Raw genomic sequence first — 57,671 nt, forward strand, 5'->3', positions numbered from 1 at the left:
TCTGGGCCGTGTCTCAGTCCCAGTGTGGCTGATCATCCTCTCAGAACAGCTAGGGATCGTCGCCTTGGTGAGCCATTACCTCACCAACTAGCTAATCCCACCTAGGTTCATCCAATCGCGAGAGGCCCGAAGGTCCCCCTCTTTCCCCCGTAGGGCGTATGCGGTATTAGCAGTCGTTTCCAACTGTTATCCCCCTCGACTGGGCAGATCCCTAGGCATTACTCACCCGTCCGCCGCTCGCCACCTCAGGAGTAAACTCCCTTGTGCTGCCGCTCGACTTGCATGTGTTAGGCCTGCCGCCAGCGTTCAATCTGAGCCATGATCAAACTCTTCAATTAAAGTTTTGTTGCTTCCGTCTTGCGACTTCAGCGGCTCAATGAATTCTGATTTTTTTGTTTCTCGCTAAAAGAAACAAACTGTACATATTACTATGAACACTCATTGTTACATTGATTTAAATTTTTGACTGCCAACCCGAAGGCTAAGCAGTTTCGATTAACTCAACACCTGTGAGTGTCCACACAGATTTCTTGTTTTATCTTGTTAAAGAGCAACTCAATATTCATAAGAGAACTTGAGTACCACACTGAGCGTCGAACGCTTCCAGTTGGCTAGGGCTGCGTATTTTACGCATTTCCCGCTTCGCGTCAAGGAGTTTTTTTACAACTTCTTGCTGCGCTTGAATTAAGTGCTTAAAAGCGACTCAATTCAACCTAACTCGTTAGCCCGCTTTCGCTGTCTGCCGTGTCAGTGGATGCGCATTATAGGCAGTGAAACTTTTTGTGCAACTCCTATTTTAAGGAAATTTGCAGTTAATTCTAATTATCTAATCTAGCCACAAGATACCCACCGCTTACCCCCAAAGTTATCCACAAAATAGCGCTTTATCTGTAATTTGACCCAATTAATTGCCAGCGTACAGTATCAAGACAAAGGGATCATGAGCATGAATGCTATCAGATTTAAATGAGAATAACGGCTGCTCGAACCGGAATATCTCACCTCCACTTTTATATGGAGTCGTTAATGGAATAATTACAGGGAACAACAGAAGAAGATGACACTCTGAGTGTATTTGGTGATGAAGATACTTTACTTATATATAGTAGTTGCCTCCCATCAACCCACCATAGAAAGTCGAAACGATGTACTCAGCAATAGAAAGAGGGTCTCCTTGATACTTATTCGTTAGTAGCTGGCTACATTAGATATCAGCATATAGTAGTAGCAGTAATAAGTAGTTCAGAGACCATTCAACTCTATTCACCTTAATCCATTACCGAGTTGAGTGGATTAGCTCGCACTCCATAGCAGTTGTCCGCAGTCTGTAAGATCATAGCCACCAAGTAGTGCCGCCATTTGCCTCGAGTGACCGCTCGCCAACATAGTAAAAAGTTGTTGAAGCTGACGACGGAAGTAAATGCTTTGCGGCATAACGAAATCGAAAGACTCTTTAATCAGTGGCACGAAACTTAAACCACTTTCCAAAGCCACAGATTGACAACCAAAACCAATATCGGCATCACCCCTAGCGATATAACCCGCCAACTCGCGTTCACTATAGGCAGTTAGCACGACATTAAGTTGATCTAAGCGAGCACCTTGCTTTAACAACCAATGCTCTAAGTGCTGTTGGCTACCTGCGCCCCCCTGACGACTCACCCAACGCCAAGGCAAGTTCACGACTTTATCTTCTTCTTGGCATCTGTGGTGCATATCGGCACGCATGATCAACCCTTGCTGACGGGAGTAACCATGCACCATGATCCATTGTTGATGGTTGTTATAACCTTTAAGTAAAGCTGGGTGGCGAATATTTCTATCCTCCATGCTACCCCAGTGTAAGGTGCACACATCGGCATAACCTTTAGCAAGCAACTCTAACCCTAAACGTGAACCTGTTGCGCTGTAGCTTATCAACTCACGGCTACCAACTTGCGCCATCAAACGCGCCACCAGCATAGATAATAGTGGATCGTCACTACCAGTGATCAATAAACGGTCGGTCAGCATGCCACTGTGGCAAGAATCCATTACCCAACGGTCGATTAACACTTTCGGAAATAGCCATTTACCGGTGATTTTAGTGGCGGGGAGAATTCTGTCATTAGCCATGGCGTAGACTTTTTTCTCATTAAGATCTAAATACTCGGCCACTTGCTTCGCGCTCATGTAGACCAATTCACTGGCAGACGTCATCTTGTTTCCTTGTCTTATTCTTCGTTACTGCATGTAAGTCTTAGCTGACTTGAGGCTAAGGAGCCGTATTGGCATCAAACTGCAGATTTTCACTACCGTGGTACACCAAAAAGTGACGACCTTTGGCGCGGGCAATAATAGTAATACCCAACTGCTGCGCTAGTGCTAAGCCCATCTGAGTCACGCCACTGCGTGATAGCAAAATAGGGATCCCCATTTTGGCGACTTTAATCACCATTTCCGAAGTTAAGCGGCCAGTGGTATAAAATATCTTATTATCGCCGCGATCCTGAGTCAGCCACATATCCCCAGCCAAAGTATCTACGGCATTATGACGGCCAACATCCTCGACGAAAGCCATAATTTTATCGTCTTCGCACAAGCCACAACCGTGCACAGCACCCGCATTTTTATAGGTTTCATTATATTCGTTGATATTTTTCAATAAGCTATAAAGGGTGCTTTGCTTAAGACTTGGCGTTGGTAAATTGATGCCGTCTAAATCTTGCATAAAACTGCCATAAACCGTGCCTTGACCACAGCCTGATGTCACCGTTTTTTCGGAGAGTTTCTCATCCAGATCGGCGGTTTGTTCACGGGTAACCACGGCTGCAGAACTCACATCCCAATCGACGATAACAGAGTCCAGTAAGTTCACATCCGAAATAAAGCCTTGGTTCTTAAGATAACCTAACGCCAGTGACTCAGGTTTCGCCCCTAGGGTCATAAGTGTCACTATTGGTCGCCAGTTCAAATACACGGTAAGCGGACGTTCGCAGGCGACAAATTTATCCAACACTTCCCCGGCTTCATTCACTGCTTTTACAGCAATGGTTAGCGGTACTTCCACTTGAGTTCTCACAAAAGAACACTGATGCTGAGTTTTTTGAGAAGGATTGGCTGCCGCTATTTCGCTATCTGTGCTCATGTTGTTATCAGGAATAGTGATATTTTCAGAGATCATAATGTTACCGCTTAACGAGTCATGGTCAGAGCATAGCAATATTTATACCTAGACATAAAAATTGGGGTTAAATGCGTGATCTGCCGCAATGCTGATTTTTCATTAGCCCTTTTATGTCCCAAACAAAATCCTGTACTGGACAAAATGTCCAATTTATAGGGTGTTTTTGATGATCTAGCTCAAACTAATCCACTATGTTTACTGGCACCAATATTGCAGTGACCTTTTATCGCAATTTGTTGGTAAAACCGAACCGTTCACTCTACGGTTTGTCCATCAACACGGCTGAGACGGAGAGACAATGCAACATACAACTAGTGTTTGGCCTATGTACGTTTCACTCAAGAAAGTAGAGAAGCAAGTTGGCCGCTGGACCTCAGTACAATGGGAAATTGATCACCTACTTCCCGCCACCCATCAAGCCCCAGACGATGCAACCTTAGTGCTACTCGAACTGCACAAAGACGAACGCGCCAGCTATCGCCTCAATCTCGATTTAGATAACGCCATGCTGTATTTAGTATGTGATGAAACGGCCGATGGCACTTGGATACCGGCGGCATTATCGGCGGATCAGAATGTCGCGGCGGGTTGTCTTGAGGGCAATACCCCTGTCCTCAACTTATTGATGCCAAAAGCTATCGCTTGTTGGATTGAAGCCTTTATCACCCAATATGGTGAAGTCGAAATTGCCGCTCATCGCCGTAAACATGTCGATGGCCGTAATAATCAAGGCCCGAGTCACGATCCATTACGGAGGGACTAATGGCTGAATCCATACAAAAAACAGGCGGGCTACTGAGTCGCTGGAACCAACGGCGCGAACAAGTTGCAGCAGAGGAAGCGCGAGCTGACGGGGAAACCACACCTCTGGAGACCATCGTAGCCGAGCCCACTATGGCAGTTGAGCAGCTTCAACCCACAGAGTCAGCCTTTGAACCTAATACTGCAGAGCATGACGATCCTAATCGCATCCTCACTGCAGCGGATTTACCCAATCCCGACGAAATTGAAATAGGCGGCAGCTTTGCAAGTTTTATGGGCGCCAATGTTGACCCTGCGGCTAAATCTGCAGCGCTACGTGCACTGTGGAAACAACCGCATTTCAACGAGATAGATGGGCTTTTGGAATATGCACTCGATTACAGTAATCAACCGAAACTCAGTGCAGAAGTCTCAGCTGAATTGATGCAAAAAGTCTTCCGTTACATAGCCGAAGACAGCGAGACCTCGGATGAAGAATCAGCTGTTTTAGCCAAACAAACTGAAGAAAGCAATCCATCCACGAGTCTTGATGTAAGCGAAACAACAACTCATGAGACTAATGAAGTCGAAATCGAATGGGCAGTTGAGCCGATAACGGACAATTTGGATGGGGAGACTGATGACCTACCCCAAAATGCACCAGAGCCCTTAGCTCAGGCACATACCCGAGTTGTTTAACGTCAGTTTAGCTAATTTTAATGTCCGTAACTTTGGTATGTGAATTGCTGTACTAAGATATAAAAAAGCTTAGATAAAAGCAGAAAAGGCAATGACTTACTTATTACCAGCCGCCTAAATCTGCCCAGATACAGTAAAACAAGAAACAGCCAAAGTACTGTTCAGGAACGCAATGTGAGCACTTATTTGATGACCAATCAAACCCAAGAAGCGTTAAAACAAGCGCGACAACAGGTATTAACGCAAACTCAGATGTTGCAGAATCTGATCCCGCCAACTGTCAGCTATACCACCGAAGGCAATGTTCTTATTATTGGCCCAGAAGATCTGGCTCGCCTCGCCGCGGACAAATTGTCCACTATGGCCCATAGGGTGATTTTAGCCAACGAAGCCATTACCAGCCAAGATGAAGCACACCTAGAACGTGTCATGGCAGCGGCAACTGATGTCGAAAGCTATTACAACAAACTCATTGGCGTAAAAGGCTTTTTAGGCCAATTTCAAGTCAGTGTTGAACATCAAGATGGAGCTGCCGAACTCAGTTTAGTGTCAATCCGTAAACCCCATTTCGATATCGTGCTCGATTTGAGCAGCGCAGCTTGTTTGAACTTAGAAATGCTGCCACCCGGCTATTTTTACGTAGGCCAAGACGCTGAAAAACTCGAAGATGCCCTTGCGCAAATTCCCGATCTCATCGGCCAATTTGATAAGCCGCGCTACGTCAAAATTAACCCAGATATCTGTGCCCACGACCGCAATGGCATCAATGGTTGTAATCGTTGCCTCAACTTCTGCCCAGCAGATGCGATCAGCAGTGTCGCAAAGAAAATTGAAATCGATCCATATCTTTGCCATGGCGCAGGCAGTTGTACCAGCGCTTGCCCAACGGGTGCCATCAGTTACGATTTACCTACGCCACAAGCTTTGCATTCATACCTGAACAAAGTCGTTAGCCGTTTCCGCGAACAAGCCCAAACCGCACCGGTGATTTTGTTCCACGATAATGCCGTCGGCGCCAACTTTATTAGCGACGATCTAGCGGGTGATGTTATCCCCGTCGCCTTAGAAGAAATTACCGTTGCTAGCGTAGATCATTGGTTGTCAGTACTCGCTTGGGGCGCGCGCCAAGTGCTGATCCTCAACACAGACGCAACAGCGCCAACCCTAACGCAAATGCTTAAAGGCGAACTTTCTTTAGCCAACAGTATTTTAGATGAGATGGGTCAGCCGCAACGTATCAGCCTCATCGACCCAAGCATGCTTGCCGATTTAGATTCGATGCTCGATATCAGCTTAGATTGGCCCGTGATCGTGCCCGCTGCATTTGCCTCGACCACTAAACGCAATACGCTATTTGAAGCGATCGATCACCTCAATAGCCAAGCGGGTGAAATTGATACTTGCCTTAGCCTCAACAATATTCCCTTTGGCAAAGTCAGTGTGAATGTAGAAAAGTGCACTATGTGTATGTCCTGCGTGGCAATTTGTCCCACGATGGCATTACAAGATGGTGGCGACAAACCTGCACTACACTTCATCGAGCAAAACTGCGTGCAATGCGGTTTATGTGAGGCAGCGTGTCCTGAAAAGGTTATCAGCCTTACCCCGCAAATTAACTTTAATAAAGCTGCCCGTCAGCAACAACACACCCTGAAAGAAGAAGCCCCCTTCGAATGTATTCGCTGCGGCTCTCCTTTTGCGACCCAATCTATGGTGCATCGGATGCTGGATATGGTCGGCGCGCACAGCGCATTTTCTGCCAATATTGAACGCTTGAAAATGTGTGGCGACTGCCGGGTAAAAGACATGTTTGAAGACATTCTTCAAGATCCTGAAAAGCAACTGCGATAAGAGATCCGCTATGACCGAATCAGTAAGACAAGTTTCAGAAAACGATCAGTTGAGAGCCGATATCTATCAACTGTTAGCCGCCCTATTGCGCCGTCAGCCAAGCCCTGAACTGCTACACTTTTTGGCCAATCTTGAAATTGATGCCAATGAAGACAACGAGATGACTAAAGCTTGGTTATCACTCCAACTCGCCGCACAGCAGTTCAACAGCGCACAACTAGAAGACGAGTATTTTGCCCTGTTCCTCGGTGTAGGTTGCGGTGAGATCCTGCCCTACGGCAGCTGGTTTATGACGGGCTCATTGATGGATAAACCACTGGCATTGCTACGCCAAGACTTAATGCAACTGGGGTTTGAACGCGAAGACAACGTCAAGGAACCCGAAGATCACGTTGCAGCCCTGTGTGAAGTGATGGGAACCCTGATTTTAGAAGCGCCAAGTTATCGCCAATTGGCTTTTTACCAACGCCATATCGGCAGCTGGATTGGCCGTTTTTGCGACAATTTAGCCAAGGCGCCAAGTGCGGCGTTTTACGCCACGGTTGCACAGCTAGCAAAAGCGTTTTTTGCAATGGAAGCCAGTGCTTTTGAGCAATTAAGCTTAGATATTCCAGTCAATTGCCCAGGCAGCGCAGACTTACAGCCAGCCACCAGCGATTTAGCAAAACCAGTAGAGTTAATGAACTAAGACTAAACTGAGTGATAGCGCGGCATGTGCGTGCTAAATGTTAGAGATGAGTTAAAACTGCTAAGGTGAGATTAATGTTCACCTTAGCAACAATAACGGAAGCTTAGGCTTCCACAATAACCGAGGTGGTAGCCGTTTGTACCACCTTATCCAGTAACACAAGGAGACACTATGAAGAAGCCAGCTTCCGACATGGGCCGTCGTCAATTGCTTAAAGCATTGGCACTCGGCAGTGCGGCAGGCGCAGTGGTCACTGTAAGTAGTCAAGCGTTAGCTTCGACAAAAACGGCAGCGACCACAGAGCCTAAAAGTGAGAACTACCGCGAAACCGACCATATTCGTAGCTATTATGCGTCGCTTTAAAACTAAAATAGAGGAGAGTGTGTGATGCGATTAACCCGCAAAACAGACCAGGTTGTCGAAGCTAAAGCGCCAGCACTGGGTCTCAATCGTCGTCAGTTCTTAAAATCGGCAAGTCTTGCCACAGGAGGGATCGCTGCGGCGTCCATGCTGGGCACAGGCATGATGCGTAAAGCACAGGCCCAAGAAGATATTGGCCATAATGTTCCCACCGAAGTAAAACGTACCATCTGTTCTCACTGTGCCGTAGGTTGTGGTGTGTATGCAGAAGTACAAAATGGTGTATGGACGGGTCAAGAACCCGCATTCGATCACCCGTTCAACGCTGGCGGTCACTGCGCGAAAGGTGCTGCACTGCGTGAACATGGTCACGGCGAAAAACGCTTGAAATACCCCATGAAGTTAGAAGGCGGAAAATGGAAAAAGATCTCTTGGGATCAAGCGATTAATGAAGTCGGCGATAAAATGGCTTCAATTCGTCAAGAGTCAGGCCCAGATTCAGTCTACTTTATGGGTAGCGCTAAGTTCTCTAACGAACAAGCTTATTTATATCGCAAATTTGCGGCATTGTGGGGTACGAACAACGTCGACCATTCTGCCCGTATTTGTCACTCTACCACGGTAGCCGGTGTTGCTAACACTTGGGGCTACGGTGCGCAAACCAACTCAATCAACGATATTCGCAACTCTAAGTGCATCATGTTTATTGGGGCAAACCCCAGTGAAGCGCATCCTGTTGCCATGCAGCATATTTTGATTGGTAAAGAACGCGGTGCCAAAATCATCGTTGTTGATCCACGTTTCACCCGTACTGCAGCGAAATCTGACGAGTACGTGCATATCCGTCCTGGCACAGACATCCCCTTCATTTATGGCCTGTTATGGCACATATTTGAAAACGGCTGGGAAGATAAAGAGTTTATCAAACACCGTGTCTATGGCATGGATCGTATCCGCGAAGAAGTGAAAAAATACCCCCCAGAAGAAGTTGAACTGGTTGCGGGTGTACCAAAGGCGCAGATGTACCGCGTCGCCAAAATGATGGCTGAAACCAAACCCGGAACCATTATTTGGTGTATGGGTGGTACTCAGCACCACGTGGGTAACTCTAACACTCGCTCCTACTGTCTTTTACAGTTAGCACTGGGCAACATGGGTGTACCTGGCGGCGGCACTAACATTTTCCGTGGCCATGATAACGTGCAAGGCGCAACCGACTTTGGTTTGTTATTTGATAACTTACCGGGCTACTACGGTTTAACGACTGGCGCTTGGGCCCATTGGAATAATGTGTGGGATCTCGACCCTAATTGGGTAGCGAGCCGTTTCGATCAAGGCGAATATCTAGGACAAAAACCGCAAACCTCTGCGGGTATTCCTTGTTCGCGCTGGCACGATGGCGTGTTAGAAGATAAAACCAAGATAGCGCAAAAAGACAATATTCGTCTGGCGTTCTTCTGGGGACAATCGGTCAACACTGAAACCCGTGGCCGTGAAGTGCGTGAAGCTTTAAATAAAATGGATACCGTCGTCGTTGTCGATCCATTCCCAACCATGGCGGGTGTTATGCACCAACGTCAAGATGGGGTTTATTTACTTCCTGCGGCAACCCAGTTTGAAACCTACGGTTCAATCTCTGCGACTAACCGCTCAGTACAATGGCGTTCTAAGGTCATAGAACCCCTGTTCGAATCCCTGCCTGATCATGTGATCATGTACAAACTCGCCAAAAAAGTGGGTATAGATAAAGAGCTATTCAAGCATATTAAAGTCAATGGTGAAGAGCCTTTGATTGAAGATATCACCCGCGAATTTAACACAGGTATGTGGACTATCGGTTATACCGGACAAAGCCCAGAGCGTTTAAAAATGCACCAAGAAAACTGGGGTACTTTTGATGCTGACAGCTTAGAAGCCCCCGGCGGTCCTGCCAAAGGCGAAACCTACGGCTTACCTTGGCCATGTTGGGGCACACCAGAGATGAAACATCCTGGTACCCAGATTCTGTATAACGAAGCCAAACATGTGAAAGACGGTGGCGGTAACTTCCGTGCTCGCTATGGTGTGGAACATGAAGGCAATAATATTCTTGCCGAAGGTACTTACTCTAAAGGCAGTGAGATCCAAGATGGCTATCCTGAATTTACCGCCGATATGCTTAAGCAATTAGGTTGGTGGGATGACCTGACCGAAAACGAGAAAAAACACGCCGAAGGCAAAAACTGGAAAACTGACATTTCCGGCGGTATCCAACGTGTTGCTATCAAGCACGGCTGTATCCCTTACGGTAACGCTAAAGCTCGTTGTATTGTATGGACATTCCCAGACGATATTCCACGCCACCGCGAACCACTTTACACGCCTCGTCGTGACTTAGTCGCTAAATACCCCACATACGAAGATCGTATGGTTGCTCGTTTACCGACACTGTATAAGTCAATTCAAGACAAGGATTTTGCTAAAGACTTCCCATTGGCACTCACATCAGGCCGCCTAGTGGAATATGAAGGTGGTGGTGAAGAATCCCGTTCTAACCCTTGGTTAGCTGAACTACAACAAGAAATGTTCATCGAAATGAACCCTGCAGATGCAGCGGATCGCGGTATTCGCGACGGTGACAATGTTTTTGTTCATGGTCCAGAAGGCGCCAAAATCACGGTTAAGGCTATGGTGACACCGCGCGTTATTGCCGGTGAATGTTTTATGCCATACCACTTTGCAGGGGTGTTTGAAGGCGAAAGCCTAGCGAAAAACTATCCAGAAGGCACAGTGCCTTATGTGATAGGCGAATCTGCAAACACCATTTTAACTTATGGCTACGACGTTGTGACTCAGATGCAAGAAACTAAGTCCAGCTTGTGCCAAATCAGCAAAGCCTAACCTACTTGATGAGGAGATAAGCCATTATGGCAGTCATGAAATTTCTGTGTGACACCAAGCGCTGCATCGAGTGTAACGGTTGCGTCACTGCATGTAAGAACGAAAACGACTCCGCTCTCGAGTGGGGAATTCAACGTCGCCGCGTGGTGACGATCAACGATGGTCTACCTGGCGAAGCCTCAATTTCAGTGGCTTGTATGCACTGTACTGACGCTCCCTGCATGGCCGTATGTCCGGCAGATTGTTTCTACCGTACCGAAGACGGCATAGTGCTACACAACAAAGATACTTGTATCGGTTGTGGTTATTGCTTCTATGCTTGTCCATTTGGTGCACCGCAATTCCCGAAAAAGACTGCCTTTGGTAGTCGTGGCAAGATGGACAAGTGTACTTTCTGTGCCGGTGGCCCAGAAGAAACCTTCTCCGAAGCTGAGCGTAAAAAATACGGTGCCAACCGTATTGCTGAGGGCAAATTACCTATGTGTGCTGAGCTTTGTTCTACTAAAGCGCTGCTCGCAGGTGATGCGGAAGTGGTATCAAACATTTACCGTCAACGTATGGCCTCTCGAGGCAATCCTAACGTGATTTGGGGTTACAACCCCAAGACAGGTGAGATTAACTAAGCAGAGCGAGGGTTAGGGAGAAATCCCTAACCTCTGGCAAGGAGTGAAAATGTTAAACAAACAGTTAAACAAATCACTGCGCAGTCTGTTTGCTCTGTTGGTGCTCGTCATGGGATTGGGATTAGGTTCAGTCATGAGCTCAAACCCAGTACACGCAAGTGATCAGCAATCGAGTCAACAACAGGCGAAAGCGCAAACCAGCGATGCCGATCTTTGGCGAGCGGTAAAAGCAGGCGATGCCGGCTATACCACTGCCAAAGGGATAGATACTGGGGTGTTGATTAACGTTGCCGGTAACCAAGGTAAAGAACTGAGAAATGAATACTTAACCCCCGTCATGGCGCTAGCCGTGGTAGGTGTGTTTGGTGCTTTCTTATTGTTTTATCTGGTAAATGGTCCATCAAAACTGAGTCATGGCTTTTCAGGCAAGATGGTTTCGCGCTGGTCAAAGGCGGATCTGTGGATCCATTGGATCATGGCGAGCAGCTGTCTGGCACTGATGTTTACCGGTCTAACCATAATGTTAGGTAAGCATGTCATACAGCCAATGTTAGACCCCGACCTTTGGGCGCCATTGATCTATGGCAGCAAAACAATCCACGATTGGGCAGGTCCCATTTTTATCGCGGCTTGGGCTGTATGTGTGGTGAAATGGATGCCGTTACAAACCTTCAAGATGTATGATTTGAAATGGTTTTTAGTGGTAGGTGGTTATATCAACTTTGGCCCGTTCAAAGGTAAGCACCCTGACAGTGGTTTCGCTAACGCCGGTGAAAAAATGTGGTTCTGGACCCTGATGTTGTTTGGTTTATTCATCAGCGTATCTGGCATCATGTTGGTATTACCAGGCTTAGATTTACCCCGCGAAGCCTCTATGGACGCGCTGCTGATCCACTCTATCAGCGCCATTATCTTGATTGCCTTTACTATAGTGCATATTTGGATGGCGACCGTACTGAGCGAAGGCGGTATGGAGTGTATGAAGTCAGGCTATTGTGATGAAAACTGGGCAATCCAGCACCATAATCTCTGGTATGACGAAATCAAAGCCAACGGCAGCTTAAAGTATAAAGACTAAGTTAAACCGCAGCTTTTACATCCTCAAAACACCCCGCCTCGCGGGGTGTTTTTTATTCGCACTGATACCCCTCGCATTAATTCAACAGTACAAAAAATTAACAACTGAAACAGCGAGATACAAAAATCCGCCAACGCCCTCTTCCCTAGTAGTTCACTAAACTATGAGCGAGTTAACGCTTTAAGAGAACGGCCGCCGATTTCAGGGCTGCAAACTGTCCTAGATCAATTCCTACTCAACCCTTTCCTACTATATTGCCGTCACGCGCGATGATTGATGGTAAACAAGATGATTTCATTATCTTTTCCGCCGCTAATCTTCACTTTTTGATAACAAGATGAACCCCACAAAAAGCCGTGCGATCTCAAAAACTAAACCCTAATTTCAGGAGTCAGCATGAAGCAGCAACCCAGCGATTTATCTCGCCGATCTTTGCTCAAAGCGCTCACCGTCGGCAGCGTAGCGGGTGCCGCCATTGCCGCAACCGGCATGAGCGTGGCACAGGTCAGCGAGAGCAGCAAGGTAACCACTAAAGAGTCAAAGGGTTACCACGAAACTGCGCATATCAGCAGCTATTACGATAGCTTGCGCAGCTAATCTAGGAGAAGTCAGCGATGAAGTTAACTCGCAAGTCCAATGTTGCCACAGTGGCAGACAAACCGGCGTTAGGCATCAGCCGTCGTCAATTTATGAAGCACGCAGGTATCGCTACTGGTGGTATTGCCGCAGCATCTCTGATGGGCACAGGCATGATGCGTCGTGTCGAAGCCAAAGAAGTGCCGCATGATGCGCCAATCGAAATCAAACGTACTATTTGTAGTGCCTGCGCCGTCGGTTGTGGCCTGTATGCCGAAGTACAAAATGGTGTGTGGACGGGCCAAGAACCCGCATTCGACCATCCATTCAACGCTGGTGGTCACTGCGCGAAAGGTGCTGCACTGCGTGAGCATGGTCATGGTGAAAAACGCCTGAAATATCCAATGAAATTGGTTGATGGCAAGTGGAAAAAAATCTCTTGGGAAGATGCTATTAACGAAGTGGGCGACCAAATGCTCAACATTCGTAAAGAATCTGGCCCAGACTCAGTGTACTTCATGGGTAGCGCTAAGTTTTCTAACGAAGGTTGTTACATGTACCGCAAGTTAGCGGCGATGTGGGGCACAAACAACGTCGACCATTCAGCTCGTATTTGTCACTCTACCACGGTAGCCGGTGTTGCTAACACTTGGGGCTACGGTGCGCAAACGAACTCTTTCAACGATATCCAGAATGCTCATGCCATCTTCCTGATCGGGGCAAACCCAGCAGAAGCGCATCCCGTTTCGATGCAACATATTCTGATCGCTAAAGAAAGAAACAACGCCAAAATCATCGTCGTTGACCCACGTTTCTCTCGCACTGCAGCGCATTCAGACTTGCATTGTGCAATTCGCCCAGGCACTGATATTCCGTTTATTTACGGTATGTTATGGCACATTTTTGAAAATGGTTGGGAAGATAAAACCTTTATCAAGCACCGCGTTTTCGAGATGGAAAGTATCCGTGCTGAAGTGAAGAAATTCCCACCTAAAGAAGTCGAAAACATCACTGGTGTGAGCGAAGCCGAGGTTTATCAAGCGGCTAAATTAATGGCTGATAACCGTCCTGGCACTGTGATTTGGTGTATGGGTGGAACTCAACACCACGTTGGTAATGCCAACACTCGCGCTTATTGTATTCTGCAATTAGCACTGGGCAACATGGGCGTTTCAGGCGGCGGCACTAACATTTTCCGTGGCCACGATAACGTACAAGGCGCAACTGACTTAGGTTTGTTATTTGATAACTTACCCGGTTACTACGGTTTGACCTCAGCAGCATGGAGTCACTGGACCCATGTTTGGGATCTGGACATGGCATGGGTGAAAGGTCGTTTCGATCAAACCGCCTACTTAGGTAAAGATCCAATGACTACGCCAGGTATTCCTTGCTCGCGCTGGCACGATGGCGTGTTAGAAGATAAGAGTAAGTTAGCGCAAAAAGATAATATCCGTATGGCGTTTTTCTGGGGACAATCTGTCAACACTGAAACCCGTCAACGTGAAGTGCGTGATGCCTTAGACAAGATGGATACAGTCGTCGTTGTCGATCCATTCCCAACGATGGCAGGTGTTATGCACCGTCGTAAGAATGGCGTATATCTGCTGCCTGCGGCAACTCAGTTTGAGACTCACGGTTCAGTATCTAACTCAGGCCGTTCTATCCAGTGGCGTGAGCAAGTCATCGAGCCACTGTTCGAGTCTAAAACCGACATCGAAATCATGTACCGTTTAGCCCAAAAACTGGGTATTGCCGAGCAGTACACTAAACGCATCGCGATTGAAAATGGTTTACCTGTGATTGAAGAAATCACCCGTGAAATCAACCGCGGTATGTGGACTATCGGTATGACAGGTCAAAGCCCTGAGCGTATCAAGTTACACACCCAAAACTGGGGCACTTTCAGCAACAAGACGTTGGAAGCCGCAGGCGGCCCAGCTAAAGGCGAAACCTACGGTTTACCTTGGCCATGTTGGGGCACGCCAGAGGCTAAACACCCTGGCACTCAGATCCTCTATAACCAAGCCAAACACGTTAAAGACGGCGGTGGTAACTTCCGTGCCCGTTACGGTGTTGAATATAAGGGTCAAAGCATTTTAGCCGATGGCACTTATTCTAAAGGCGCTGAAATTCAAGACGGTTACCCAGAATTTACTGCCGATATGCTCAAACAATTGGGTTGGTGGGATGATCTGACGGCAGAAGAAAAAGCGGAAGCCGAAGGTAAAAACTGGAAAACAGATTTGTCAGGCGGCATAGTGCGCGTGGCGATCAAGCACGGTTGTATCCCCTTTGGTAATGCTAAAGCTCGTTGTATTGTTTGGACTTTCCCTGATCAAGTCCCTGTACACCGTGAACCGTTATACACAGCACGTCGTGACTTAGTGGCAAAATACCCAACCTATGACGACATGCAAGTACACCGTCTCCCTACGCTGTATAAGTCTATCCAAGACAAAGACATGAGCGGCAAGTACCCGCTGGTACTGACATCGGGTCGTCTGGTTGAATACGAAGGTGGTGGTGAAGAATCTCGCTCCAACCCTTGGCTGGCTGAACTTCAACAGGAAATGTTCGTTGAGATAAGCCCTGCCGACGCTGCCGATCGCGGCATTCGTAACGGTGACGATGTCTGGTTAGAAGGCGCCGAAGGTGGCCGTATTAAGGTACAAGCCATGGTTACCCCAAGGGTAAAACCCGGCGTTACCTTTATGCCATACCACTTTGCGGGTGTGATGCACGGAGAAAGTTTAGCGCCTAATTATCCAGAGGGAACAGTGCCTTACGTTATTGGTGAATCTTGTAACACTGCGCTGACCTATGGTTATGACCCTGTGACACAAATGCAGGAAACCAAGGCATCACTCTGTCAGATTGTTAAAGCGTAAGTGCAGCTTAAGCTAGGAGAATTGCCATTATGGCTACAATGAAATTTTTGTGTGATACCAAGCGCTGCATCGAATGTAACGGTTGTGTCACTGCCTGTAAAAACGAAAACGACTCCGCTCTCGAGTGGGGGATCCAACGCCGCCGCGTAGTGACAATCAACGATGGTCAACGTGGTGAAGCCTCAATCTCTGTCGCCTGTATGCATTGCTCAGATGCACCTTGTATGGCGGTTTGCCCAGCAAACTGCTTCTACAGAACCGACGACGGCATAGTGCTACACGACAAAGATGCCTGTATTGGTTGCGGTTACTGCCTGTACGCCTGTCCATTTGGCGCACCTCAGTTCCCGAAAAAAGGTGCCTTTGGTAGCCGCGGTAAGATGGATAAATGTACCTTCTGTGCCGGTGGCCCAGAAGAAAACCACTCAGATGCAGAACGCCAAAAATACGGTTCAAACCGTATTGCCGAAGGCAAACTGCCTATGTGTGCAGAACTGTGCGCGACTAAAGCCCTGTTAGCGGGTGATGCCGAAGTGGTTTCAAGCATCTTCCGTGAGCGTGTGGCTTATCGTGGTGCTAAAAACGCGGCTTGGAATTAATTCAGGTCAACAGGATCTGTTCACAGACTTAGCTTAGCGCCTATCTAGGTGGGCGCGACTAAGTGAGAGAGGATGTATGATGAACAAATGGTTCAAACACATAGGTTTAGCCATAGCACTGTTATTTAGTGCTGTGTGTATAGCCAATGGTGGTGATGAACTGGCGAATCAAGTTCAACAGTCTGATGCCCAAATTTGGGCGCAACTGAAGGATGGTGCCACGGGATACACTACCTCCCAAAGTGAGTTTCATGCTCAGCCGATCAATACCTATGATTTACGGGTATTGGAGCTGCGTAGCGACTGGTTAGCGCCCGCCTTAATGGCAGCACTATTCGGTATGATCATTATCTTTGTCCTATTTATCAAGGTGAATGGCATCTCCAAGCTGCACCATGGTTTTTCAGGCAAGTTAGTGCATCGCTGGTCTAAGTTTGATGTTTCAATCCACTGGTTAGGCGCGATTCCATGCTTACTGTTGATTTTAACAGGCTTAACCTTGCTGGCGGGTCGCTTCTTCTTCCTACCTTGGTTGGGCGAAGGCATCTGGGAAGCAATCGTCTATGGCGCGAAGCAAATCCATGACGTGATGGCGATTCCCTTCATGATAGGTTGGGCATTGATGACCACCCTATGGGCGAAAAACCAACTGCCAAAAATGTACGACGTAAAGTGGTTCATGGTAGTAGGCGGTTACATTAACTTTGGTCCGTTCAAAGGTAAGCACCCAGATGCAGGTTTTGCTAACGCGGGCGAGAAAATGTGGTTCTGGGCATTTGCCCTGTTTGGATTAGTGATTTCGGCCTCGGGCATGTTATTACTCTTCCCTAACCTGTTCGAGCCAAGCCGTACATTAAGCTTGATCGCACTGGTACTGCATTCAGTGAGCGCTATCGTGATCTGTGCTTTCTCTATCGTACACATCTTCATGGCAACTGTGATGTCAGAAGGTGGTATGGAATGTATGGTGTCAGGCTACTGTGATGAAAACTGGGCCAGCCAACATCACAACCTATGGTTTGATGAAATCAAAGCCAACGGCACGCTTAAATATAAAGAATAAGACTGGAATCTAGTTGTAGGTATTCCAAAAAATACTTAGCCACTAGCAAACGTAGAGCCCCCGTCAATCACTACTGGCGGGGGCTTTTATTTCAGCATGAGTCATCGGCTTTAAGTATATGTCTGAATTACATTTTGAATCATTTGTAGCATTTGAGTACGAGATCACAAAGACCAATTTAAATGCTAAATCACTGTAAAAAAATTGCATGCATCATAGTTATTTAATAATAAAAACAATCATATAGATAAAAATTGAATTTAAAAAACACAACATTTCGTAACTTAGCAACCAACCAGATGCAACACCAATAAAACAATTCAATTAAAAACAGCATCTTAGTAGAGATTTCCATAAAATACTCTCTTGCTGGCTAACTCACGCGCACGCTAAAATTACCTATAGCGTAATTAAATTACGCATTGCTGCTTTTTATCCTAGAAGGTCACCATGTTTAAAAATGCCAAAACCAGTACATTGACGGCATTGCCATCAGTGTTTACAAGTATCTTACTGATCATCATAGGTATTTCGTGCTATCGCAGTTTTAACGAACTCGGTGAGACCAGTAAAAGCCTAGTCGACAACACTCAGCTCGCAGAAACTTTCACTACAGTACGAGAATCCTTTTTTGAGCTGCGCTTAGCCACCTTAGTCCACAACGGTAAAGCTATCGCCGATCAACAACATAAGGTCGCACAACTTGTCTCTCAACTGACCAAATTTAATACCGACTTCATGGGCACTGATGCTCAAGCTATTCATACTCTTTTACCACAAACAGAACATTATGTTCGTCTCTACCAAGAAGAACTGGCACTCGCTAAACAAACTGGAGCAGTACCTGAGCTAACCGCTGAGCGTGCAGCGCTCGGGCCTAAGGTCAGTAATCAAATCAACCAATTAGTCGCGCTGATCACTCAGCGAAATCATGAGTTAGGCAAACAAGCTGAAGATAAAGTCACCTCAACAGAAAGTATCCTACTGGGATTGATCTTGTTCGCGATTGTAGCGTCACTCTTCAGCGCCCTCATTATGAGTAAACAACTCGTCCACATAATCAATGAGATAAAACGGGTAATGGAACGTCTTGCCCATGGCGACCTAACTCATAAAACAAATATTAAAGGACAAAATGAGCTCTGCTCACTCGCAGAAGATCTCGACAGCGTGATAGGTAATCTACGTGAAATTATGTCTGAAATTACCCAAGCCTCGGATCATATGTCCGACCAAATTGGGCAATTGAATGTACAGTCAAATGCCAATAATCATGCACTGCAAATCCACGCCGTTGAAACCGACCAAGTCGTGACAGCCATGACTGAAATGAGCGCCACGGCCCATAATGTCGCAGGTGATGCAGCATCTGCTGCCCAGTTTACTCAACAAGCAAATGCGCAAGCGGATAAATCGAAGAAAGCCGTTGAACAAGCTGCCAACACTGTGATTGCCTTGGTCGCTAAAGTCGATGTCGCTGCTGATGCGATTAATGATATGAACGAAAATACCCGTCATATCGCCGCGATTTTGAATGTAATAGGTGAAATTGCCGATCAAACCAATCTGCTAGCGCTTAATGCAGCCATCGAAGCCGCCCGTGCAGGTGAACAAGGTAGAGGCTTTGCTGTTGTCGCCGATGAAGTTCGCTCACTGGCCGCGCGCACGCAAGCAAGTACCGCAGAAATCAACCAGATGCTGGAACAACTTTATCTTGGTGCCAATGCCGCCGTAACCGCAATGGAGCAAACTAAACACAGTTGCCAACAAGCCGCCGATACCACCAATCTGGTAACGGAAAATCTCGATACCCTGACCACTTATGTGTTCGATATTAATGGGCTCAGTAATCAAATCGCCACCGCAGCAGAAGAGCAAAGTGCTGTAACCGAAGAGATAAACCGTAATCTGACGACCATTCGTGAAATGGTCGATGAACTGAATCAAAGCGGTAAAGCCACCCTCAATAGCGCAACCTCTTTGGCCGCGACGAAGGAACAACTCGTCGGCGTGGTCTCGCATTTTAAGCTTTAGATTTAGGCTCCCTGAAAAAAGCTTTTAAATCTGCGGCCTAACAACAAAAATTATTGGGCTGTCAGATTTTTAGATGAGATATAAAGCGAGTCACACACCTGCAATATAAATCGCAGCCAAGAAAACTAACCTATTATTAATACTGTATTTTTAGAAAAATTATTTATCAAAAAATGATTAAATTGATTCAGTGCCAACAGTACTAAAGCAATAATAAGAGCGTGAAGCCTATGGTTCAGGAATGAAGATACGTATTGCCCATCTCCCACTCCCACAATATTGAATACCACTAAAAAACTTCGGACTCAGCTAATAAACGATTAGCTATCGTCGGCTTCCATGTAACGCCAACACACGGCAGTGCTACCGCTGCAATTCATCCGCCTGTCCATAACACAGTGGTAAACCGCAAGGCTTGCTTGTAGCATAACAAACCACTATGTTAGCCAACTTCACTCGCACTACCGCTTACAAGTACCCGCTTAACGACAAGGATGTTATGAAGATATTCACTATTGCTACTCTCCTATTACTGTTGACCGTAAGCTTTGCAGCAACTGCAGAAAAGTCCGCGCTGGAACAGCTATTTGAGCAACAACAATACGACGCTTTCTTGCAACAAGCACAGCAGCAAGCAGCAGAGAACAATGCTGAGGCGTTATTCTTACTGGGTAAAGCCTACCATCTCGGCCGTGGCGTCACGCAAGACAATGCCACCGCCAGCCAATACTATGAACAAGCCAGAGCCTTAGGCTCGGCCCGTGCTAGCCATAATCTAGGCAGCATGGCGCTGGATAATGATAGCAAAACGCAGGCCATCCCCTTGTTAGAAGAAGCGCTGGCGCGGGGTCTTAAACTACCGACCTTATATAACCTAGGACGAGCACACAGCCCGGCAGATCCCAGCTCAAGGTTCTATCTAGCGAAAGCAATCACTGCGGCGCAGCAAGCGGGGAGTTACTTTGGGCAAGCCTTTGAACTCCAGCCCGATAACCTCTATCTGGATAATGCCTCACGCGAGTATCTGCGTGCTTATTTAATGGCGATGCAAAGTGTCGGCAACGAAAGAGAAAGCCTCGACATCCCGCAGTTACGCCAGCAAGCCATAAAGTGGCTGGAATTGGGTATGGCAGCAGATGATGGTACGGCGTGGACAAACTACGGCGCTCTGCTGTTAAATGAAAATGACTACAGCGGCGCGAAAGCCGCATTTTTACAAGGTGCTAAGCGTCAAGTTGCCATCGCTAACTATCATTTAGGCAATATGGAAGAGCGCGGTTTGGGCGCAGAAGCTGATAAAGTGCAAGCACTGGCATACTACGAGAAAGCAGCGTTAGCGGGCATGGAACAAGCTAAAACGCCCGCATATAATCTGCTTAAGGCACAACTGGAATATGAAGACGATCTCACTAAATTGGAACAGGGCATTGCCCGCTTTAATGCACTAAAACAGCAAGATCAGTATGTTCCCACCTCACTGGACTCAGTTATTCATCGGCTAGCGTGGGGTAAGTTTCTGGCACAGCAGCGACAACAGATTATTTCGCTGTCAACAGCGGCCAAAAACCAATTAAACTTGCAGGCCTGTGGTTTAGGCTACAACCAACTGCATGGCAGCACATACAATATTGGAGAAAACTCTCACTGGCGTATGGCGGCGTATCTAACCTTAGCTGACAAAATCGCCTTACCACTAGAAGGCAGAGTCGATGAACATGGCTGCGCCAGTTTAACGATTACCATGACAGATCAGCTGTATCACTTGTTACAACAAGGTGCCGTATTCGGATTACGCTTTCCCAACTACACACTGCCACTGGCATTAAGCCGGCAAGAAAATATCTTGCAGCTAACACTCATGCCTGTCGAGACCCCATTACCGGTTAATTAGTCACAGCAATTTAAGCCTGTGGCCTCGCTTGCTAGGCCACAGGAATTATCTATTTTCGACAGCAACATCTTATTAATCTTGCGATTCCCTCGCCCAATATCCCGCCAACATGGCGCCAGACAAATTATGCCATATCGAGAATATCGCGCTGGGAATGGCAGAAATGGGGCTAAAGAATTTAATACATAAAGCAGTGGCGAGACCGGAGTTTTGTAGGCCAACTTCGATAGAGATAGTTTTACAAACTGTGTGGTTAAAGCCTAATAAACGGCAACAGAAATAGCCTAAGGCGAGACCAAGACCATTATGCAAGAACACGGCAAGCAGAATAATCGGGCCAACTTTACCAAACTGATTGGCATTTAACGCCACGATAATCGTAATCGCCATCACAATTGCCAAGATAGAAATCAGTGGCAATGCAGGAGCGACTTTAGCCACCAGCGATTTAAAAAAATGATTGATAATCACGCCAACGCTGACAGGGATCAGCACAATTTTCACTAAACTCAGCAGCATATCGGCGAAGGGTATATCGAACATTTCCCCAATCAACAGCTTAATAATCAATGGTGTTAACACCACGCCCGCTAAGGTTGATAGTGCCGTCATGGTTATCGATAAAGCCACGTCGCCTTTCGCTAAATAACAGACCACGTTTGAGGCGGTGCCACCTGCAACACTGCCCACTAACACCATGCCTATGGTGAGTTCCCTATCTAATCCTAATAACAGGCTGATCAATAATGCGCTGAGCGGCATGACCGAAAATTGCAGCACGAGTCCTGTGAGTACAGCACGTTTCTGTTTGAAGGCATTAGCAAAATCCTGAAGATCTAAAGTGAGCCCCATAGATAGCATGATGATTACCAACAGCGGCACTATGGCGGATTTAAGCTCAGTAAAACAACTCGGTATCAGATAAGCTGTCATTGCGCCTATCAGTGCCAACAGCGGGAAGAAGCGGTTTACCTTTGCCAACATAGTGGGCCCTTTACATCAAGAGGTTATTTTTATCGCTCGGATGATGACAGCCGCCCCTTGGATAGACAAGCGCTAATCCGCCAGCAACAAAATGCCTAGAATGGTGATTTTCAATCTCAGCATTTAGACTGACGCGGTAAGCTAACCCCGCAAATCTACAATAAATTTCGCTAAAAAATGTATGATAAAAATGCATTCTCAATCGCTAAAACATGATCTGCTTAACAAAAAGCCCGTGATTTCCTTGTTAGGAAACCGTAACTTATAACCAGTTCACGTTTTAACAATTACATACGAGGTAGTCTTATTGCGCTAGGTGGTCGTGAATTACCTAAAGCAATTTCGGTGTTTACGGTTAGCACTCTCAGATAGGAATCGTTATGTCATCAGTTATTCAAACGCTCAGCGGCGCTATCGCAACGCCTTATCAAGCGAATATTACCGTCCCTAACTGGATGCTCGGCTCGATGGAACGGGTCATGCAGTACTATGTCGATAAGAATCTTCGCCTCGATACCCTTTCCGCAGAAATGATGCCAGCACCGGTTGAAGGCAAAAAATATATGCTATACGCACATATTCCCTTCTGCCATACCCTGTGCTCTTACTGTACCTTCCACCGTTTTATGTTTAAAGAAGACAAGGCGCGTGCCTACTTCATCTCATTACGTAAAGAGATGGAAATGGTCAAGGCCCTCGGCTATGACTTTGAATCTATGTACATTGGTGGTGGTACCACCACGGTATTAGAAGACGAATTAGCCCGTACCATAGAACACGCTAAAACCCTATTTCCTAGTATTAAAGAAGTCTCCTGCGAGTCCGATCCGCAGCATTTAGACAGCCCAGGCTTTAAACAGCTCAAAGGCTTAGTGGATCGCATGTCTATCGGCGTGCAAAGCTTTAATGACGATATTTTAAAAATGACCGACCGACTCGATAAATTCGGCACGGGTCAGCAAACCTTCGACAAGATCATGGGTGCCAAAGAGTTGTTCCCTATTATCAACGTCGACCTGATTTTTGGTTTCCGCGGCCAAACCGATGAAGTGATCCAACACGATCTCGACATGGCATCGCGCTTAGACCCAAGACAAATTACCACCTATCCGCTGATGATCACTCATCAAACCCGTAAGAGCGTTAAAGGCAAATTAGCGGCGCCGCAAGCGGATATGGCAAACCAATATCGCCAAATATTAAACAGTCTTAATGGTCAATATAATCAATTGTCTGCATGGGCATTTGGTAAAACCGATGACGAAGGATTTGACGAATACGTTATTGATTACGACGAATACTTAGGGGTAGGTTCGGGCTCATTTAGTTTCTTAAATGACACGCTTTATGTGAACACTTTCTCACTACGTAAGTACCAAGAACGCATCGCAGCGGGTCAAATGGGTGTCGAGCAACAAAAGAACTACAGCAAAAAAGACGTGATGCAATATCGCTTTTTGCTGGGCATGTTCTCCGGCCGTTTATCGCGTAAATATTTCCGCGAAACCTTTGGCGTCAATTTAGATACCGCCTTATTTAAAGAAATGACCTCGATGAAACTGATTGGCGCTATCAAAAATGACCCAACCAATCCCGACAATCTGATCGTTACCGACAACGGTAAGATGATGGGTCTATTGATGATGAAAGAGTTTTACTCAGGCATGGATAACGTGCGCGCCCAGTTGCGTAAACCGCTCAAACCCTGTGATATGTAACACTTATTGATGATTGTTGATTCATAAAGACTAAACAGGCCCTTCGAGGGCCTTTTTGTTAACTCGGTTTAAAGGTAATCTTGCCCAGTACTATTAATTGAGCACAATCCCAACAATAAAGGAGTATTCGTTATGGGTTTTAATGAACAAGAAAAACAAGCCTTATTAGCACTCAAAGGCGTTGGCCCGACGGTAATTAAACGCTTCGAAGAAATTGGCATCAGCTCACTGCAACAACTCGCCCAACACGAAGTGGATGATATTGCTAACTTAGTCGCCAGCATGCTGCGCACCACTTGCTGGAAAAATAGCCCACAAGCGCGAAATGCGATAAGTGCGGCCATCGACCTCGCCCGCGCGCAATAATCGTTCCCCATTGATACTAAAACATCCAACTAGAGTTAAGAAGTTCATGTCAGCACACTTAGCCATACCCCTTTTTGCTATAGTTTTACTCGTCTACGGAGAAACTGCCTCTGCCAACGATAGCAGTTTTGGCGATGCTAATGGCTCTATTACCTTGAAATATCAGCCTAATATCAGTATGGATAAAGAGTCCCTCTTCATCAGCGAGACCGAAGTCAGAGTCGATTATGTGTTTACCAACACCAGTTCGCAGGATCTTATCGTCCCCATCGCCTTCCCCATGCCACCGATGTTTTTTGGCTCAGCCGATCACAGCAGCATTGATAACTTCACCCTTAAAGTGAATGGCAAAACCCAGCCAACTCAGCACAGGCTTGTTGCCCAACTCGCCGATAAAACCGATATTTCAACCAAGCTGAAACAGCTTGGCTGGGGTGTAGATGAAGTCGCTTACTTTGCCGAATATGCCGAAGTCCCCAAGGGTAAACCCGCACTCCCCAAGCAATGGTTGGATGAGAACCAACAAATCGCCTTTACCCTAAGTGATTACTTTGTGTGGGAACAAACCTTTCCCGCGGGCCAATCTGTCGCTATCAGCCATAGCTACACGCCAAGCATCTCAACGGGCATCCCCGATACTGCCAGTAGTATTATTGATACTTACACTGAACTGGCCTGTTTAGATGAAAACGCCAAGCAAGGCATTAGGAAGCGCAACCTTATCGTTAAACAAGACGGTGAAGATCAGGAGATTGGCGTCGAATGGAGCCATCTTAGCTATATTTTGGTCACAGCTAATAACTGGCAAGGGTCAATTAAGGACTTCAAACTCACCCTAAAAAAATCCCAGCCCACAGATCTCATTAGCTTGTGTTTTGATGGCGAGCTTAAAAAAACTGACCCACTCACCTTTGAGTTCCAGCAAAAACAGTTCACGCCAAAGCAAGATCTCAGCGTCCTGTTTATTCGTAAACCGAATTTTGAATAATCAAAAAAGAAGCCAGCTAAGTGCTGGCTTCTTTATAACTCGCTATTTTTAATTTAAAAACTATAGGTCATACCTAACCAGTAACGGCGGCCATCTTCGATATAACCGTATTCTTCTTGGGTAATTTCCTTATCGAAGGCGTTATAAATGCCCGCACTAAATTTCAGGCTATCGTTCAACTGGTAGTTAGCCCCCAAATCCAGCAGAGTATAAGAAGGGGCGATTAAACTGCTCGATGAAGGTCCTGTCGTCGGTTGGCTCTCTTCGCCACGGTAGTTCACCCTCAACCAAGTGCTTAAATTATCAATAGGCTCGTAGTTGAAAGACGCTTGGATCAAATGCTTAGGCAATTGATTCAATGGGCTACCTTTATAAACACCTGTCTTTTGCTCCGAATCCGTATAGGTATAGTTACCTGTCAAACTCAAGTTCGAGCGAATGCGATAGTCGATACTCAGTTCAATCCCTTGGGTCACAGCTTCGTCGACGTTCACATAAGTCGTCGGATTAGAACCAAATTGATTTGGACCATCGGTACATTGAGTCGCAGGACAAGCTACACGGGTGATCTTGTCATTAAACTCGTTATAGAACACACCCGCGCTGGCGGTAATGCTCTCGGTCAGATCAGAATACAAACCTAACTCATAGTTAACTGAAGTTTCAGGTTGTAAATCTGGATTACCGTACATGTTGCCACCGCGGCTAACTTGTCCCCAGTCGGGCACTGTCTGGCGTAAACTCGGCGCCCTAAACCCTGTTGATACACCGCCCTTTAAGGTGGTGCTGTCGGTTAATCCCCACACGCCATAAACGCGCGGACTGACATGATGACCAAAGTTTTCATCATCATCCAAACGCAGCCCCATGGTCAGAGCAAAGCTATCGACAATGCGCCATTCATCCTCTGAAAACACCGACCATTGTTTGCGACTAATATCAGTTAAGTCACTCACTTGGTTACCTGTTTCGTCGGTGAGATCTTGATGGTTGAATGCTGCGCCAAAGGTCGCTGTATGACTTTGGCCTAACGTAGTGATAAGGCTAGATTGCGCATCCGTGTTAGTGATTTTCATCTTACGGGATTTATTATCAAACACTTCATGCTTGATATAGCTATCCGAAGTACCAAAGTCCCAACGACCTGTATGTGAAAGGGAGAAGGTGCTGTTTTCATATTCTGTCGTTGAAGATTCAGGGCAACCGCGACGACCACAGGCTTCGCCCGGTGCTAACGGTGTGACGGTTTTACCTAAACTGCTGTCGAGTTCTTGGTTAGAAGTACCAACTTCAAACATGATATCGTGATTTTCATTGGGTGTGAGCGCAAACCTCGCGGTCAAGTTAGTCGCATCGCGACCTCGGTAACCACCATAGATTTGATCTTCTTCACGCTGGGTATATTGACCATAAAGTTGCATCCCTAGCAGATCTTTGATCAAACCACCGTTGACGAAAAAGTTGCCTTGATACACATTTCCCGAGTCAGACTTTTCCTGCAAAGTGCTGTCGAGTCGCACCTCACCCTGCCACTCGTTTGGCACTTTGCGAGTGATAATGTTAATTACCCCACCAATGGCATCCGAACCATAAAGTGACGACATAGGCCCACGAACGATCTCAATTCTATCGATAGCAGCCAATGGTGGCGTCCAAGCGCCTTCAACGCCTGGGCCGTCACTGTTGGTCCGTGTCTCGCGCGAGGATTGGCGTTTACCATCCACTAAAATTAACGTGTATTGGCTACCCATGCCCCGCAGACTGATATCCTGACGGTCTGCACCGCCCGTAATCACCACGCCGGGCACTTCTAACATGGCATCGGTTAAGTCGCGGTAGAAACGGTTATCCAGATCCTCACGGGTGATCACGCTGATAGAAGCCGGCGCATCGCGAATTTGCTGTTCAAATCCCGATGCAGTCACCACGATTCTTTCCATCATCTTTTCTTTATCTGACGCGGTATCCGCAAGGGCATTAGTTACTGGTACTGTGGGCAACAAACATAAAGCGGTGATCACTTGAGCGAGGTACTTCTTACGACTTAACAACATAACCGACAAGTCTCCATTGAGCAAAGATTGTAAATGAGAACAATTTTCAATACGGCAATGTATCTCTATGTTACAATCAGCTCAAGTTAGACTTTAGGTATTCACTTGTAAGAGTTACTTAAAAATGAATAAAAACATGATCAAAGGGATGATCGTTTTTGCGACAATCGCAGAAAAGGGCTCAATGAGTGCCGCAGCGCAGCAATTAAATCTCAGCTCGTCGGCGGTAAGTCAGCAAGTGACCAAGCTCGAAATGGACATGGGGATCAGCCTGTTCCACCGCAATACCCGCAACCTCACACTCACCGAAGCGGGCAGTTTGTTCTATGAGAATTGCCGCAAGGTCATAGCGATAGTCGAAAGCACAGAGCAGAAACTTAATAACTTGAAAGGTATTCCATCAGGGGAATTAAAGATTGCCGCGCCTATAGGATTTGGCGGCGGCCTGTTAAGCGAACCTTTTAATTACCTGTTGGCAGCACATCCACAGATAAGTTTGAATTTACTGCTGCAAGATGGCCCGATAGATATAGTCAACGACGGTATCGATCTGGCGATTTGCATCGGCCCCTTATCGGATTCCAACCTAATTGCCCGCCATTTAGCCGATTGGCGTATGTTACTGTGCGCCTCACCTAATTATCTGCCAATGCATAAAAACCTTAGCCACCCAAAGGAATTAACTGAATTAAATCGGATCTATCACACTTATGCTAAAGGCGATATCTTAACCCACGCCTTCAGCCAAGAGTGTTTTGAACTGACAAGCCAGCGAATTAGCGTCAACAATATGCAGGCGTTAATTCAACTCACACTCGATGGTCTAGGATTTGCCGCCCTGCCCGAACCTGAAGTACACAAATACCTCGAAAGCGGCCAACTGGTCACCCTATTACCCGAATGGTCACTCAATACCTACAGTGTTTATAGCGTAACGTCGGCGCGAGATAAGCAGCCCGCAAAAGTGAAAGAAGCGCTCAATGCACTTAGCCAATACTTTAGTCAGGCAGATTTTACAGATAATTATCATAATCGTGCTCCTGCACTCAACAATATGCTATTCGATATGAATTTAAATTGATAAAAACTAATTTACAATTCTTTATTAAGCATGTTAGCTAGAGCTTGTAAATTAATAGGTGTCACTTTTATAATACCTTTCCCTGGAGCATCTATTTCAGCAATCATCAAGAATGATAATGAAATCATTGCAGGTAATATAAATAACAAACCTAACTTCCCTTTAACTTTCCTTGCATTATAACCAATCAATATATTGCAATTAATTGCAATAACCACCAATAAAATCCAAGCGGCTAATGGAATTTGATGACGCCATCCAGCAAAGGTTTTCTGTTGAGCTAGTACAATTTCGTTAATACTGGCAATCACTAATGAGGTCACAGGAGTCTGTTTCTGGGTAGTTTCATGCACCGCTGTTTCCCATAATACTTTCTGCAAATCCAACACTTTCATCCTAATAAAATCAATACCTTCAGGCGATTGTGCATCATAAATATTAATTCGTTGCTGTAAATATTCTCGTAGTGTGGCCTTCATTAAATCACGGCTTGATTCAGTCAATAAATCTGCTCGCATAAAACCAGTACGAATAACAAAAGCCTCATACTCTTCCGCTGCCTGCCGACTATTGAAGCCACTTATTGACATCGATAACGTAAAACCAATAATTAAACCAAGAAGAGATAAAGTAGCTCCTAGTATTACTCTAAAATCTTCATCGCCCTCATTATTACTAACGCCCTTCCTACCGATAACTTTTTTCCCAATCCAAGCAGACAGAAATAGCACTATAAATGAACCTAAAAACAATCCAATTGAATATAAAGTTAAACCAAAAAATTGAATATCAAGCAAAGTTTCAACCTATTTAATCATAATAAAACTTAAACCTATGTAATAAAAAAGAGAACCATCTCTTCTAAATAAATTATAGGCCTTCGAAAATTACCTTCGAGAAGTTTAGCCCCGAGGTCCATAGCTATAAATTTAACCAACTCGCAAAGGTGGTGCTCTGGCATTATATTTACTTATCTATTATTTACAGTAGTCAAAATCCAATTAAGATATTTCCTACAAAAAAACAAGATGCCACTGGGACGATGAACTTAAATCAACCATTAAAAACAGGGAGGGAAACGATACAAGATATTAATTTATAATGATAAATTATTATCTCGCACTTGGCTAATAATCAACTCTCGTAGCCATTTATGGCTCAAGTCGTGTTCGAAGTGTTTGTGCCACATCAATAAATACGCACCGGGGATCAGCTTGATGGGTGATGGTAAAGACTGAAGCTCAAAAGACTTCATCACAGCCAAGGCATAGCGTGAAGGTGCGCAGAGGATTAAATCGCTCTGTTCACACAGGGTGAGAGCACTCTGAAAGTCGGTCATATTCACGGCAATATCCCGTTTACGGCCCTCGAGTTGTAACACATCATCCAGCAACCAATGCTCTAAACCGCCAAAGGCCACTTGCAGATGGCGATAACTCAAGAAGATATCTAAATTCCACTCTTGTGTTAACGCCGGATGATCACGACGCATCAAACACACTGGATAATCCTGCACTAACTCAACATGGCATAAGTCATCGGGAATATTATTCACATGCATGCGCGAGCGCTCGTCCCACTCGCGACAACCTATGGCTAAGTCGATGTCGCAGCGCAGTAATCTGTCCATGGTATCGAGTCGCCACGTTTGGCAATTGAGACTCACACCGGGCGCTTGGGTGAGCAACATGGGCATAAAATGGGGAAAGGTCAGTGAATAGGTGGTTTCGACCAAATGCATTCTAAACTGTCGTTGGCTCAAGGCGGGTTCGAAGGTGTCCGGCCGAGTAAATTGCGCCAATTGCTGTAAGCATTGGCGCAACTCAGGCGCGAGTGATAAAGCCTTGGGCGTCGGCTTTAGGCCGTAGGCGGTTCGCTCAAATAAAGGATCATCAAACACTTCCCTCAGACGTGTGAGCTGTTTACTCACCGCCGACTGGCTCAAATGCAACCGCGCAGCAGCGGCGGTCACGCTTTGCTCCTCAAGTAGAATTTCGAGTACGGGCAGTAAATTCAGATCCAAACGTTTTAGCATCTATGCCTCATTCACCCCAAAATAATGACTAGGGTTGCACTTTTTTAAATGGATTTAACCTTAAATTCTGTGGCAATTTCATCAATAACAGCGACAGTAATATCACACCTATCCCCGCCCACTGACGCATGTCTAAAGTTTCCCCCACAATCATGACCCCTAATGATACGGCAACCACAGGGTTGACTAAAGCGACCATACCCATGATTTCTGGTCCTAAGTTTCGCATAGACCACAGCCAAGCCCAATAGGCAACGGCGGTGTTGGCAATCACTAACCATATCAGTGAAGGTACAAGCGTCATACTCGGTAGCTGCGGTGGCCCTGCCATAAACCAAGCCAGTGGGATCAGCATCAAACCGCCCAATAATAGCTGCCACGCGGTCAGCACTAAAAAGTCACCCACATCCCACTTTTGCATCCAGCGAGAAGAAAAGGCAATTAACGTCGTGGCACTCAGCATGCAAAGTACGCCGATAGGATCGAGATCCGCCGAAGGGTTAAGCAGTAAAATGACCCCACCTAATCCCATCAAACCTAATAATAACCACTTCATTCCTGGGCGTTTTTTATCAATGAGCCAAGCCAGTATTAAGAAGATGAGCGGCAGAGTAGCCCCTAAGGTTCCCGCCACCGCGCCCGGCAAACGATACGCGCCGATAAATAGCAAAGTGAAGAAGGCACCGATATTACAAAAAGCCAGCAAACCAAGCTTTGACCAAACCAAAGTTGGCAAACGAGGACGCAGCATCAGCATTAATATCCCCGCAGGCAAGGCACGCCACACGGCTACCCAGTAGGGCGACATGTCATGTAAGTAGAGACTCACTAACGCATAGGTCGTCCCCCAAAATACAGGAGCGAGTAACGCAATAATAAAGGGCATAATGACTTCTTAAAAAGTATCTTGATGTTGAGATATATTACTTTGAGATAATAAAACAGGCAAGCCTTGAGATAACAATTCCACCTATCACAACCTCTATTGCATGAACTTAGCCAAATCCACCCACAACAGACACTGCGCTTGGGCACAGTTTGCCGTATAATCGGCCGTCATTTTCTACAGGCGGGCCAGTATGTTCCATATCGCACTCTATGAGCCAGAAATCGCACCTAACACAGGTAATATCATTCGCCTTTGCGCAAACAATGGCTGCCAGCTGCATTTGATTGAGCCATTAGGTTTTGATCTAGAAGAGAAAAAGCTACGCCGCGCGGGTTTGGACTATGCCGACTTAACCAATGTGACTCGCCATAAAGACTTCGATGCTTTCCTCGAAGCCATGGCAGGCAAGCGCATTATGGCCTGCACCACTAAGGGGAGTCGCCCGCATACAGAGCTGAGTTTTGCCAAAGACGATGTGCTGCTATTCGGCCCAGAAACCCGAGGTTTACCGATGGCGATTATCGAATCCATCCCCACTGAGCAGAGACTACGCATCCCCATGGCGGCCACCAGCCGTAGCTTGAATCTGTCTAATGCGGTGGCAATTATCAGCTATGAAGCATGGCGCCAACTGGATTTTGCTGGCGCACTTTAAGCGCTATTGAAGGTAAATCGGATTAGCGACTAAGGAGATGGCGCGACTGGCGTCATCTCTATCCCGCGAAAAAGCTGATAGCGATCAACATCATCGTCTAAATATTGAATATTCTGCGTCCATTGCCATGCGTTAGCTTGAGCACCCGCCCCCTTTGCCTCAAACAGTAATTGAATTAACGCAGACCGGGCAGTCACCACGCCCTCACCCAGCAAAGAATAATCGCCATTTTGACGATATAAGCTAAAGACTTGCTGCTTCTCTTGGGACACGCCATCGTAATAGGTCAACAACACTTGCTCGCCCTGTTCCCTAAACCACCAGGTTTCACTATAGGGCGCACGCGTGCCAACACTCACAGACAATAACAGCTGCCGCTTATCATGGGAGCAAAATCCGGTGACAGTCACTTTTCGTGGCACTTCCCCCACTTTGGCGGCATCGCCTCCCCATTGACCAGTAAACTGAGGGCAAAACTCACTAAAACTTACCCTAGCCGCGTGCGCAGCCAGAGGAATAGCAGCACTCAGTGCAATTGCCACTCCCCATAATAGTCTTAATCGGTTGATTTTATTCTGCATCTACCTAGTCCTCAGCCGAAATATCACCCTAGATTAGCCTGTAATTCTGTCATCAACAAATCACAATTAGCCGACAACTATTCACAGATGCTTACACAAAGCGTCCCGCTATGAGTTATCACTCAGTTTGCTTTCATGCTCGGTTTCTATACTCTCGAATCTGCACCACAAATAAAATCATTATAACTATATGTATGATAAGGAGACTCACAGTGAAGAAGACAGGAATCTTATTGCTCTGTCTGTTGATGCCATTCGGCTCAGCATTTGCGGAGCACAAACCGCTCTCGGTGGAATTGCTCTGGCAACTTAAGCGTATTGGTAGCCCAGTCGTATCGCCCTCTGGTGAGCATATTATTGCGCCAGTCACAGAATATAATCTGAAGGAAGATAAAGGTTCGACCCAGTTATGGCGTTTTGATGGCGAAGGTAAAAATAATCGTGCTATTACAGTCAAAGGGTTAAAGGTAAGTGAGCCCGTGTTTTCGCCCGACGGCAAAACCTTGGCCTTTGTGAGTGAGCGAAATGAAGACGACGCAGGCCAAATCTACCTATTGCCTATGGACGGTCCGGGTGAAGCGCAGCGCTTAACCGACATACCTACTGGCGTAAATGGTATTAAATGGGTTGGCAAGCATTTGTATTTCATCAGCAATATATTCCCAAATCAAACATGGGACGAGATGAAGACCCAACTAAAAGCCGACGAAGACAATAAGGTCTCCGCTCGCCAGTGGAACGCTTTGCCCTACGCTCAGTTTGATCACTGGTTAGATGAACGTCGCCAAGCCCATGTATTTAGGCTCCCCGCTTCGGGCGGCGAAGTCGAAGCCGTGACGCAAGCACTCGGCCATGAGTTACCACGCTCGAGCCAAAGCAGTTCAAGTTACGATATTTCGCCTAATGAACGCTTAATTGCCTTCAGTACTTATGGCTCAGACAACCGTATCGACCCTAAACTGGATATTTTCCTTGCGACGATTGGCAGTGGTAAAGCAGAGAATATCACCCCAGAAAATCAAGCCGCAGATGCTGATCCCAGCTTTAGCCCCAATGGCAAAACGCTGGCTTTTACCCGTCAGAAAATCCCTGGTTTCTATGCCGATACTTCAAGGCTGATGTTACTGGATATCGATAGCCGTAAACTTAATACGCTAACACCTGAGTGGGATCGTTCGGTCAGCCAATTTAATTGGACCCCCGACAGTAAAGGCTTTTATGCCACCATCGAAGATGCCGCCACTAACCGCATTTATCATATCGATGCCAAAAACGGTAAAGTCAAAGCTATTACAGAGGCAACTGACTTTGGCCAACCCGCCATAGGTAAAGACGGTGAACTGATTGCCACCAACGAGAGCTTTTTGCACCCAGCGCGCTTGGTCAGCATTAATCCCCGCAATGGTAAGACGGTACGCCTAGAGAATTTTAATGACGATATTCTCAAAGATGTTGATTTAGGCACTTACGAATCAGTGACCTACAAGGGATATCAAGATCAAGATATTCAAATGTGGGTTCACTATCCCCCCGGATTCGATCGCAGTAAAAAATATCCCCTCTTTATGCTGGTTCACGGCGGGCCACATAACGCCATTACCGACGGTTTCCATTACCGTTGGAACGCACAAACCTTCGCCTCTTGGGGATATGTCACTGCTTGGCCAAACTTCCATGGTTCTAGCGGCTTCGGACAAGCGTTTGCCGATGCGATTAACCCAGATTGGAAGAATAAATCCCTCGAAGATGTGCTCAAGGCAGCCGACTGGTTTAAACAACAAAGCTGGATAGACAGCGACCGCATGGTGGCGGGTGGTGCAAGTTACGGTGGTTATCTGACCTCAATTATTTTAGGTCAACCACATCCCTTTAAAGCCTTGTTGATCCACGCTGCGGTTTACGACATGTATTCACAAATGGCGTCGGATTTTGCCGTCCACAGCACTCGATTTGGCAACTACTGGGATAATCCTGAACTGTATAAAGCCATTTCTCCGCATTACTTTGCGGCTAACTTTAACACTCCGACCTTAGTCAGCCACGGTCAGCTCGACTACCGGGTACCAGTGGGGCAAGGGTTTGAACTGTTCCGCACCCTGCAAACTCGCAATGTGGAATCACGGATGATTTATTTCCCCGATGAAAACCATTGGGTTATGAAACCCAATAACTCTATCTATTGGTATAACCAAGTGAAGGATTGGATGACCCATTATGCTAAGCCGGGTGGACAATAAACGCTAAACCTAGAACAGAAAAGCAAAAGGTCTGCACTATGCAGACCTTTTCTTTATTGAATCAAGCCTCGCAATGATAGCTTATTGGCCAAATCCCGTGGCTTTAATATCGACAGTTTGCACTTTGCCGTACTTAGCAGCAATAGGTGCAATCTTAGCCGCATTGCCAATCAGCACAAATTGCAGATCTTTTTGCGGGAAGTAAGTTTTCACTAACCTTTGGGTTTCTTCTAAGGTCAAACCATCCACCTTAGCTTGGAACTCATTGATAAACTTATCATCGAAGCCGTATAGATACATGCCAGACAACAATCCCGCCAGCTGACCTGAGGTTTCAAACTGAGGCGGGAACTGACCCTTAACGTAGGCTTTAGCCGAATCTAAGGTCGCTTGATCTACACCTTTTTCCCATAAACGTGCATAGGTTTTTAAGGCTAAATCCATCGCTTCTTGAGTGGTTTCCGTCTTAGTGAAAGTGCTGATTGTGAATACGCCCGAATCGGTATAAGGGCTAAAACCTGAGCGTGCGCCATAGGTTAAGCCTGCGTTCACCCGCAGCTCGTCGTTAAGCCAAGAGGTAAAACGACCACCTAGAATAGTGTTCACTACCGTTAAACCTACATAGTCTGGATTGTCACGACTAATACCTAAGCCCCCGATCACAAAAGTAGTTTCGATTGCATCGGGTTTATCCACCAGCAAGACTTTGGCCTCAGTCAACTGAGGCAAACCTTGGTTTAAATCAGGTTGTACCAGTTTTTCGCTGCCTTGCCACTGACCAAAGGCTTGCGTCAGCTTGGCTTTCATCGTCGCCACATCAAAGTCACCCACGACAGTTATCGCGGTATTGGAAGGTTGATAGTAACTCTTATGGAAGGCGCGCAGTTGCGGCACGGTTACTTGTTCAAGCGAATCGCTGTTACCCGAAGCCGCATTACCATAAGGATGTGCACCAAATACGAGCTTATCAAAATAGCGACCAATTACCGCCCGCGGGCTTTCTTTATCCTGCTGCAGCCCAGCAATCGCGCGCTGTTTGAGCTTATCAAACTCGGCGGCATCAAAGTCAGGCGTTAACATCGCCGCGCTAAATAAGCCCAGCATCAAGTCAATGTCCTTCGCCATAAAGTCAGCACTCAGATAACTGCCTTCCTTATCCGCTTCGGCCACTAAGCTTGCGCCGAGAAAATCCACTTGCTGCTCGATATCCGCCTTAGATTTCCCCGCCGCACCTAACAGCAAGCCTTCTGCTGTCATTTGTGCCACGCCTGCGGTGGTGTCATTCACTGCACCGGCGCGTACCACGGCATTTAAGGTAATTAACGGCACTTCGCGCTGCGGCATTAAGTACACAGTTAAGCCGTTATCTAACACAAACTTATCGTAACTTGGCATCGCAAAGCTGCCAGTATCGACCCGTTTTGGTGCCGATGTCGTAGCACAACCCGCTAAGGCTAAACTTGTGCCTAGGGCTAATGCGGCCATTAACTTAGACGATTTCCCAAGTGATGCCATCTTAAGTGATTTCACTGCTGTCGATTTCATAGGGAAGACTCCTCGGTTGCCGCCAGCACAGCCACAGTGCGATTCGATTTACGTAAGTAGGTTTGGGCAACTCGTTGAATATCCGCAGGCGTCACCTTGTTATAGGCTTCAGGTGCATTAAATAACTTGTCGTAACTACCAAAATACATCTCATAGGTGCCTATGGTATTAGCCTTACCATTAATGGTTTCCATAGAACGATAAAAATCCATCAACTTGATATTTTTAACTTTATCCAATTCTTGCTGAGTAACGCCAGTTGTCGCAATCGCATCGATTTGTTCAATCAACGCACGCTCCAGCGTCGAGGCTTTCACCTCAGGCGTGGCAACGCCCATCACATAGAAGAGGTTAGGATCGACCGACATCGGCATGTAGGTTTGCGCTTCTAAGGCCACTTGTTTATCAACCAATGATTGATATAAACGCGAGCTATTACCTTGGCTTAGAATCGAGCTTAATAAGTCCAGCGCATAAAAATCCGCATGGGTTGCCGCCGGAATATGGTACGCCAGCATTACGTTAGGTGTGCTGACCGATGCCTTTTGCACAAAGGTGCGACGCTCACCCTTTTGCTCAGGTTCGACAGTGCGAATCGCTTTAGGCGGAGTCTGTGCCGGAATAGGCGCAAAGTACTTGTCTGCCAAGGCTTTTACTTGGGCAAGCTTTACATCACCGGCAATCACGACCACGGCATTGTTCGGCGCATAATAGGTTTTATGGTACTGGACTAAATCTTCCAGCGACCAAGCGGCGATATCCGACTCGTGACCGATCACCGACCAAGAATAAGGGTGGGCTAAAAATGCCACGCCTTTGATTTCGCCTTCGAGGGCATTCCAGTTAGAGTTTTCTAAGCCAGTGGAACGCTCCGACTGCACTACGCCACGTTCGCTATCGACCATGACTTGGTTGATATCTAAGTTAGCGATGCGGTCAGCCTCGAGATCGAACATAGTTTCGAGCGCATTGGCGGGGAACCAATCGGTATAAACCGTCATGTCTTCAGTGGTATACGCATTGTTCGCGCCACCGGCGGCTTCCATAGTACGGTCGAACATTTTTGGGCCGTACTTTTTCGAACCGTTGAACATCATGTGTTCGAAAAAGTGCGAAATACCAGTAATGCCGGGCACTTCGTTACGTGAACCGACCTTCCAAAATAAATACATGTTGGCATTGGGAATAGAGGCATCTTCTAGCACCATGATTTTCATGCCGTTATCTAGCGTGAAACTCTTAATGTCTTCTGCCGTGGTGGCCTGTGCTTGGCTTAGGGGGTTCAAAAGTCCCATGGCCAACACCAGAGCCGATAGCGTGCGCTTCATCTTGTTCGCTCCTTGCTGTAAATATCCACATATAGAGGTAAATTGTTTAACAAATCAAGCGCAGGAAGCTTATCCCGCGCCAATTTTTTGTAAGCTCAAGTTATACCGCAGCGCTTACGGAATAATACGTTAGCCACTTATTGGGCTTTGAGTGCCGTTAACGCCACTTTGGTCATGGCCTCAACGCCCACTTTTAGCGCACTTTCATCCACATAAAATGCCGGCGAATGATTGTTGGCCGCCGTTTCAGGGTTCGTTCCTTTTGGCGTCACCCCGAGGAAGAAAAACATCCCCGGTGTTTCTAAGGCATAGTAAGCAAAGTCTTCGGCACCTGTGATTAATCCGGGTTCGATCAGCATCTTATCGCCCACGACACTGGCGAGCACGGGCCGCATGCTGGCGACTAATTCGGGATTGTTGACCACCACAGGATAGCCTTGGTGGATCTCAGTAGTCGCAGTCGCCCCTAAGGTTTTCGCCGACAGCTGTGCCATTTGCGCTAAACGCACTTTGATATCGGCGCGCATGGGTTGGTCGAAGGTGCGAATCGTGCCAATCAGCTCGACTTCATCGGGAATAATGTTAGAGCGAATGCCACCATTTACCGCACCAAAACTCACCACCGCCGGCGCTTTAGTGATATCCACCTGACGGCTGACGATCGTTTGCACGTTAGTGATAATTTGTGCCGCAGCGACAATAGGATCAACCCCATTCCAAGGTCGTGAACCGTGGGTTTGGCTGCCTTTCACTTTGATAGTAAAAGAGTCTTCACTCGCCATTGCTGGACCACTGCGCAGGCCAATCATGCCACTCGGCATACTCGAGGTGACATGCATACCAAATACTTGCTCGGGTTTGCGCTGAGCAAACAGCCCTTCTTTGAGCATCAATTCCGCACCGCCCTCTTCACCCTCCGGTGCACCTTCTTCAGCGGGTTGGAAGATAAACATCACATCCCCCGCTAGGCTGTCTTTCACTTTCACGAGGTTTTCAGCCACCCCCATCAACATGGCCACATGGGTATCGTGCCCACAGGCATGCATCACACCCACTTTTTGATCGCGATAAGTGTCTGTCACCTTAGAGGCAAAAGGCACATCGACCACTTCAGTCACAGGCAGTGCATCCATATCCGCTCGAATCGCAATCAACGGACCAGGCTTGCCGCCCTTCAGCTTCCCGCCTTTCAAAATGGCCACCACGCCCGTATGCGCCACACCCGTTTGTACTTCTAATCCTAAGGATTTCAGATGTTTTTCAATAATCTTGCTGGTGCGAAACTCACGGTTAGACAACTCAGGGTGTTGATGCAAATCACGACGCCAGTCGATCACCTTTTGCTCCACACCCGCCGCCAACTTAGCCGCATCAGGCATAGCACTGGTCGCCGCTTGCGCCGAACTCAAACCCGCGGCCATAAAGCTCAAGGCGAGAGCAGAAGCGATTAAGGTCCTGGAAAAAATGGCTTTGTTTGCAGAGGATTTAAAACCAAATGCCTTTGGGATTGCTGATTTTGAAATAGCAGATGGTGATACAGAGGATAAAGTCATAGCGATAGCCTATTGTTGTTTTTATAAGCTATCTAAACTACACGGACACTGAGGAATTGTTAATAGATTTAATGATGAAGGTCAATAACACAACAGGTATTAGGGACTAAAAACCGTCAGCAATAGAGATTAAGCACTGCCACTACAGTGACTCGCAGCCAGTCCGTCCATGGATGCTCGAACGTGGCATCCATGCCACGGACGGTCACTTCCATGACAGTGCTTAATGCCGTTAATTCCGGCGTACATATTTAGCTTATTTCTCATCCACAACATCTATTAATGGATGAATCACGCAGTTCTTTAGGCGCAAATTTGCACGACCATAGGCTGATATGCATTCCCTTGTTTCGCATTGAATCAGTTCTCTAGAGATTTGATTCATCTTAAGGGGAAAAACGCCCCAGAATAGCCGCAAACTGGGCAATAGGACGTGGTTTAGCGGCTGACGTGAATCACGTCTGGGGTAGAGTGATTCACGAGCTTAGTTTGAGGCAATTCTGAGTTAGATTTTTCAACACCAAATTGCTGAGTTGCGGACTAGAGAGCATAAAAATTCCTATGTGATAGCGCCAGGAGTCCCACGCAGAGCCAGCAAAACACGCCAAAATCATTCCAAAACGTCACCTTGATTACTTTGGTAGCTGCTCATATTCAAGTTCTAATACTTTTAGCTCTCTAAGTAATTCGGTGACAATTTGGCTAACTTCAACTGATTGCGCATATATTTCGCAACCTTTTCTATGAAGTTCTTCGTTACTTATACCACTAATTTGATCACGAAAATTTTGAAAAAAGGCGTCATGTGCCAACTGATTTCGAGCGTCACATGCTTTTTTAATTTTGGCACTTAATTCCTTATTTTTGCATAATTTTCGGAAATTAGTATTTAATCGTTGAAGGCCCCCTTTTTCTATATTATTTCCATTAAAATCATAAGATAACGTCTCTGAATCTTGAATTTTCAATCGAATAACATCATACGAAGTAGTGATATATTTTCTGAGAATAGATTCTACAAACTGAAACTCTTTTAGTGCACTAAACAGTGCTTTTTCATAATTTTTTTTGTAACTCAACTTTATCTAATAACCTAACATTCCCCTTGAGTAGTTAACGCCTTTCACATCGTAGTCAGAGTGAGTAATATTATGTTTTATATGTATAAGTACACGTAGTATTTGCGATACCAGTTACACCATTATATTCATGAGCCGTTATATTCACTGTGCTCCAAGATACAGGGGTATACTCTTTAGCTACTGAATTTAGTACATCAGAGCACTCTTGGTAATCAGCTTGTGTATCAGGAAGGAACCTATGAACACTACGAAAAGCTACAACAATAAACCCTTGTTCAGTATGTTTGCTGCTGTATTCTGAAGTCGCATCATACGTTACTGGACCAACATGATTTACTAGCTTTAACGTAGGTGCGGCACAGCCAGAAAGAAACACCAAAAGGCATGTAGATAATAAAGATTTTAAGTTCATGATATTCTATATCCTAACGGTATTTTCGTTCGAGATATTATCTAATTTTTTCATAACAAAAGACACAATTAGAAATTATATCGGTGATAATTTACTGGCGCATATCATTTCATTATTGCGTATGAGTGTTTACCTCATTGAGAGAACCAGACTAGGTAAGTTTGATTCACGGATTTTAACGACCATGTATTTAAACCTCGTCCTAAAGACATTTTATAAAAACCTTCAGGTCACATATTTTTATTGATAAATTTCTTCAAACCATCGGACTGGCGGCGCGCTGTTAAACAAGGCCAAGACGCTATATATCATTGGTAAAATAGACCAATTTACCTTGTCTATTTTGTCGCAATGCCATAGTCAGCACGAAAGGATTTTAACCCTCGGCTTGAAAATTTTAAGGCACGGGTGTCGAGGGCTTTCTCTGCCCAGCCTTTAGCCAAAATATCCTTAAGAACCCATTGACCTAGAACACCAGCAAGATGACTGCGACGCTCGCTCCAATCGAGGCATGACTTACATAAAGGACGGCGAGATTGACGACTTTTCGGCACATCGAATACATCATCTGATGTACCCAGCAACGAGTGTTCTACGCCACGTTTGGCAAAAAAGGTCATCCCTGCCGCGGTGATTTTTGTTTCGCCCCCTTCATGGGCGATCAAATTCTGCCGACTTAAGCTGTCGTAAAGCGCAACCCCCAATTCACCCGCGAGATGATCATAACAAACGCGAGCCAGTCTCAATCTAGGGTCCGCGGGCCCATGGATTACCTTAGGGCTCGCAATGGCAACGCTCATGTTGAGCAGACTTTCCAACAGTTCGGCCACTTGGCGACTCTGCAGCTGAAAATACTTATGCCTCCCCTGCTTACGCACGAGCAATAGTTCGCCTTCAACCAACTTAGTTAAATGGCTGCTGGCAGTCTGCGGTGTGATGTCTGCTTCAAGAGCCAGTTCTGTCGCCGTCAATGCCTGTCCGCCCATAAGAGCAATCAACATACGTGAGCGGGCGGCGTCACCAATCAAGTTGGCAATAAAGGCAATATTTGGTTCCATGCTTGTAATCTCATTCGGGGACAGTTCGATAACCATCGAAGCATTAAGTTTTCAGGTAATTACAATGCAGCTAAAACCTTTACCACACTAGTCAATGGCGCCAAACACTATGAAAATTACCTGTTTTATCGAATACAAAATAGACCCCTTCAAATTGGAACAATTTGCCCAATATGCTGAAAACTGGGGCGATATTATTCCAGCCTACGGTGGCGAACTCCTTGGCTACTTTCTGCCACACGAAGGCACCAATGACACTGCATATGGTCTCATTAGCTTCGATAGTCTGGCCCACTATGAACGCTATAGAGACAAACTGAAGACAGAAGCCGCAGGCAAGGCAAATTTTCAGTTGGCCAAGCAAGGAGAATTTATTTTGAGTGAAAAACGCAGTTTCCTAAAGCCGATAGCCAATACCTATCAAAGAGCTGCGGAGACAAAACTATGATGGTAGTTATTTTTGAAGTCGTGCCGAATCCCGGCTGCCAAGAAAAGTATTTAGAGATAGCCGCCGACCTGAAATCGAGCCTGAGTAACATTGAAGGATTTATTTCAATCGAACGGTTTCAGAGTATGGTCAATCCCGAACGCTTATTATCGCTGTCATTCTGGGAGAATGAGGCTGCGGTACAAGCTTGGCGACAACAGATATATCACCGGGAGGCACAAACTCAAGGACGCGAACAATTATTCGCCGATTATCGCCTGCGGGTTGCCGAAGTTGTTCGTGACTATGGCATGTTCGACCGTGCTCAGGCACCAAGGAGCAACTGATATGCTGCTACTTGAGTATCTGAACGCCCATTTTTATACTCGGCAACAACTGCTCGAAGTGACAGGGCAGACAGAAGCTAGGTTGATTAACTACCAAACTCAAGGCGTTATGCCTGCATGCTCCTATCGACTGCAGCTCAGCATAGTTTGCGATTCCGTCTTTGGCACACATAATGAACAGCTGGCAATTGAATACTATGCCAAAGGCTATGGCGCTTGGTTAACTATGCTGCATCAACTCGATACAGACACAGACATTTATCCCATCTTTCAGCGGCGCTATCTTGAAGCCATTGAAAAATTAACCGCCCCAGAAGGCAACGGCCTCGAGCGGATTCCAGACACCAATCTAGCGCAACATATACAGCAGGAATGGGAGCATTTCCTAGCTGGCACCTATGGCTTATGTACTCAATCTGGATTACCGGAAGATATTGCCGCCAAAGAACTCGCCATAATCACAATTAACGCTTTAACCAGTAAAGACGAGCTGAGTCATAACGAGTTACTCAAACTGACAACGGCAGTCACGCTGCTAGATGAGGTCAGCGCTGCATTTGCGCCGCACGAAAAATCCCGAAGTTCCCGCTATCGTCTAGTGGATGAAATACGTCGGCGTTATCGACTAGCGGATCACGCCAACACATAGCCTTAGCTGCAAAGGAAATGATTTTAGTTAAACCGCTACGACTGCATTAATTTACTTTATGCATCTCTTTATATAAGAACACTACGTCTTTATCGATGATTTCTAATCGCCAGCCATAGTGATGCGCGATCCACTCAAAAGTCGCTTCGGCGTAAAAATTGATGTGGGTGGGATCGTTTTTATAGTGCCAGCGGGCAAATGCGATTTTATCCTGCACACGCTTGGTCATGACCGCCAAAATGCCATTAGGTTTTAATAACCTATCAAGCTGGGCAAGTAACCCTGCGGCACCACTCACGTGTTCAATGACTTCGGTTAAGGTAATAAAGTCGTATTGGCGGGCTAACGTTTCGGGATTATTAGCGTAATAAAGGTCGTAATTATCTATCTGATAACCGCGCGCCTTTGCCATTAGACTCAATGCCTTACCTTCTCCGCAGCCAAAATCGAGCCCTTGGGCCAAAGTGCTAACACGGCTAAGTAGTGGCTCGAGTGTGCGATTTAAAAATGTTTGATAGCCGAGATCATCGGCATGATTCTCGTGCTTATCGTACTCGGCTTTTTCTGCCTCGGCCGAAAGATAAAACTCAGAAGGCACGCTCACCAGTTGGCAGGTTTGGCATTGCTGGTAGCTACGCTTCCTATCTTGATGATAAGCGAGTAATTCAACGCCATGACATAAGGGGCAGATATTCAACAACAATTCCTAGGAATAGTAAGGTGCATAGTAATGAGAATAGTCGTAATGCCCACAAATAATGCTAGCACTGACCAGCTGAAATCGACTATATCGATGGCCTGATTAAGGTTTAGGGATTTTACGCTCTTTTGCGGCAGCTTCTTTTGCTTCCCGTAAATATTTTTGCTCGCGACTTTCTCTTTCGTCGAACTGTTTTTGTGCCTTAAGTTTTTGCTGCGCTTCCCAATCGTTGGTTTGGGATTGTTGCTTAATTTTATCTTCCCGCTCTGTCGTCTCTTTAGTGGCTTGACGGGTCTTTTCTAATTGAGCCTGTTCTAATCGCTGTGAGTCGATGCGTGCCTTATCGGCTTTTTGCTCTAGGGTCAATCTAGGCTTTGGCGCCTCGGCGGCATTTGTTAACGCGAGATGAAAACTAAAGATGAGGACTAGCGATATTAATATTTTAGAGATTAACACTTTAAATAAATACGCCATTTCCTGTCTCCTTTATTCGATAATTGAATGAATCAATGATAAAAGCCAATTCACGCAAGATGTGCAAAACATAGCATAAAATCTGCCTAAGCTTGAAATATGCAGCAGGTGTTCTTAAAAAATATGCTTGAATACAAGTCTTAAACTACACTTTTTAAGTTTCTATTTGAGTGAAACAACAATTAGGTTTATTTTTAACCCCATTGGAATGATGTACTATTGGGCGACTTCGTGTTCAACGAAGACCTAAAAATGGGATGTGACTATTTTGCGTCACAAGGGAGTATCCTGAATGATCAGATGGCAACACTTACTTAAGAAACTCAGTACAGATGATCCTGTACTGCAAGAAAAGCTGTCTCTCTGGCAAGCACATCCCCATAAAACCCCCTTAGCCTTAATTCAAGGCTTTAGCTTTATTAGTGCCAACCAAGCCACCCTCAGTTATTTTGAGACTGAATACGATGCTTTTGTGAATGCGACTCCCTATGATTTTTCTCCGAGGATCCAATCTTCAGGCCGCAATAGTGTTGAATTTGCACGGGAAATGATCCTCGAAGCCATTGCAGGCAATAATGTTGAATTCAACTGGCTGCACATGAGCCAACAAGGCAATGAACTGCCGACTCGAATTAATCTCTATCGCTGTTATCTACAACAACAGCCCGTGGTACTCGTTGAATTACAAGCTCTTAATCGCCGCAATCAAATGCGCGAAACGATTTCTGATGGTTTTGCTCATATTCCCAAAGAAATTTTGTCGACCACGCTCGAAGAAAGTGCCGAAGCTGTGTATATCACTGACACTGATAATCAAATTTTGGCTGTCAATAAAGCCATGTGTCGTATTTGCGGCTATAGCGCTGAGCAGCTCATCAGTAAAACCCCTGAATTTTTAGAAGTAAGAACCCATAATATGGGGGAAGAAACCGAATGCCAAATCGCCTTAAAACAAAGGGGATTTTGGCAGGGCGAAACATGGAAAAGACGTTCAGATGGCAGTAACTTTCCTGCTTGGCAGAGCAGTCGTAAAATCGTCACTGAAGATGATGCTCATTATAATGTGAATATTTTCAGTGATATTAGTACTAAAAAACTATTAGAAACCCAGCTAACAACTCGAGCTATGTACGATACCTTGACTGGATTACCTAACCGGTTCCATCTCAAACAGATCCTCAATAGTGCCCTCGAAAAACTTAAAACTGATCCCCTCGCACTGGGGGCGTTGATGTTTTTAGATCTCAATGGTTTCAAGAATATCAATGACAGCTTCGGTCACTCCATGGGCGATAGAGTATTACAACTCGTCGCCGCCCGCCTCGAGGCGGGTTGCATCGAAAAGGCCGATATAGCCCGTATGGGAGGAGATGAATTTACCTTAGTGCTGCAAGACTGTAGCTGTAAAGATGAAATTCAGCTGTTTGCAGAGCAGATTCTCAGCTTATTTGAGAGCCCCTTTGAAATTGAAGGCCAAAAGTTCTTCCTCGGCACTAGCATAGGCATTGCGCTATTTCCTACCCACAGTAACCAAGCGGGACAACTGATTAGTCTTGCCGATACTGCCATGTATTGCGCTAAAAAGAGCTTACCGCATCTCGTGTTTTACGATAAGGCAATGAGCCTAGCAGCCGAGTTAAAATTACAGTTAATCAATAACCTAAGGCATGCGCATAGCCTAAAACAATTCACTCTCGCTTATCAAGCCATAGTCGATTTACACACAAATCAAACTATTGCTGCCGAAGCCCTGCTCCGCTGGCAGAAGTCACCGACAGAATATTATGAAGCTGCCGACTTTGTGCCATTGCTTGAGGAAACAGGATTAATTGTCAGCATTGGCCAATGGGTATTAGAACAGGCCTGTGTACAAGCGGCCCTCTGGCGAGCACATTATCAACCCGACTTTAGAATTTCAGTCAATGTGTCACCACTGCAATTGGAACACTTAGATTTTATCGACCAAGTGATAAATGCCTTAGAAATGGCGAAGTTACCCGCTGATGCACTGATTTTAGAAATTACCGAATCGGCATTGTTACGACAACCGGAGCAAGCACGACTCACACTCAATCGTATCAAAGCGTTAGGTGTCAGTATTGCCATCGATGATTTTGGGACTGGGTTATCGTCACTCAGTCGATTAGGGACTTTGCCAATAGACAGCGTCAAAATTGATGCCGAGTTTGCCTTGCGCTTAAACGAAGTCTCAGGACAAAAGCTCTGCAATGCTATAGTGCAACTCGCACAAGCACTCGACATTCACTTCGTCGCAGAAGGTATTGAAACTCAACAACAAAAAGACATAATGACTGACATGGGCCAAGGTTTCGCCCAAGGATTTCTATTTGGCTACCCGAGTTCAGTCGAAAACTTCACCCAAGCCTTTCTTGCGGAAAAACGCTTAGCCTAGAACAGATTTAGGACTGCCGATGTTCGCATCGGCTCGATAATCCGACCGGCGTACCGAATTAACGCTCTCGACGTTTACAACGGAAAACGAAAGATTCCGCTAAGGTTTCATCGAAATATTTTGATGGGTCGCGAACTAAGGGAAAAGATTTTCTTGCAGAAAACATACGATTTAAGCTCGATAGCCCTGCCAGCACGCTATTTACTAATAGTAATGAATGGAATCTACTCCCCTGCAAAGCCAATGATGGCCTGGCAAAGCGCTCTCATCATTATCAATAAAAAAAACCATATTTAAAGCTCAATAGCCCTGCCAGCACACCATTTACTAATAGTTATGAATGGAATAACTCCCCTGCAAAGCCAATGATGGCCTAGCAAAGCGCTCTCATCATTATCAATAAAAAAACCATATTTAAAGCTCGATAGCCCTGCCAGCACGCCATTTACTAATAGTAATGAATGGAATTACTCCCCTGCAAAGCAATTGGCTGGCAAAGCTATCTCATCATTTGCTGCGCAAATGAATCCCAGTTATTAAACCGTATTTCACATTACGTTAGCGTGATCTGAATAAGATTTTGACTATTTTAATTCGTACGGAGTCTCAAAAACTCAATAACTTAAAAGCACTAATTCATACCTAAAACATCTAAGACTCAATAGCCTTAACCCCATCAACTATACCTTACCACTGGATTCATTTGAGTTCTGATAACGAACCTGCACTGTACTCGGCATCGCCTTAATCCGCAATCCCACCATAGCATCAAATGCCATCATTAACGGCTGAACATCAAGGGTAGAATCGAGGGCGCTTAACATATAAGCGCAAGCTTCTAAGGTCGATAAACTATCGCTACGACTTGATTTACGGATCCGATAGCGCGATTCATAACCTTCAGCCAAATGCACCGCAGGATACTGGGTTAACCAAGGATTCAGTTGCAGCATTTTGAATGCCTTACGCCAAGTGCCATCGAGCAACAGCAATATACAATCAGGATTAATACGTTGCTGTTCAACACTTACACTTAACGCAGAGGGATAGACGAGATAAATAGGCTTATTACACGCCGCTAAATATTCCCGTAAACCGTTGAAATCAGACTCGCTTTCACCCACATAAACTTGCGTTTTAGGTACAGCAAGACTCAATACCCGCACACTATTCTTCTTATGTTCGACTTCACTCGGGTGCTGTAAAACCACCAACTGAGTCATTGGAGAGATAGGCTGAACACTCGCACATAAGCAAGCATTTTGCGGATAACAACAGATAACACAATAGTGACGGGACAAGCTTTACCCTCGGTTTAGTGAGTTATTTTACGAGTATACCAAAGGATAAAAGGGTATTAGACACAATAAAAAAATACCCACAGTTCGCGGTCAAACAAACTGTGGGTAAAGGGTGTACTCTGTAATTAATCAGTGCCGCGAACTAATGCTCGCCAACTAACTGCTCTTGGTGCCAGTGGTCGAATCGACTCAGCGCCATCATCAACAATAAACCGATAGAAAACACGCCCATGACGAGTGCCACTGCGTAAGGTGCAGTTAAATTCGTTTGCTGTATAAGTCCAGCTAAAACGGATGCACCACTCATCTGAATAAAACCTAGCATAGCCGCGGCAGTCCCCGCTCGCTCACCAAAAGCTGACAGCGCCATACTCGTCGCGGGGCCGAGTAAGAAGGCAAATCCCACACACAACAACATCATAGGTAACATGAAGTTAAAAGCTGCTGCCATCCCTGTATTTGGACCAAACTGTTGGCCCGCCACTGTCGCCACTGAAGACAGAACGAGTAAAGACAGAGCCAAAATAACCGTTGGACGATTACCCAGTTTGCGAATGACGATCGGTGCAGCAAAACAGGCCACGATATTGAACACAGCATTGAGCCCGAATAAACCACTAAACGCCAGCTCAGAAACCCCTAAATGCCCAATCAACCACACAGGCGCATAAGACACATAACTCAAAATTGCCGCCATAGCTGACATACAAGCAAAGGCATAAAACAAAAAGTGGGTGTTACCGAGTACAGGTTTGAATCTGCCCCAACGGTAAAGTGGGCCAGTAGTAACAGTGTTGGCTGGACGAGTCTCAGGTAAGCGATAACCGACAACGAGCATCATCAACATGGCATATAACGTCATGAAAACGAAGGTTGAACGCCAGCCGAATTGCATCGCTAACAAGCCACCTAAGGTTGGTGCTAAAGCTGGGATCACGCAAATCGCGCCATTTAAGTAACTGTAAATTTTAGCGCCTTCTTTTTGTGAGTAGCAGTCGCGCACCGCACTAAACACCACAATAGAAGTTGAACAGGCGGCTAAACCTTGCAGCACACGAGCAATCTGTAACCAATGAAATTCGATGGCCGCGGCAGCGAGAAGACTACTTGCGCCGTAGAGTAAGACCCCGAAAATGGCCACAGGACGGCGGCCATAACGGTCGGCTAATGGCCCAATCAACACTTGGCCTAAGCCCATGGCGAATAAAAACAATACGAGTGTGGATTGCACATCACTGGCAGATACGGCGAATTCTGTCGCCATAGTTGGCATTGAAGGTAAATAAATATCGATGGCTAATGGGCTGAGCAGCACCATAGACATCAGGATAGGTAACAGATTGCGCCGCATAAATAATCTCAGTTGATCAGGGAAAGGTATTTCAGTGGGCGCTATTTTAATTAACTCAAGGTATGAACAGAAATGGTATAATTTCCAAAGTAAATTTCCTCTGAGGAATATCTGTGAATATCGACAACTTAGCCAGAATCGATTTGAACTTGCTGGTCATACTCAAGGTGCTGCTAGAGGAGCAGAGTGTCACTCGCGCCGCCAGCCGATTACATATAAGTCAGTCAGCCCTCAGTAAGAGCTTAAATCGACTCAGAGAAACCTTAGATGATCCCCTATTTCAGCGCACGGCGCATGGCTTAAAACCCACCGCGCACGCCCTCATTCTTGGGCAAAAACTGCCGAATATATTGCAAGACTTGTATCAACTCACTCAGCCTCCGACCTTTAATCCTGCCAGTAGCAATCGACAATTTTCTTTTGCCATGGTGGAAAGCGCCTATGAAACCTTAATCCCATATTTTATCGGCCCTATGCTGACCACGGCACCCAACGTAAAACTCGACTCCTATGTCTGGACCGAAAAATCGATGCAGGATTTGCAGCAAGGGCAAATCGACTTTGGCATTTCAGGGCGGGATTTGCATCCACTGTCAGATTTTCAAGTAGATCGCCTGCCCGAAGGGATTGCCTATCAAACATTATTTACCGATCAACAAGTCTGCTTAGTGCGAGAGGATCACCCGCTGATGGCGGCGCTCACCTCAGAACAATGGAATTTACCCCTTTACCTCGATATGGCCCATGTGCAGGTTCGTTGTGAAGGTAGTGATTGGTGGGCACTGGATTACTTTCTTGCCGATCTTGGGCATAGACGCCGGATCAGCACGACTGTACCCGACTTTTATGGTGCAGCCAGCGTTTGCGCCCACAGCAATTTAATCTTCACTCTGCCTTCAAGCTTTGCCCGTCACGCCTGCCAACTTTATCCGCTCAAACAACTGCCACTGCCTTTCGAATTTATGCCAATGGCCTATGTGTTGTTATGGCATCAAAGAAATGATGAAGATCAAGGGCATAAATGGATTAGAGAAACCATTTGTCAAAGTGTGGCTAAGTTATTCAATCCCACAGAAATGCTTTAACACGACAAAAACGGTCAGTAAAAAGCCCGACAAAGCAAAGGCTTTATCGGGCTAATATCGAGGCACGCTATTAAGAATAGCGATTACAGAATAAATGTCGCGACTTGCGCATTCAGGTCATTAGCGCGAGCTTTTAACCCTCTCGCCTGTGCCAAATCTGCCATGGCCGACGCGGTAATCTCATCGGTCACATCTTTAATCGCAACCGTATTCTGGGTTATTTCACCCGTCACTTGAGTCTGTTCTTCCGCTGCGGTAGCAATTTGGCCTGCCATATCTGAAATCACGTTGACCGCTTGTGTGATCTCTTCAAGGGCTTTCGCCGCGGCATTTGCATCTTCTACGCTATGACCCGCTAATACTTGGCTGCTTTCCATCAAGCTGACTGCTCGAGCGGTAGTGCGTTGTAGCGTTTCAATCGTGGTATGTACTTCCTGAGTCGAATCTTGTGTACGACGTGACAGTACTCGAACTTCATCGGCAACGACCGCAAAACCACGGCCTTGCTCGCCAGCACGAGCCGCTTCAATGGCTGCGTTAAGCGCTAAAAGGTTAGTTTGCTCTGCGATCCCTTGAATTGTCGCCAGAATACTCGAGATAGACTTAGCGTGACGACTTAAATCGCCAATAACATCCGTTGCTTGAGTCACTTCATCGGCGAGTGAATTAATCGAGTTACGAGTTTTATTCACTAACTCTTTACCCTGTAAACTGCTCGCTGCAGACTGTTGAGCCGCTGTTGCCGTGTTCTCAGCATTGGCTGCAATCTCATTAGTCGCACTCGCCATTTCAGTTACCGCAGTCGCGACCATAGCGACTTCTTGCTGCTGACGTTGTAACTCCGCAACTGAAGTTTGCGTGGTGGCAAGACTACGTTCAGCATCGGCATCTAACTCATTCGCTAATTGGCGAATATGGCTGATCAGCTGATGTTGACTGCCCACAAAGCGGTTAAAGCTGTCGGCAAGCACGCCCACTTCATCTTGAGTGTCGACAGAAATACGCTGAGTTAAATCACCGTTACCATCGGCGATACGCGCCAGTGCCTGCGATACTCGGCTCAATGGGCCCAGTAACATGCCAACTAACCAAGAAATAGCTAACACACTCAAGAGCAATACAAGTGCCGATAGCCCCAGTTGGGTGAGTAACAGGCTCGAGAGTGGCGCTTCTAGCGTTTCCTTATCAAGCACTAACACTAATTCCCAATCTGTATTAGGGATATCAACGCTCCAGACTAATTTGTCACGTCCTTCATTTTCAAAATACATAGGCAACAGAGTGCCCGCTGCACGGCTCTGTTCTGGTAAGTTGCGATTAAGCTCGTTGTCGATTTCACCTATAGGTTTCATCGTCTTAGCTTGATCTTTATAAGCGATCACTGTGCCGTCTTTGTGCATCATGATGGCATAACCGTTTGCCGGTAACTTCATCCGATTAACACCGTCAACTAGGCTTGCGATAGATAAGTCACCACCCACAACACCTTGTGCGGTAGGCTGCGCCATAGTCACAACCAGAATGTTATAGGCAACATCCACGTAAGGTTTTGTCAAAATAAGACCGCGCTCACTGATGGCTTGTTGATACCAAGGGCGGCTGCGAGGATCATAGCCCGTACGATCAATACTCGGATCAGAATCCAACATTTGCCCTGCTTGAGAGCCGAAATAGGTCAGCTGAAAACGGCCCGATGCCTGTGCTTGTTGAAGTGTATTGAGGCTGTCACCTTCAACTTTGTTCGCCAGGGCTCCCATAATATCTTGGCGGCCAGCCAACCATTCTTGGATCCGCTCAGCCTGCTGTTCACCTAAGCGCTGCACTTGTTCTAGGCTGTTTTGTAACAGCTGGGATTTTTGGCTGGAATAACTTTGCCATGACAACAAACCAATCACGAGTGAAAGGGCTGCCACGACAGAGAACAGAATTTTTTGCTTGAGCGAATATGAGTTCATGTTGGCGTCTAATTAATTAACAAAGCAGTGAAACAAGAGGGTGTTTGAGCGGGTCGAACGAACATTTACAACCAATATAATAAGGCGGCTAACTGAGTTAAAACTGCAGTTAAATTTGAGCTGAATTTTCTCATATTCTGTACAGTTAGCAAAGAAATTGCTCAGATTTACATCAAAAAGATTTTAGCAAACACATATAATTAACCAACCGTTATTCGAGCAACAACATATAGATAGGCATGCAATTACATATCAAAGTAATGCGCAACACCAAAATGGCCTCCGAAGTAAAATAAAGTAAATTAATCAAGATTAACGTGACCTAGACGCACTCGCTATTGCACACTAAATGTCCACTGCCTATCGAGGAGTTCTTATGATTTTTCAACAGTTCCAACAGAGCCCACTGCAGACCCGAATTTCTGGCCCACGGGCTTGGTTAGCGATGGCAATTAGCATTAGCCTAATTTGTTTATCACTATTTTTATTGCCCTTCGTGCTCTTATTTGGCGCGATTGCGCTCGGTTGTTTAGTCCTATTTAGCCGTTTTTATATGGCACGTCAGTTGGCTAAATTTAATCAGGCTCAGGCAAACGCAACGCAGCATGCCCACGCGACAGAGGAGCCGCAGAGTCAGGTTTATGGATCTGACACTATTGTTAGGGAATCTAATGCGGCACGCCATCAAGGGCGCACTTTTGAGCATAAAGAGGATGAACACTAGTTCAATCGAAGCAAAACTGCGCTCAAGCGAGTAAGGTCTGCGCGCGTTTAAGGCTATGAATTTCGGCGGGATCTTGGGTTACCTCAAGCACATTTTCAATCTGTAATACCAGTGAACGCCACAGAGGCTCGATAATATCCGCCTCTTTTTTATTGGCATTTTGCCGTGCCAGCTTAAGTAAAGCCGCAGATCCAACGACATCAATTCGCCCTAAGATACCGTCGGCCAGTGCCATACTCAGCTCAATCATCGCAGGCACACTGTGGCTATATTTGATCACTTGGCGCAAATAATCCTCAGCTTGAGTCAAATCACTGCCAAAGGCATTGTCATCATTGAGCATATGCTGCGCCCGCGTGAGCATAGCATCGAGTTGTCCTTGCTCGGCAGCTTCGGCCATCCAATGCTCACTGGCAATCATATCTCGAGTACAGCCATCTCCATTGGCAAGCATTAATGCTAAATGATACTGGGCATGGGGATAACCTGCTTGCGCGGCTTTGCTTATAAAATGATAGGCTTGAGTTAAGTTCTTTTGCTGGTAATGCAACACACCTAGATTCGCCATCGCTTCAGTTTGCTCGCCATCTGCCGCACCTTGTAAATATTGCTGTGCTAACTTGCTGTCGGGTTGAAACGACTCACTGCCTACAAGATAAAAATATCCCAATAACGCCATCGCATTGACCACACCTGCTGCTGCTGCAGTGGCAATGATCTGTTCACCTTTAGCCACTTCTGGCGCGCCTTGATAACCGTGGATCAGTGCTACGCCATGCTCATGTAAGGCTTCCATGTGCTTAGGTGCCGCAAGGGAAAACCAATAGGCCGCTCGGGCAAAACTGTCAGCTGCGCTAATGTGAGAAATGGTATTTAGAGGTGAAACTGTGGATAAATCTTGGCTTGATATAGCTTCGGCTTCTGCCGCAAGTTCTTGCTCTTTGAGCAGTTCTTGTTCTTTCAGTATCAAAGCCTTGGTCTTAAACGATATCCCAACCAAATACTGCGCTTGCGGGTCATCTTCCATCACAGCGCGGTAGCACAAATCCCTCACCGTCATAGCGTCAGTCGCTTCATAACAGTAGGCAGGGGCAACTCGACCTTTAACCTTAGGATACAAGTGCTCGACTAAAGTCAGGACATCTTTAATGGATTTTTGCGCTAGCGCGAGTAATTGTTCCTGGGTGAGATGGTATTTCTCAGGATGAGCACCGCGGTTACCGTCGGCACGCAATCGATGCAGGGCACGAGTGGTCTTCACATCAATCACGCGCCGCTGATTTAGCTGTTCGATCCTATCGTATAAATTCGGACTCGAAAACGCGATTTGCTTATCTTGCCCCAGTAACTCTGTAAGTTTATGGGTAAAACTGCGAATGTGTAGCAGCGACTGTGTCGGCACATCCTGCACATAGCTTTTCGCCTTGAGGTAATCATCACTCAAGGAGACCGAAAAATCGTGGATAAACTCACTATCCTTAATGACTGTTTTCGTCCCCATGAGTGATTCCCTACAGGCTGAATTGATGTTGCACTATTCGACGCTTGGTTTTTTCGACACCATATATAAGCGGAACAAAGCGACGTTAACGAATAATCCAATAAAAGACATAAAAGTATCCGCTAACATTTGCACAGGTAATCCGCCCATGGATGCTAACCCAGAAAGCTGGCTACCTATGACGGAGAGTGGTAAATATAACATCAATAATGCAATGGTTTTCAGTACGATAGGGCCACTAAAACTAAAACTACCCTTAATCGCTTCTAGCGGTGTTAAGCGCTCAACCACAACCATAAAGTTAACATAGGCTAAACGCGCAAAGAGATAGAAGCTAATTACCAATCCTACCAGCCACACTGGACCGAAGGCGGCAAACAGCATCACTGGTGCTAAAATCGCTAGACCAGAAAACACCCCAGCCAATAATAATGGTGGAACAAACGGTAAACTCGCCTTCAACACCACTCCCGCTGAAGGACTATGCCCTTGTGAGCGCAGTTCTAAAAACAGAGTCAAAGCGGCAATTAATACCGAAAAAGTAAGTAGTAACAGCATCATGGCGATCATATGCGGAGCGCCAAACTGTGGGTTTTCTAGATCAACTTTACTCATCTCTATACCAAGCCATAACTGGATCCCCACTTGGATCAAGAGTAATGGGATCGTCAGCATAGCGAGTTGCGCCAGATGATTACGGAAGAAGTTATAGGCTTCTGACAAAATTGCGGATAGTGACATGCGACTTTCCAAATAATTGAAATGAATTAACACTTAGAATTGCCGCTAAGGATACCGAAAATCCCTTGGCAATGCACAGTAGAAATCACCAGTGTGAACCGTAAATCACAGAAAACTACTGCAACAAAAGTGACAAACCCGCTAAACTGTCCAGCGAACTCGTGCGCAAACCATCAAAGGACGCTTCCATATGAAACACACTCTGACCTTCTCTATCCTCCTCAGCACTTGTATTTTAGCGGCGCCCGCCAGTGCAGGCTGGTTAGATAACTTGGCAGGAACTCAAGCCAAAACTGAAAAAGCGACCACTACAGCAGCGGCAACTCAGTCGAATGATTTAGTTGGCAGCGTCATGTCACAATTGGGTTTAAACCAAACTCAAGCCGAAGGTGGCTTAGGCAGTTTATTAGGCTTAGCGCAATCAAGCCTAGGAACAACCGACTACTCAAAACTGGCTGCCAGCATTCCTAATGCCGATAGTTTGCTCGCCGCTGCGCCTAAATTGGACTCAAAATCGGGTGTTTCTGGCTTATTATCCAAAGCGGGTGATTTAGGTTCATCACTGCAAGGCAGTGCTATGGTTTTAGACGCCTTTGAAAAATTGGGCATTTCTAAAGATCTAGCAATGCCAATGATCAACATAGCTAAGTCTTACTTAGATACCAATGGCACTGAAGGCACCTCAGACTTACTGGTGAAAGGTCTGAACTCGCTACTGTAATTCAGTCTTACCTCACCCTAAGCAATACAAGGTTTAGGGTGAACTTTCACTTCCCAATCGACTCTACTTTATATTCCCTCCAGCATGAGAACCGCCAAATATGATTGCGAAATTAAGACGATTTTTTGAAGCTCATACTCAAGCAGTCTCCCCTGAAGACAAGGCACATCAACTTAAACTGGCCGCAGCGAGTATGTTACTTGAAGTCGTATTTGCCGATGAGACCTTAACGGCAGAGGAAGAAGCCTTATTACCTAAGCTGCTAACCGATACCTTATCAATGTCAGAAGTAGACGCTAAGATACTGATTGATGAAGCTAAAAGCGTACAAGGCAGCGCGACCTCACTCTTTGAATTCACCTCAGCCATTAACGCTGAATTTAGCCTAGCGCAAAAGCAGCAATTGCTGCTCGCAATGTGGCAACTGGCCTACGCCGATGGCCAGCTATCCCAATATGAAGACCAGATCATTCGACGCACCGCCGATTTGTTGCACCTCAAACACAGCGAGTTGATCCAAATGCGTAATCTTGCCATAGCTGCAACCCAACAAACTGGCTAGCCACATCCACTATTCAATCAAAGTGCAAATCAACAAAAGCCCATAAAAAAGCGTGAATGCGAAACACCCGTTCCCCATTAACGCGATTGCTTTCTTAAGACTAAATTGATATCGCTCTTTGGCTAAAAATATTTTTACTGCCGCCCTACTCACCAAAAAACTAAGCGAAACAAAATTCTAAGCTAACGCTTTACCGATTTCATATCCCGAACCGTGTAATTCAGTCAACTTAGTCCTTAGCCCGCCCATCTCCATCTTCAATCCTTTCTTAGTCGCTAATTGAGATAACCAACTGGTTTTCTCCTCATCCTCAATCGTATCCCACTCATCTAGAACTTTGTAAGATAAGCATAATAACGCAGCAAGTTTTGAAAATGGGTTTGAATCCTTAGGGTGGTCTTGATACAAAATGCCTTGCACTAACGCTGGTGTAAACTTCCAATTTTTCGCTAGTAATGCGCCAATATCCGGGGAATCATATCCGAGTAACTCGCGCTCAAACTGATGCTTATCTTTACCCTGCGCCACAGCTTCGGCAATTTTCGCCGCATCTTCAGGCGATACTGCCGCAATCAATAAATCGCCAATACGATGTAAGATACCGCAAGTAAAAGCTTCTTCTGGGACAGCACCACAACGCTTTGCCATTTCTTGACTATAAAGCGCAATCTCAAAGGTTTGCCCCCAAAACTGGGCTAAATCTATTCCTTCACACTTAGGGACTGCACCAATCACCGCCGATGCGAGCACTAAGGTTCGTAAGGTTTGCATCCCAAGACGCACAACAGCTTCATCGTAAGCGTCCATTTTAGGACGTATTGACGCCTTATAGATTTCGGCCAAGCATCCTGGCTAGATGTCTTTCATGATCTGCACCAGTCCTGGTGGGATTTTCCACTGGCGGTTATCATCGCTGACCACCATCACTGATTTCTTGTTGATTTTGATAACCACCCCGAACACTTGGCCTTCTTTGGCCTTGAAGTGGACTTTTTGGCCTAAACGTAGCTGGCT

General features: G+C 46.0%; 50 protein-coding genes, 1 rRNA gene and 1 pseudogene (1 of these 52 running past the window's edge). 28 read left to right on the plus strand and 24 right to left on the minus strand.

Going from position 1 to position 57,671, the window contains the following annotated elements; translation table 11 throughout:
• The 3 genes from L5M18_RS14885 to L5M18_RS14895 all read right to left on the minus strand — a co-directional run.
• Positions 1-338 (minus strand): 16S ribosomal RNA (locus L5M18_RS14885); the annotation flags it as partial.
• 955 nt (positions 339-1,293) lie between these two features.
• Positions 1,294-2,199: a helix-turn-helix transcriptional regulator gene (locus L5M18_RS14890; RefSeq protein WP_006083558.1), complete on the minus strand. Its 906-nt coding sequence runs from the start codon at positions 2,197-2,199 to the stop codon at positions 1,294-1,296.
• A gap of 55 nt (positions 2,200-2,254) precedes the next feature.
• Positions 2,255-3,127 (minus strand): formate dehydrogenase accessory sulfurtransferase FdhD, encoded by an 873-nt coding sequence (locus tag L5M18_RS14895; protein WP_168827777.1) that lies wholly within the window; start codon positions 3,125-3,127, stop codon positions 2,255-2,257.
• Between the two features lie 337 nt (positions 3,128-3,464).
• On the opposite strand from L5M18_RS14895, the gene L5M18_RS14900 reads away from it, so the two are divergent.
• From L5M18_RS14900 to L5M18_RS14965, 14 genes are all read left to right on the plus strand, one after another.
• Positions 3,465-3,929: a DUF3305 domain-containing protein gene (locus tag L5M18_RS14900; protein WP_105250549.1), complete on the plus strand. Its 465-nt coding sequence runs from the start codon at positions 3,465-3,467 to the stop codon at positions 3,927-3,929.
• Positions 3,929-4,606 (plus strand): DUF3306 domain-containing protein, encoded by a 678-nt coding sequence (locus L5M18_RS14905; RefSeq protein WP_263197537.1) that lies wholly within the window; start codon positions 3,929-3,931, stop codon positions 4,604-4,606. The genes L5M18_RS14900 and L5M18_RS14905 overlap by 1 nt, the downstream gene beginning before the upstream one ends.
• Before the next feature lie 189 nt (positions 4,607-4,795).
• Complete coding sequence (locus tag L5M18_RS14910) at positions 4,796-6,457, plus strand: 4Fe-4S binding protein (protein ID WP_263197576.1); 1,662 nt, start codon at positions 4,796-4,798, stop codon at positions 6,455-6,457.
• 10 nt (positions 6,458-6,467) lie between these two features.
• Complete coding sequence (locus L5M18_RS14915; RefSeq protein ID WP_113940321.1) at positions 6,468-7,145, plus strand: molecular chaperone; 678 nt, start codon at positions 6,468-6,470, stop codon at positions 7,143-7,145.
• A 171-nt stretch (positions 7,146-7,316) separates the two neighbouring features.
• Positions 7,317-7,508 carry a twin-arginine translocation signal domain-containing protein gene (locus L5M18_RS14920; RefSeq protein ID WP_113940320.1) on the plus strand — a complete coding sequence of 64 codons (192 nt, stop codon included), beginning with the start codon at positions 7,317-7,319 and terminating at the stop codon, positions 7,506-7,508.
• 24 nt (positions 7,509-7,532) lie between these two features.
• Positions 7,533-10,385 (plus strand): formate dehydrogenase subunit alpha, encoded by a 2,853-nt coding sequence (locus L5M18_RS14925; RefSeq protein ID WP_219251898.1) that lies wholly within the window; start codon positions 7,533-7,535, stop codon positions 10,383-10,385.
• A gap of 26 nt (positions 10,386-10,411) precedes the next feature.
• Complete coding sequence (gene fdh3B / locus L5M18_RS14930) at positions 10,412-11,008, plus strand: formate dehydrogenase FDH3 subunit beta (RefSeq protein ID WP_006083566.1); 597 nt, start codon at positions 10,412-10,414, stop codon at positions 11,006-11,008.
• A 49-nt stretch (positions 11,009-11,057) separates the two neighbouring features.
• Positions 11,058-12,086 (plus strand): formate dehydrogenase subunit gamma, encoded by a 1,029-nt coding sequence (locus tag L5M18_RS14935; protein ID WP_263197538.1) that lies wholly within the window; start codon positions 11,058-11,060, stop codon positions 12,084-12,086.
• A 396-nt stretch (positions 12,087-12,482) separates the two neighbouring features.
• The gene (locus tag L5M18_RS14940; protein ID WP_105250556.1) at positions 12,483-12,683 is read left to right on the plus strand and encodes a twin-arginine translocation signal domain-containing protein; all 201 of its coding nucleotides are present in this window, start codon (positions 12,483-12,485) and stop codon (positions 12,681-12,683) included.
• A gap of 17 nt (positions 12,684-12,700) precedes the next feature.
• Entirely contained in the window at positions 12,701-15,553 is a 2,853-nt protein-coding gene (locus L5M18_RS14945) for a molybdopterin-dependent oxidoreductase (protein WP_263197539.1), read from the plus strand.
• A 29-nt stretch (positions 15,554-15,582) separates the two neighbouring features.
• A complete protein-coding gene (gene fdh3B / locus L5M18_RS14950) occupies positions 15,583-16,152 on the plus strand; it encodes a formate dehydrogenase FDH3 subunit beta (protein WP_105250558.1) in 570 nt (189 codons plus the stop codon).
• A gap of 79 nt (positions 16,153-16,231) precedes the next feature.
• Complete coding sequence (locus tag L5M18_RS14955; protein WP_263197578.1) at positions 16,232-17,215, plus strand: formate dehydrogenase subunit gamma; 984 nt, start codon at positions 16,232-16,234, stop codon at positions 17,213-17,215.
• A gap of 450 nt (positions 17,216-17,665) precedes the next feature.
• Positions 17,666-19,249: a methyl-accepting chemotaxis protein gene (locus L5M18_RS14960; protein ID WP_263143244.1), complete on the plus strand. Its 1,584-nt coding sequence runs from the start codon at positions 17,666-17,668 to the stop codon at positions 19,247-19,249.
• A gap of 499 nt (positions 19,250-19,748) precedes the next feature.
• The gene (locus L5M18_RS14965) at positions 19,749-21,140 is read left to right on the plus strand and encodes a tetratricopeptide repeat protein (protein ID WP_263197540.1); all 1,392 of its coding nucleotides are present in this window, start codon (positions 19,749-19,751) and stop codon (positions 21,138-21,140) included.
• 72 nt (positions 21,141-21,212) lie between these two features.
• Here the strand turns inward: L5M18_RS14965 and L5M18_RS14970 are convergent, their stop codons facing one another.
• On the minus strand, positions 21,213-22,124 hold the full coding sequence (locus tag L5M18_RS14970; protein ID WP_263197541.1) for a bile acid:sodium symporter family protein: 912 nt from the start codon (positions 22,122-22,124) through the stop codon (positions 21,213-21,215).
• A gap of 380 nt (positions 22,125-22,504) precedes the next feature.
• Here L5M18_RS14970 and L5M18_RS14975 point away from each other — a divergent pair, with 380 nt between their 5' ends.
• From L5M18_RS14975 to L5M18_RS14985, 3 genes are all read left to right on the plus strand, one after another.
• Positions 22,505-23,842 carry a coproporphyrinogen III oxidase family protein gene (locus L5M18_RS14975; protein WP_263197543.1) on the plus strand — a complete coding sequence of 446 codons (1,338 nt, stop codon included), beginning with the start codon at positions 22,505-22,507 and terminating at the stop codon, positions 23,840-23,842.
• Between the two features lie 132 nt (positions 23,843-23,974).
• Positions 23,975-24,208, plus strand: coding sequence for a hypothetical protein (locus L5M18_RS14980; protein ID WP_011787794.1), 234 nt, complete (start codon positions 23,975-23,977; stop codon positions 24,206-24,208).
• A 46-nt stretch (positions 24,209-24,254) separates the two neighbouring features.
• Positions 24,255-25,196, plus strand: coding sequence for a DUF4424 domain-containing protein (locus L5M18_RS14985; protein ID WP_263197545.1), 942 nt, complete (start codon positions 24,255-24,257; stop codon positions 25,194-25,196).
• A gap of 53 nt (positions 25,197-25,249) precedes the next feature.
• Here the strand turns inward: L5M18_RS14985 and L5M18_RS14990 are convergent, their stop codons facing one another.
• The gene (locus tag L5M18_RS14990; RefSeq protein ID WP_263197547.1) at positions 25,250-27,250 is read right to left on the minus strand and encodes a ligand-gated channel protein; all 2,001 of its coding nucleotides are present in this window, start codon (positions 27,248-27,250) and stop codon (positions 25,250-25,252) included.
• 124 nt (positions 27,251-27,374) lie between these two features.
• Here L5M18_RS14990 and L5M18_RS14995 point away from each other — a divergent pair, with 124 nt between their 5' ends.
• Positions 27,375-28,331 carry a LysR family transcriptional regulator gene (locus L5M18_RS14995; protein WP_263197548.1) on the plus strand — a complete coding sequence of 319 codons (957 nt, stop codon included), beginning with the start codon at positions 27,375-27,377 and terminating at the stop codon, positions 28,329-28,331.
• An 11-nt stretch (positions 28,332-28,342) separates the two neighbouring features.
• Here the strand turns inward: L5M18_RS14995 and L5M18_RS15000 are convergent, their stop codons facing one another.
• The 3 genes from L5M18_RS15000 to L5M18_RS15010 all read right to left on the minus strand — a co-directional run bounded on the left by L5M18_RS15000 (position 28,343) and on the right by L5M18_RS15010 (position 31,252).
• On the minus strand, positions 28,343-29,128 hold the full coding sequence (locus L5M18_RS15000; RefSeq protein ID WP_173248138.1) for a hypothetical protein: 786 nt from the start codon (positions 29,126-29,128) through the stop codon (positions 28,343-28,345).
• A 299-nt stretch (positions 29,129-29,427) separates the two neighbouring features.
• The gene (locus L5M18_RS15005) at positions 29,428-30,366 is read right to left on the minus strand and encodes a LysR family transcriptional regulator (RefSeq protein ID WP_263197549.1); all 939 of its coding nucleotides are present in this window, start codon (positions 30,364-30,366) and stop codon (positions 29,428-29,430) included.
• A 28-nt stretch (positions 30,367-30,394) separates the two neighbouring features.
• A complete protein-coding gene (locus L5M18_RS15010; RefSeq protein ID WP_263197551.1) occupies positions 30,395-31,252 on the minus strand; it encodes a DMT family transporter in 858 nt (285 codons plus the stop codon).
• A 193-nt stretch (positions 31,253-31,445) separates the two neighbouring features.
• Here L5M18_RS15010 and trmL point away from each other — a divergent pair, with 193 nt between their 5' ends.
• The gene (gene trmL, locus L5M18_RS15015) at positions 31,446-31,910 is read left to right on the plus strand and encodes a tRNA (uridine(34)/cytosine(34)/5-carboxymethylaminomethyluridine(34)-2'-O)-methyltransferase TrmL (protein ID WP_006079682.1); all 465 of its coding nucleotides are present in this window, start codon (positions 31,446-31,448) and stop codon (positions 31,908-31,910) included.
• Between the two features lie 29 nt (positions 31,911-31,939).
• Here trmL and L5M18_RS15020 read toward each other — a convergent pair whose 3' ends face one another.
• Positions 31,940-32,491, minus strand: coding sequence for a hypothetical protein (locus L5M18_RS15020; RefSeq protein ID WP_263197552.1), 552 nt, complete (start codon positions 32,489-32,491; stop codon positions 31,940-31,942).
• Positions 32,492-32,703: 212 nt separating this feature from the next.
• On the opposite strand from L5M18_RS15020, the gene L5M18_RS15025 reads away from it, so the two are divergent.
• Entirely contained in the window at positions 32,704-34,728 is a 2,025-nt protein-coding gene (locus tag L5M18_RS15025) for an alpha/beta hydrolase family protein (RefSeq protein ID WP_263197554.1), read from the plus strand.
• 81 nt (positions 34,729-34,809) lie between these two features.
• On the opposite strand, the gene L5M18_RS15030 is transcribed toward L5M18_RS15025, so the two are convergent.
• The 6 genes from L5M18_RS15030 to L5M18_RS15055 form a co-directional block, all read right to left on the minus strand.
• Entirely contained in the window at positions 34,810-36,273 is a 1,464-nt protein-coding gene (locus L5M18_RS15030; protein ID WP_263197555.1) for a M16 family metallopeptidase, read from the minus strand.
• The gene (locus L5M18_RS15035) at positions 36,270-37,601 is read right to left on the minus strand and encodes a M16 family metallopeptidase (protein WP_263197557.1); all 1,332 of its coding nucleotides are present in this window, start codon (positions 37,599-37,601) and stop codon (positions 36,270-36,272) included. The genes L5M18_RS15030 and L5M18_RS15035 overlap by 4 nt, the downstream gene beginning before the upstream one ends.
• A gap of 137 nt (positions 37,602-37,738) precedes the next feature.
• Positions 37,739-39,154, minus strand: coding sequence for an amidohydrolase (locus L5M18_RS15040; RefSeq protein WP_263197558.1), 1,416 nt, complete (start codon positions 39,152-39,154; stop codon positions 37,739-37,741).
• Between the two features lie 632 nt (positions 39,155-39,786).
• Complete coding sequence (locus L5M18_RS15045) at positions 39,787-40,233, minus strand: hypothetical protein (protein WP_263197560.1); 447 nt, start codon at positions 40,231-40,233, stop codon at positions 39,787-39,789.
• A gap of 70 nt (positions 40,234-40,303) precedes the next feature.
• Positions 40,304-40,648 carry a hypothetical protein gene (locus tag L5M18_RS15050; RefSeq protein WP_259524025.1) on the minus strand — a complete coding sequence of 115 codons (345 nt, stop codon included), beginning with the start codon at positions 40,646-40,648 and terminating at the stop codon, positions 40,304-40,306.
• Between the two features lie 338 nt (positions 40,649-40,986).
• Positions 40,987-41,706: an ArsR/SmtB family transcription factor gene (locus L5M18_RS15055; RefSeq protein WP_263197563.1), complete on the minus strand. Its 720-nt coding sequence runs from the start codon at positions 41,704-41,706 to the stop codon at positions 40,987-40,989.
• Positions 41,707-41,815: 109 nt separating this feature from the next.
• On the opposite strand from L5M18_RS15055, the gene L5M18_RS15060 reads away from it, so the two are divergent.
• The 3 genes from L5M18_RS15060 to L5M18_RS15070 are packed head-to-tail and all read left to right on the plus strand — an operon-like array spanning position 41,816 to position 43,129.
• Positions 41,816-42,154, plus strand: a complete 339-nt coding sequence (locus tag L5M18_RS15060) for an NIPSNAP family protein (RefSeq protein ID WP_263197565.1) — start codon at positions 41,816-41,818, stop codon at positions 42,152-42,154.
• Positions 42,151-42,480, plus strand: a complete 330-nt coding sequence (locus L5M18_RS15065) for an antibiotic biosynthesis monooxygenase family protein (RefSeq protein ID WP_263197566.1) — start codon at positions 42,151-42,153, stop codon at positions 42,478-42,480. The genes L5M18_RS15060 and L5M18_RS15065 overlap by 4 nt, the downstream gene beginning before the upstream one ends.
• A gap of 1 nt (position 42,481) precedes the next feature.
• Entirely contained in the window at positions 42,482-43,129 is a 648-nt protein-coding gene (locus L5M18_RS15070; protein WP_263197568.1) for a DUF6058 family natural product biosynthesis protein, read from the plus strand.
• 46 nt (positions 43,130-43,175) lie between these two features.
• Here the strand turns inward: L5M18_RS15070 and L5M18_RS15075 are convergent, their stop codons facing one another.
• Positions 43,176-43,826 (minus strand): class I SAM-dependent methyltransferase, encoded by a 651-nt coding sequence (locus L5M18_RS15075; RefSeq protein WP_263197570.1) that lies wholly within the window; start codon positions 43,824-43,826, stop codon positions 43,176-43,178.
• A gap of 105 nt (positions 43,827-43,931) precedes the next feature.
• Positions 43,932-44,303 (minus strand): hypothetical protein, encoded by a 372-nt coding sequence (locus L5M18_RS15080; protein ID WP_263197572.1) that lies wholly within the window; start codon positions 44,301-44,303, stop codon positions 43,932-43,934.
• 292 nt (positions 44,304-44,595) lie between these two features.
• Here L5M18_RS15080 and L5M18_RS15085 point away from each other — a divergent pair, with 292 nt between their 5' ends.
• Positions 44,596-46,716 (plus strand): putative bifunctional diguanylate cyclase/phosphodiesterase, encoded by a 2,121-nt coding sequence (locus L5M18_RS15085; protein ID WP_212599549.1) that lies wholly within the window; start codon positions 44,596-44,598, stop codon positions 46,714-46,716.
• A gap of 680 nt (positions 46,717-47,396) precedes the next feature.
• Here L5M18_RS15085 and L5M18_RS15090 read toward each other — a convergent pair.
• Together L5M18_RS15090 and L5M18_RS15095 are read right to left on the minus strand one after the other, a co-directional pair.
• Positions 47,397-48,017 carry a tRNA-uridine aminocarboxypropyltransferase gene (locus L5M18_RS15090; RefSeq protein WP_263197573.1) on the minus strand — a complete coding sequence of 207 codons (621 nt, stop codon included), beginning with the start codon at positions 48,015-48,017 and terminating at the stop codon, positions 47,397-47,399.
• A gap of 142 nt (positions 48,018-48,159) precedes the next feature.
• The gene (locus L5M18_RS15095) at positions 48,160-49,368 is read right to left on the minus strand and encodes a multidrug effflux MFS transporter (protein ID WP_113940291.1); all 1,209 of its coding nucleotides are present in this window, start codon (positions 49,366-49,368) and stop codon (positions 48,160-48,162) included.
• Between the two features lie 113 nt (positions 49,369-49,481).
• On the opposite strand from L5M18_RS15095, the gene L5M18_RS15100 reads away from it, so the two are divergent.
• The gene (locus L5M18_RS15100; RefSeq protein ID WP_113940290.1) at positions 49,482-50,453 is read left to right on the plus strand and encodes a LysR family transcriptional regulator; all 972 of its coding nucleotides are present in this window, start codon (positions 49,482-49,484) and stop codon (positions 50,451-50,453) included.
• Positions 50,454-50,536: 83 nt separating this feature from the next.
• On the opposite strand, the gene L5M18_RS15105 is transcribed toward L5M18_RS15100, so the two are convergent.
• Complete coding sequence (locus L5M18_RS15105) at positions 50,537-52,408, minus strand: methyl-accepting chemotaxis protein (RefSeq protein WP_263197574.1); 1,872 nt, start codon at positions 52,406-52,408, stop codon at positions 50,537-50,539.
• A 376-nt stretch (positions 52,409-52,784) separates the two neighbouring features.
• Between L5M18_RS15105 and L5M18_RS15110 the strand changes: the two genes are divergently transcribed.
• Positions 52,785-53,132 carry a hypothetical protein gene (locus L5M18_RS15110; protein WP_173497987.1) on the plus strand — a complete coding sequence of 116 codons (348 nt, stop codon included), beginning with the start codon at positions 52,785-52,787 and terminating at the stop codon, positions 53,130-53,132.
• 22 nt (positions 53,133-53,154) lie between these two features.
• Here L5M18_RS15110 and L5M18_RS15115 read toward each other — a convergent pair whose 3' ends face one another.
• Together L5M18_RS15115 and L5M18_RS15120 are read right to left on the minus strand one after the other, a co-directional pair.
• Complete coding sequence (locus L5M18_RS15115; RefSeq protein ID WP_263197575.1) at positions 53,155-54,633, minus strand: DUF4145 domain-containing protein; 1,479 nt, start codon at positions 54,631-54,633, stop codon at positions 53,155-53,157.
• Between the two features lie 33 nt (positions 54,634-54,666).
• Positions 54,667-55,374 (minus strand): hypothetical protein, encoded by a 708-nt coding sequence (locus tag L5M18_RS15120; protein WP_105250588.1) that lies wholly within the window; start codon positions 55,372-55,374, stop codon positions 54,667-54,669.
• Positions 55,375-55,564: 190 nt separating this feature from the next.
• Here L5M18_RS15120 and L5M18_RS15125 point away from each other — a divergent pair, with 190 nt between their 5' ends.
• Together L5M18_RS15125 and L5M18_RS15130 are read left to right on the plus strand one after the other, a co-directional pair.
• On the plus strand, positions 55,565-56,095 hold the full coding sequence (locus L5M18_RS15125) for a DUF2780 domain-containing protein (RefSeq protein ID WP_168827259.1): 531 nt from the start codon (positions 55,565-55,567) through the stop codon (positions 56,093-56,095).
• A gap of 100 nt (positions 56,096-56,195) precedes the next feature.
• A complete protein-coding gene (locus L5M18_RS15130) occupies positions 56,196-56,657 on the plus strand; it encodes a TerB family tellurite resistance protein (RefSeq protein WP_105250590.1) in 462 nt (153 codons plus the stop codon).
• 177 nt (positions 56,658-56,834) lie between these two features.
• Here the strand turns inward: L5M18_RS15130 and L5M18_RS15135 are convergent.
• Positions 56,835-57,467 (minus strand): annotated as a pseudogene (locus tag L5M18_RS15135) (HDOD domain-containing protein); the annotation flags it as partial.
• Between the two features lie 42 nt (positions 57,468-57,509).
• Positions 57,510-57,671: part of a transposase coding region (locus L5M18_RS15140; RefSeq protein ID WP_263193192.1), annotated on the minus strand (this coding region is incomplete at its 5' end). 29 nt of the annotated region lie beyond the right edge of the window; the window shows 162 of its 191 annotated nt.

Source organism: Shewanella sp. SM20 (genome assembly GCF_025654545.1).
GTDB classification, from domain to species: domain Bacteria; phylum Pseudomonadota; class Gammaproteobacteria; order Enterobacterales; family Shewanellaceae; genus Shewanella; species Shewanella oncorhynchi.

Excerpts from the sequence above, each read along its gene's own strand:
- L5M18_RS14890 (WP_006083558.1), bottom strand. The coding sequence starts at position 2,199 with ATGACGTCTGCCAGTGAATTGGTCTACATGAGCGCGAAGCAAGTGGCC.
- L5M18_RS14895 (WP_168827777.1), bottom strand. The coding sequence starts at position 3,127 with ATGAGCACAGATAGCGAAATAGCGGCAGCCAATCCTTCTCAAAAAACT.
- L5M18_RS14900 (WP_105250549.1), top strand. The coding sequence starts at position 3,465 with ATGCAACATACAACTAGTGTTTGGCCTATGTACGTTTCACTCAAGAAA.
- L5M18_RS14905 (WP_263197537.1), top strand. The coding sequence starts at position 3,929 with ATGGCTGAATCCATACAAAAAACAGGCGGGCTACTGAGTCGCTGGAAC.
- L5M18_RS14910 (WP_263197576.1), top strand. The coding sequence starts at position 4,796 with ATGACCAATCAAACCCAAGAAGCGTTAAAACAAGCGCGACAACAGGTA.
- L5M18_RS14915 (WP_113940321.1), top strand. The coding sequence starts at position 6,468 with ATGACCGAATCAGTAAGACAAGTTTCAGAAAACGATCAGTTGAGAGCC.
- L5M18_RS14920 (WP_113940320.1), top strand. The coding sequence starts at position 7,317 with ATGAAGAAGCCAGCTTCCGACATGGGCCGTCGTCAATTGCTTAAAGCA.
- L5M18_RS14925 (WP_219251898.1), top strand. The coding sequence starts at position 7,533 with ATGCGATTAACCCGCAAAACAGACCAGGTTGTCGAAGCTAAAGCGCCA.
- fdh3B (WP_006083566.1), top strand. The coding sequence starts at position 10,412 with ATGGCAGTCATGAAATTTCTGTGTGACACCAAGCGCTGCATCGAGTGT.
- L5M18_RS14935 (WP_263197538.1), top strand. The coding sequence starts at position 11,058 with ATGTTAAACAAACAGTTAAACAAATCACTGCGCAGTCTGTTTGCTCTG.
- L5M18_RS14940 (WP_105250556.1), top strand. The coding sequence starts at position 12,483 with ATGAAGCAGCAACCCAGCGATTTATCTCGCCGATCTTTGCTCAAAGCG.
- L5M18_RS14945 (WP_263197539.1), top strand. The coding sequence starts at position 12,701 with ATGAAGTTAACTCGCAAGTCCAATGTTGCCACAGTGGCAGACAAACCG.
- fdh3B (WP_105250558.1), top strand. The coding sequence starts at position 15,583 with ATGGCTACAATGAAATTTTTGTGTGATACCAAGCGCTGCATCGAATGT.
- L5M18_RS14955 (WP_263197578.1), top strand. The coding sequence starts at position 16,232 with ATGAACAAATGGTTCAAACACATAGGTTTAGCCATAGCACTGTTATTT.
- L5M18_RS14960 (WP_263143244.1), top strand. The coding sequence starts at position 17,666 with ATGTTTAAAAATGCCAAAACCAGTACATTGACGGCATTGCCATCAGTG.
- L5M18_RS14965 (WP_263197540.1), top strand. The coding sequence starts at position 19,749 with ATGAAGATATTCACTATTGCTACTCTCCTATTACTGTTGACCGTAAGC.
- L5M18_RS14970 (WP_263197541.1), bottom strand. The coding sequence starts at position 22,124 with ATGTTGGCAAAGGTAAACCGCTTCTTCCCGCTGTTGGCACTGATAGGC.
- L5M18_RS14975 (WP_263197543.1), top strand. The coding sequence starts at position 22,505 with ATGTCATCAGTTATTCAAACGCTCAGCGGCGCTATCGCAACGCCTTAT.
- L5M18_RS14980 (WP_011787794.1), top strand. The coding sequence starts at position 23,975 with ATGGGTTTTAATGAACAAGAAAAACAAGCCTTATTAGCACTCAAAGGC.
- L5M18_RS14985 (WP_263197545.1), top strand. The coding sequence starts at position 24,255 with ATGTCAGCACACTTAGCCATACCCCTTTTTGCTATAGTTTTACTCGTC.
- L5M18_RS14990 (WP_263197547.1), bottom strand. The coding sequence starts at position 27,250 with ATGTTGTTAAGTCGTAAGAAGTACCTCGCTCAAGTGATCACCGCTTTA.
- L5M18_RS14995 (WP_263197548.1), top strand. The coding sequence starts at position 27,375 with ATGAATAAAAACATGATCAAAGGGATGATCGTTTTTGCGACAATCGCA.
- L5M18_RS15005 (WP_263197549.1), bottom strand. The coding sequence starts at position 30,366 with ATGCTAAAACGTTTGGATCTGAATTTACTGCCCGTACTCGAAATTCTA.
- L5M18_RS15010 (WP_263197551.1), bottom strand. The coding sequence starts at position 31,252 with ATGCCCTTTATTATTGCGTTACTCGCTCCTGTATTTTGGGGGACGACC.
- trmL (WP_006079682.1), top strand. The coding sequence starts at position 31,446 with ATGTTCCATATCGCACTCTATGAGCCAGAAATCGCACCTAACACAGGT.
- L5M18_RS15020 (WP_263197552.1), bottom strand. The coding sequence starts at position 32,491 with ATGCAGAATAAAATCAACCGATTAAGACTATTATGGGGAGTGGCAATT.
- L5M18_RS15030 (WP_263197555.1), bottom strand. The coding sequence starts at position 36,273 with ATGAAATCGACAGCAGTGAAATCACTTAAGATGGCATCACTTGGGAAA.
- L5M18_RS15035 (WP_263197557.1), bottom strand. The coding sequence starts at position 37,601 with ATGAAGCGCACGCTATCGGCTCTGGTGTTGGCCATGGGACTTTTGAAC.
- L5M18_RS15040 (WP_263197558.1), bottom strand. The coding sequence starts at position 39,154 with ATGACTTTATCCTCTGTATCACCATCTGCTATTTCAAAATCAGCAATC.
- L5M18_RS15050 (WP_259524025.1), bottom strand. The coding sequence starts at position 40,648 with ATGAACTTAAAATCTTTATTATCTACATGCCTTTTGGTGTTTCTTTCT.
- L5M18_RS15055 (WP_263197563.1), bottom strand. The coding sequence starts at position 41,706 with ATGGAACCAAATATTGCCTTTATTGCCAACTTGATTGGTGACGCCGCC.
- L5M18_RS15060 (WP_263197565.1), top strand. The coding sequence starts at position 41,816 with ATGAAAATTACCTGTTTTATCGAATACAAAATAGACCCCTTCAAATTG.
- L5M18_RS15065 (WP_263197566.1), top strand. The coding sequence starts at position 42,151 with ATGATGGTAGTTATTTTTGAAGTCGTGCCGAATCCCGGCTGCCAAGAA.
- L5M18_RS15070 (WP_263197568.1), top strand. The coding sequence starts at position 42,482 with ATGCTGCTACTTGAGTATCTGAACGCCCATTTTTATACTCGGCAACAA.
- L5M18_RS15080 (WP_263197572.1), bottom strand. The coding sequence starts at position 44,303 with ATGGCGTATTTATTTAAAGTGTTAATCTCTAAAATATTAATATCGCTA.
- L5M18_RS15085 (WP_212599549.1), top strand. The coding sequence starts at position 44,596 with ATGATCAGATGGCAACACTTACTTAAGAAACTCAGTACAGATGATCCT.
- L5M18_RS15095 (WP_113940291.1), bottom strand. The coding sequence starts at position 49,368 with ATGCGGCGCAATCTGTTACCTATCCTGATGTCTATGGTGCTGCTCAGC.
- L5M18_RS15105 (WP_263197574.1), bottom strand. The coding sequence starts at position 52,408 with ATGAACTCATATTCGCTCAAGCAAAAAATTCTGTTCTCTGTCGTGGCA.
- L5M18_RS15110 (WP_173497987.1), top strand. The coding sequence starts at position 52,785 with ATGATTTTTCAACAGTTCCAACAGAGCCCACTGCAGACCCGAATTTCT.
- L5M18_RS15115 (WP_263197575.1), bottom strand. The coding sequence starts at position 54,633 with ATGGGGACGAAAACAGTCATTAAGGATAGTGAGTTTATCCACGATTTT.
- L5M18_RS15120 (WP_105250588.1), bottom strand. The coding sequence starts at position 55,374 with ATGTCACTATCCGCAATTTTGTCAGAAGCCTATAACTTCTTCCGTAAT.
- L5M18_RS15125 (WP_168827259.1), top strand. The coding sequence starts at position 55,565 with ATGAAACACACTCTGACCTTCTCTATCCTCCTCAGCACTTGTATTTTA.
- L5M18_RS15130 (WP_105250590.1), top strand. The coding sequence starts at position 56,196 with ATGATTGCGAAATTAAGACGATTTTTTGAAGCTCATACTCAAGCAGTC.